Source organism: Pseudomonas sp. MWU12-2020 (assembly GCF_023100605.1).
GTDB lineage: Bacteria > Pseudomonadota > Gammaproteobacteria > Pseudomonadales > Pseudomonadaceae > Aquipseudomonas > Aquipseudomonas fluorescens_H.
Genome location: NZ_JALMEX010000002.1, coordinates 344,394 through 402,064 on the forward strand (window position 1 = coordinate 344,394; position 57,671 = coordinate 402,064).

The following is a 57,671-nucleotide window of genomic DNA, read 5'->3' on the forward strand; positions in this document are numbered from 1 at the left end:
CGCCACAGGCCCAAGGCGATGGCGGAGAGCATGAACAGCAGCGTGCTGATCAGCATCAGCTCGCGTAGCCAGTGGTCGATCAGGCTGCCGACGATCCACAGGCTCAGCACCGACGCCAGGCCAAATACCAGCAGCACGCGGTCGATATCGCTGGCCAGTCCCGACGGTTGCAGGAACGGTGCGATGTAGGTGTACAGCAGGTTGTGAGCAACCACGTAGGACAGGGTCACGAATAGTACCGGTCGCACGCCGGGCAGGGTGAAGACCTGACGCAGGGGCAATTGTTTTCCCACGCGCTCGCCGGGGAAGTCCGGCACTTGCCAGCGCACCCAGGCCACCAGCAGCAGCGTCAGTGCGGTCATGATCGCGAAGCTCAGGCGCCAGCCGACCATCGTGCCGAGCAACGTTCCCGTCGGGATGCCCAGCGACAGGGCAAGCGGCGCGCCCAGCATGGCGACGGTGATGGCCCGCCCTTGCAGGTGGGGCGCAACCATGCGGCTGGCATAGCCTGCCAGCAATGCCCAGAGCAACCCGGCGAAGACCCCGGCCAGAAGTCGTGCGATCAAGGTCAGCCAGTACAGCTCTGACAGGGCGGTGATGCTGTTGGCGATGGCGAAGCCGCCGATGGCTGACAGCAACAATGGGCGCCGGCGCCAGCTGCGGGTGGCGATGGTCAGCGGAATGGCGGCGAGCATCGAACCAATGGCGTACAGCGTGACCAGTTGGCCGATCAGCGCTTGCGAGACATTTAGCCCAGCGCTCATCTGTGGGAGCAGGCCGGCGGGCATGGCTTCGGTCAGCACGGTGATGAAGCCGGCGGTGGCCAGGGCCAGCAGGGCGCCGAGGGGCAAGCGTTCGGGTTCTTCAAGTGCAGTGTCGGGGCCTGGCGAGGTGATTTGTGCGTCGTTCATGAGTCAGCGTCCATGTGCCGAAGGGGATGAAGGCCATAGGCTAGGACGCTGCGCATTGGAGAAAAATGGGTTACGGTTCCGAACATATCGGACACGGATGTCGTGAATGGGAGGAGTGGAATGGACAGCCTGGGCAGTATTTCGGTGTTTGTGCAGGTTGCCGAGACCCGCAGTTTTACCGAAGCGGGGCGGCTGCAGGGCGTGTCGTCTTCGGCGGTCGGCAAAAGTATCGCGCGGCTGGAGGCGCGACTTGGCGTGCGGTTGTTTCATCGCACGACTCGCAGCATCACCCTGACCAGCGAGGGTGCGCTGTTCCTCGAGCGCTGTCGCAAGATTCTCGCCGAGGTGGAAGCCGCCGAGTTCGAACTGTGCAATTCCGCGTCGCAACCCCATGGCAAGTTGCGTATCAGCCTGCCGCAGGTGCATGGACTAGTGATGCCGGTGATGAACGAGTTCATGGCGCTGTACCCGCAGATCGAGCTGGATCTGGACCTGACCGATCGCATGGTCGATGTGGTCGAGGAGGGCTTCGATGCAGTGATTCGCACCGGCAAGCCTCGGGATTCAAGGCTGATGGCGCGGCCCTTGGGTGAGTTTCACATGGTGCTGGTGGCGAGCCCGCTGTATCTGCAGCAACGTGGCATGCCGCAGATTCCGGCCGATCTGGCGGATCACGCCTGTTTGCGGCATACCTTTCATGCCACCGGAAAGCTGGAACCGTGGCCGTTGATCCGCGAGGAAAGCGCACCTGAAGCGCGTCTGCCGACCCGACTGGTCAGCACTTCTATCGAAGCCGTCAGCCATGCAGCCATTGCCGGCATGGGCATCGCCTGCCTGCCGGACTTCATGACCCATGAGGCAGTGGCGCAGGGGCGCTTGCAACGGGTGCTGGATGCTCATCTGCAACACGTCGGTCAGTTCTGGGTGTTGTGGCCGTCGAGCCGCCATGCAACCGCCAAATTGCGGGTATTTATCGATCATTTATCGACGCGGCTTTTTCCCGACGCTCATCCTCGGTAAAGTTGTAACTGTTTTAAGACACTAATCCGTGCGCCGCGGGGCCGCGATCTGTTGCACAATACGCCCCGGACCGTTTTCCCTCAGGATGTTTAATGTTGATTTCAACTCCCATGCGTGTCGTTGGGTTGGCGCTGTTGTTGACCGCTGTGGCCGGCTGTTCGAAAGACAAGCCGATCTATGAGCATGAGAATTTCGACGATTCCGGTACGTATTCTCGCAATTACCCGGTTGCCGATGTCGCCAGTTGCGAGGCGGCCCGTCGTGCGCTGCTCAGCCAGGGCTACATCATCACCAGCAGTGACCCGAAACTGGTCAGTGGCCACAAGAGCTTCCAGCAAACCGGTGAAACCCACCTGGAGATCAGCTTCAACGTGGTCTGCGCCGAAGATGGCAGTGCCAAGCACCATGCCACAGTGTTCGCCAACGCCTTGCAGGATCGCTACGCGCTGAAGAAAACCAACAACTCCGCCAGCCTCGGAGTCGGCGTGTTGGGTTCGGTGTCGATGCCGATCGGTTCCTCCGATGATTCGATGGTCAAGGTCGCCAGTGAGACCGTGACCTCGCAGAAGTTCTACGAGCGATTCTTCACCCTGGTCGAACTGTTCCTGCCGGCGGATGCGAAGAAAGCGGCGCACATCGAAGAAAAACCCAAGACCGACCTCGGTGTGCCGGAGCCGAAGCCTGCCGCTGTAGCGCCGGCAACCCCGGCAACCCCGGCACCGGCGGTAGAGACAACGCCTGCACCGCCGCCAGCCGGGATTGTCGAGCCAGCCCAGACCACGGCGCCGGCAGCCCCGGCAACGACCCCAGCGCCGGCCCCGGTTGCACCGACGCCAGTGGGTTCCGAACCTGTGGTGCCGCCTGCCGAGCCCGCGCCGATCACCCCGGCAACGACTGCTGAACCTGCTCCGGCTACCGAAACGATCACGCCGCCGGCCAACCCGACCAATATCCCGCCGCCGTCCGAGCCGATTCCGGCGATGCAATAAGCTGCGCGCAGCCCTCCTGTGGGAGCGGGCTTGCTCGCGAAAGCGGAGTGTCAGTCAATATATATGTTGATTGACACTGCGCCTTCGCGAGCAAGCCCGCTCCCGCATTTGTTTTGTGGTGTACTCAAATCTCGTTACATTCCCCCGACAAAAATCCTGCGATAAATTCCTGACCACCTGCTACGTTTTATTCATGAAGGCGGGATGTCACTTTTCCTTCATACGGGCACGATAGGCTCGAAGCACTGGTCAGTTAACCGGGCTATTTTTCAAGCGAGCAGCAGGGGGATGACACGATGGATGACTATCAAGAAGAACTGCTCGAATACCAGGCCTTTGAGCTCGATCAGCCAGAACCGGCAGAAGACGCCACTGAGCTGTAAGGCGTCAGGCGGTTTTGCGGTGACTGCGGCGAAACTCGCCAGGGGTCTGCCCGCTCCAGCGTTTGAAAGCGCGCTGAAACGCCTCGGCTGAAGCAAAGCCCAGCAGGTAGGCAATTTCGCCGAACGCCAGTTCGGTGTCGCGGATGTAGGTCATCGCCAGATCACGGCGGGTGTCATTGAGGATCGCACGAAACTGCGTGCCTTCCTCGGCCAGTTTGCGCCGCAACGTCCAGGTCGGCAGCTTCAGACGCGCCGCCACTTCTTCCAGGTCGGGTTCCCGGCCACCATTGAGCAACGGCCCCAACAGCTGAGTGATGCGTTCACGCAGACTGCGGGTGCGGGTCAATTGCTCCAGCTCCCGTTCGCACAACGCGAGCAAATGCTTCCAGGTGCTCGGGCAGTGCTCCGGGTTGCGCTGAGCGAGGCTGGTGAGGCTTAAGCGCAGTTGATTGCGTTCGGCGCCGAACTGCAGCGGGCAGTCGCCCAGCACGCTGTAGGCGTCGCGATAGGTTGGCTCGTCAAATTCGATTTCGATGCGTTCCGCTCGCAGTTGCTCGCGGCCGACGCTGGACAGCTGATGCAGCCAGCCAGCGATGATTGAATCCACCACAAAGCGGTTATAGGCGTTGTACGGGCTGATCGAATAGAAGCGCAGCCAGGCGCCATTCGCGTCTTCATGAAAACTCGATTGGCCGCGATAGTTGGAACCGTACAACGGCTCGAAGCGGATCAGGCAACGGGCGGCCTCGCGCACGGTCGGCGCCTGAGCGGCGGTGACCCCGGCGAGCCCGGCCTGACTCAAACGACTGAGCTGGCCCATACGCAGGCCCAGAGCCGGGTCGCCGGTCAACTGAATCGCGCTGTGCCCCAGCCGCATGTAGCGCGGGATCGACAGCCGCGCGCCGGCCTCGGCCAGTCGAGCGGCGTCCAGCCCGTATTGTTCCAGCAGCGGTTGCGGGTCGACGCCATGGCTGCGCACGGCATCGGCAAGGCTGTGGACGAAGCCAACCGACAGATCCCCAAGGCGCATCGGCATTGGTTTCATGGCTTACAACCAGATGTTCAGCAGACGCGCGCCACGGGCTTCGCCATCGGCGAATTGCTGGCCGTTGCTGCTGAGGAAGCTTTGTCCCGAACCGGGCTTGTCCCAGAACTGGCCGCGCAGGAACACACTCATCCCGGCAATCGCGCGACTGCTCGGCGGCTGCGCGGTCAGCGTCAGGCGATGCCAGGCCTGACCCTCACTGATTTCCCCGGGCTTGAGGCTGACCGAACCCGGTGTGCTCGAACCCTTGTAGCCGGCCCACGGCTGATTCCAGGCGTCGTGACCGACGACGAAGGCGGGCACCGCCACCAGTTGCGCGCCTTGCTCGTCGAGTCGGCGATAGTTGTCGGGGTACCAACTGTCGCTGCCGATCAGCACACCCAGACGCCCGGCCGGGGTCTCGATCACGTTGATCGCATGCCCGTCTTCGCTATTGATCACGTCGCGCTGTTCGAAGATCGGGTGCATCTGCCGCTGGGGCTGGCCCAGCGGCACACCATCACGGCCGAACACCACGCTACTGTTGAACAGCGCGCCGCTGCCGGGTTTGAGCTGGCCGTCGCGGATGCTCGGTTCGGGCAAGACGATAGAACCGGCCACCAAGGTCACGTGGAATTCCTTGGCCAGCCCGCCGAACAGCGCCTGGTAATCCTTGGCCATGACTTTGGACTTCATGCGCAGGTGCGCGTCGTCGAGGCGATTTTCGCCCTTGGCAGTGAGCCAGGCGCGAGCGAATAGCAGCGGATTGCTCGCCGCCAGCCAGTTCATCGCTTCAACGAGAGTCGGGGCCTGATACAGCTCGTCTTTCTCGCCGCTGATCATCAGCCAGGTGCCGACATGCTCGGGCAGGACGACTACGGTTTTTTCGTTCAGCAGCCCCTGATCCTGCGCCTGCTGCAGATAAGCCGCGAGTTTGCGGTGCAGGCGCTCGGGACTTTGGTAGTCGGTGGGAAACAGTTCCGGCTGGATGCCCAGCAAATTGCCGCGATCGGCAGGGGTGCCCTGATCGACCGCCAGTTTGATGCGCAGGTCCGACAGGTAATGGCCCGCCGGCCGGTCCGCCGCCCACATGGCGTAGGTGGTCAGGGCGGCAACGATGGCCATGGAGAAAAACAGGTACAGAAGTTTGCGCATGAAAACCAACAACAGCCGGGTACAGGGTGTGGCACCTAGGGTAGGGCGCATGCCGGCGCTTGCCAAGTGGCGCTGCGCATTTGGATCAATAAGTTGTCAGTTTCGGTCATTGAGTGACAGCAGTGCGACTCTTAGTCTGTCGAACATGACTGACGGGGGACGCAGAGCTCCCGCAATTTCCGTGATCGCTCGTTGTGGAGTTACCGATGACCGCCCATTACCCGCACCTGTTGGCCCCGCTGGACCTGGGATTCACCACGCTGCGCAACCGCACCCTGATGGGTTCGATGCACACTGGCCTCGAAGAAAAACCGGGCGGCTTCGAACGCATGGCGGCGTACTTCGCCGAGCGCGCCCGGGGTGGTGTCGGCCTGATGGTCACCGGCGGTATCGGCCCGAACGATGAGGGCGGCGTGTACTCCGGCGCAGCCAAACTGACCACCGAGGAAGAAGCGCTCAAGCACCGCATCGTGACCCGCGCGGTGCATGAGGCGGGCGGCAAGATCTGCATGCAGATCCTCCACGCCGGGCGTTATGCCTACAGCCCGAAACAGGTCGCGCCGAGTGCGATTCAGGCACCGATCAACCCGTTCAAGCCCAAAGAGCTGGACGAGGAAGGCATCGAGAAACAGATCAGCGATTTCGTCACCTGTTCGGTACTGGCGCAGAGCGCCGAGTACGACGGCGTGGAAATCATGGGCTCGGAAGGTTATTTCATTAACCAGTTCCTCGCCGCGCACACCAACCACCGTACCGACCGCTGGGGTGGCAGCTACGAAAACCGCATGCGCCTGCCGGTGGAAATCGTCCGTCGTGTACGTGAAGCGGTGGGCCCGAACTTCATCATCATTTTCCGCCTGTCGATGCTCGATCTGGTCGAGGGCGGCAGCAGTTGGGAAGAAATCGTGACCCTGGCCAAAGCCATCGAGCAGGCCGGCGCGACCATCATCAACACCGGCATCGGCTGGCACGAAGCACGCATTCCGACCATCGCCACCAAAGTGCCGCGCGCCGCGTTCAGCAAGGTCACCGCCAAACTGCGTGGTTCGGTGAGCATTCCGCTGATTACCACCAACCGCATCAACACCCCGGAAATCGCCGAGCAGATCCTTGCTGAAGGTGACGCCGACATGGTCTCGATGGCCCGGCCGTTCCTCGCCGATCCGGACTTCGTCAACAAGGCCGCGGAAGGCCGCGCCGATGAAATCAACACCTGCATCGGTTGCAACCAGGCGTGCCTCGATCACACCTTCGGCGGCAAACTCACCAGTTGCCTGGTCAACCCGCGTGCCTGCCACGAAACCGAACTCAACTACCTGCCGGTGCAGCAGATCAAGAAGATCGCGGTGGTCGGTGCCGGCCCTGCCGGTCTGTCCGCCGCGACCGTGGCCGCCGAGCGCGGGCATCAGGTGACGTTGTTTGATTCGGCCAGCGAAATCGGTGGCCAGTTCAACATCGCCAAGCGTGTGCCGGGCAAGGAAGAGTTCTTCGAAACCCTGCGCTACTTCAAGCGCAAGCTGCAGACCACCCATGTCGAGGTGTGCCTGAACACTCGCGTTGACGTGGCGAAACTGGTCGAGGGCGGTTACGACGAAATCATCCTCGCCACCGGCATTGCGCCGCGAGTGCCGGCGATTCCGGGTGTCGAAAATGCCAAGGTGCTGAGCTACCTGGACGTGATCCTCGAGCGCAAACCGGTGGGCAAACGCGTGGCGGTGATCGGTGCGGGCGGTATCGGTTTCGACGTCTCGGAATTCCTTGTGCACCAAGGCGTGGCCACCAGTCTGGATCGCACCGCGTTCTGGAAGGAGTGGGGCATCGACACGAATCTGGAAGCCCGTGGTGGCGTGGCCGGGATCAAAGCGGCGCCGCATGCACCGGCCCGTGAAGTGTTCCTGTTGCAGCGCAAGAAAACCAAGGTCGGCGACGGTCTGGGCAAGACCACCGGCTGGATTCACCGCACTGGCCTGAAGAACAAGCAGGTGCAGATGCTCAACAGCGTCGAATACCTGAAGATCGACGACGAAGGCCTGCACATCCGTATCGGCGAAACCGGCGAGCCGCAAGTGCTGGCGGTGGACAACATCGTGATCTGCGCCGGCCAGGATCCGCTGCGTGAGCTGCAGGACGGTCTGGTGGCGGCGGGGCAGAACGTGCACCTGATCGGCGGCGCCGATGTGGCGGCGGAGCTGGATGCCAAGCGCGCGATCAATCAGGGTTCGCGTCTGGCTGCTGAACTGTAAGCCCCACAAATCTCCAATGTGGGAGCGGGCTTGCTCGCGAAAGCGGAGTGTCAGCCAATACACATGTCGACTGACACGACGCCTTCGCGAGCAAGCCCGCTCCCACAGTAGATCTGTGGTGTTCGCAGAGTTTATGGATGGCGCGGATCCTGTAGGAGTGAGCCTGCTCGCGATGGCGTCCTGTGAGCGATTAGAATGCCGGCTCAGTCCAGAATGATCATTCGGCCATGCTTCTTCCTCCCGCCAACTGGCTACCCCAAGCCCCCCTCGAACGGCTTCAGCTCGACTGGCTCAGCACCGCCGGTATCGAGGTCGCCATCCTGCGTCTGGACCGGATCGACCCGCTGATCAGTGGCAACAAGTGGTTCAAACTCGTTGAGCACCTCAAGGCCGCCGATCGCGCCGGGGCGCGAGGCATCATCAGTCTTGGTGGCGCACATTCCAATCATCTGCATGCGCTCGCAGCGGCGGGCAAACGTCTGGGCTTCAAAACCGTCGGCCTGTTGCGTGGGCATCCGCAGCAGACGCCCACGGTTGTGGATTTGCAGGCGTTCGGCATGCAACTGCACTGGCTGGGGTTTGGCGGCTATCGGGCGCGGCATGCGCCGGGGTTCTGGCAGCCGTGGCAGACACAGTATCCGGACTTTCATGCGGTGCCGGAGGGCGGCGGCGGATTGCCCGGGGCGCTCGGTTGTGCGGCGCTGAAGGCGCAGGTCAACGCGCAATTGGCCGGATTGGGCTGGAGCGATTATCACGGCTGGTGGCTGGCCTGCGGCACCGGGACGACGTTGGCAGGGCTGGTGCTCGCCGAGGCGGGAGAACATCCGGTTTACGGTGCGCTGGCGGTGCCGGAGGATCATGGCGTGGCACCGCAGGTTGAGGCGATTATTCAGGAGGCGGGGCGGGTTGCGGTGGACTACGCGCTGTTCGACGCGAGCCGGGGTGGTTTTGCCAAGGTTGATGCACAGTTGCTTGAATTCATCGAGAGCACTGAGCGCAGTAGTGGCGTTCCGCTGGAGCCGCTGTACACCGGCAAGGCGTTATTGGCGCTGAAGCAGCAGGTTGAAGCGGGCAGATTCGAGCACGGCACGCGGCTGATCTTCGTGCATACCGGCGGCTTGCAGGGGCGCCGCGGATTCAGTTCCTGCAGTTGAACTTATGTGGCGAGGGAGCTTGCTCCCGCTCGGCGGCGCAGCCGTCGCAAGTCCAGCGACATCGCTCTGCCGGAATGTCCGCATTTTCAGAATTTGGGTCTGCTGCGCAGCCCAGCGGGAGCAAGCTCCCTCGCCACAGGGCATGTCACTGAACCAATGTTCAATTGCGCTTGGGCATCATCCGCAACAGGGTGTTATCGCCGACCACATAATGGTGATACAGCCCCGCCAGCGCATGCAGGCCGATCAGCCAGTAGCCGATGTTGCCGATCAACACGTGCCAGTGTTCCACCTGCTTGGCGAAAGCCTTGTCTTCATTGACCAGCAGTGGCAGATCGAAGCCGTAGAACATCACCTGATGCCCCTCGGCGCTGGTGATCAGCCAGCCGAGGATCGGCATGCTGATCATGAACAGGTACAACAGCCAGTGCATCACCCGCGCCAGCAAGGTCTGCCATTGGGGGGACGCCGGGAAGATTTTCGGTGCCGGGCCGATGCTGCGGGCCACCAGACGAAACCACACCAGCACGAACACGGTCAGGCCGAGCATGTAATGCACTTCGCGAATCAGCGAGCGGCCGCCACTGCCCTTGGGAAAGATCCCGCGCAACTCCATGCTGGCATACACCAGGATCAACAGGACCAGCATCAGCCAGTGCAGCAGCACGGACACGGTGCTGTAGCGGGATTCGGAACTTGTCCACGGCATACGGTATTTCCTCACGGATCAGGGTCGCTGCGTGCCGTTCTTGTGCGACGGCATGCTTTAACTGTAATCCGCTTTGACGGATTTGCCTGATGCTGATCGGTCTTTTAATGCGCTGAATCAGGTGTTGTGCTGCTTTTTCATAAAAAAACGCCAGTGTCACGAAGACACTGGCGTTTTTTCTTTTAACGCAGCGGCGATCAGCTCGATTGTGGCATTTCACCGTTGGCCAGGCGCTTGTTGATATCGGCAATCACCTCCGGCAAGTCGCTGATGGTGTCGATCATGTAGTGCGGACGCGAATCGGCGAACAGCGCGTGGATGCGTTTGCGTTCGCTGGCCAGTTCATCACTGCCCAGTGCACGGTAGCCGGCGTAATCCAGGCCCAGCGCGTTGCCCGAGCAGATCAGCGCCACAGTCCACATCCCGGCGCGACGGCCTTCGAGGATGCCCGGCACGGTGTCATCGATCTTCACGCAGGCGCCGACGTCGTCGATGCCCAGGGCGATCACGTTGGCCAGGGCCTGAGCCGGCCACGGACGGCCATTTGGCACTTCGTCGGTGGCAACCACGTGATCGGCGACGTAGCCGTTGCTGGCGGCCAGCGCCACGACCTTGTCCATCACCTGTTTCGGGTAGCCGGAGCAGGAGCCGATCTTGATCCCTTGCTGGCGCAGGTTGGCGATGGTTTCCAGTGCGCCGGGAATCAGCGCCGAGTGTTCGGCGATCTTTTCGATCTGCAATGGCATAAAGCGGTTGTAGATGGCGGTGACGTCGTCATCGGTCGGGGTGCGGCCGAACGCTTTGCGATAACGCTCGGCCACTTGCGGCTGATCGCACAGGGTGCGGATGTGGTCCCACTTGCCCATGCCCATCGGGCCACGCGCCTCTTCGATGGACACCTGCACATCGAATTCGGCGAAGGCTTCGACGAAGATCTGCGTTGGCGCGAACGAGCCGAAATCGACCACGGTCCCGGCCCAGTCGAGGATGGCGGCTTGCAGTTTGCTTGGGTTGGTGTAGTTCATGGCAATCAATTCCTGAGTTGGCAATACGGTTCAAAACTGTGGGAGCGGGCTTGCTCGCGAAGGCGTTGTGTCAGTCGACATTAACGTTGAATGTTCAACCGCTTTCGCGAGCAAGCCCGCTCCCACAGGGGGATTAGGGTGCAGTTCAGATCTCGAGCACTTCCATCTCGCGCAGCACTTCACCCACTGCCGCGACGGCCTGGCGCATTTCGTCCGGGCTGACGTGGCCGATGCAGCCGACGCGGAAGGTTTCGACCTGGGTCAGCTTGCCGGGGTAGAGGATGTAACCCTTGGCCTTGACCCGTTCGTAGAAGTCCTTGAACTGGTAGCGCGGGTCCTTCGGGGCATGGAAGGTGGCGATGATCGGCGCCTGGATCGCCGCCGGCAGAAAGCTGCGCAGCCCGAGCTTGCCCATCTCTTCCATCAGCGCCTGGCAGTTGGCGGCGTAGCGCGCATGGCGAGCGGGGAGGCCACCTTCTTCGTTGTATTGCAGCAGCGCTTCGTGCAGCGCCGCGACCACATGGGTCGGCGGGGTGAAGCGCCACTGACCGGTCTTCTGCATGTAGCTGTGCTGGTCGTACAGGTCCATCGCCAGCGAGTGCGAATTGCCAGCGGCGGCAGCCAGCGATTCTTTGCGAGCAAAGACGAAACCCATCCCCGGCACGCCCTCCAGACACTTGCCGGAAGCGGCGATCAGCGCGTCGAACGGCACTCTTTGCGCGTCCACCGGCAGTGCGCCGAACGAGCTCATGGCGTCGATGATCAAGCGCTTGCCGTGTTGCGCAACGACGTCAGCGATCTCCGGCAACGGGTTGAGGATGCCGGTGCTGGTTTCGCAGTGAATCAGCGCAACATGGGTGATGTCGCCGTCGGCGCGCAGCAGACGATCGACGTCGGCGGCGGTAGTCGGTTCGTCTTCGGCAGTCTCAAAGGTGCTGAACGAGCGGCCGAGCACTTCGCAGATCTTCGCCAGACGCTTGCCGTAGGCGCCGTTGATCAGCACCAGGACTTTACCGTCACGCGGCACCAGGGTACCGATGGCAGCTTCGACGGCGAAGGTGCCGCTGCCCTGCAACGGCACGCAGTGGTGAGTGGCGGCGCCGTTGAGGATCGCCAGCAGTTGTTCGCAGAGGCTGGCGGTCAGTTGATTGAAGCGGTCATCCCATGACCCCCAGTCGACCATCATTGCCTGGCGGGTGCGCGCCGAGGTGGTCAACGGGCCGGGAGTGAGCAGGATGGGGGCGGCAGTACTCATTCGTATGTCCTCGCGAAAGCGCTGTGGGATGAAGCTACGGGGCATACGTTGCAATTCGGCGTTGCATCAATCAAATTGTTTGTTGTTATGCCAGCCATCAGTGAGGGTTATTCATGAATCTGTTCCAGCTGCGTGCCTTCGACGCCGTGGCCCGGGAAGGCAGCTTCACTCGCGCCGCTGCGCGCTTGTTTATCAGTCAGCCGGCGGTCACCGGGCATATCAAAGCGCTGGAGGAGCACTACCAGATCACCTTGTTGCGCCGTACGGCACGCCGGGTGGAGCTGACCGAGGAGGGCACCAAACTGGCGGCGATCACCCGCGCCATGTTCGGTCTGGCCGAAGAAGCGCAGACCATGCTTGAGGCCAACCGTCAGTTGCTCACCGGGCGTCTGGAGGTGGCGGCGGACGGTCCGCACATGGTCATGCCGATGCTCGCCAGCCTGCGCGCACGTTATCCGGGGATCACGGTGAATCTGCGCCTGGGCAATGCGCAGGAAACCCTCGCCGCGCTGCTATCCGAGCATGCGGACGTGGCAGTGTTGACTGAGGTCGAACCGCGCAAGGGCCTGCACCTGCAAGCCTTGAGCGAATCGCGGATCTGTGCGCTGGTGCCCGCCGGGCATGCGTGGGCGCAGCGTGCCGGCGAAGTAAAGCTCAAGGAGCTGGATCAGGTGATCATGGTGCTGCGCGAGCCGAGTTCGATCACCCGGCGCACCTTTGATCAGGCCTGCATGCAGGCGGCGGTGCATCCGCGAGTGTTGCTGGAGCTCGACAGTCGCGAGGCGGTGACCGAAGCGGTGGCGGCGGAGCTGGGGGTGGGTGTGGTGTCTTCGGTGGAAGTCAGCCATGACCCGCGGGTGGTGGCGATTCCGATTGTCGGGGACGGGTTGGTCAATCGGCACATGATCGGGTGTATGGAGCGGCGGCGGGAGTTGCGCTTGATTCAGGCGTTCTTCGGCCTGACGACAGTCTGACAATTCGCGGCGCGTCATTCGCGAGCAAGCTCGCTCCCACAGGTATTGTGGCGTGTACATAATGTGTGAACGACCGAGGACCCTGTGGGAGCGAGCTTGCTCGCGAAGGGGCCAGGCCTGTTTACGCAAGGCTCTCGCGCACCATATCGAGAAACGTCGCCACCACCCGCCGCGAACTCTGCTCACGCAAGCACACCAGCGTCTCAGTCAACCGCCGGGTGCAATCGGTAATCGGCAACGCACACACCCGCGAATCCGCGCCAAACTCCGCCGCCGACACCACCCCCACACCAATTCCCACCACCACCGCCTCACGCGCGGCTTCCCGGCCCTCGACCTGAATCGCCGGGCGAATACGGAACCCGGCGCGGGCCATTTCTTCTTCCAGGGTCTGCCGGGTCACCGAGCCGTGTTCGCGCAGCACCAGCGGCGTGTCGTCGAGATCGGCCAGGCAGATCGACTCACGCTCGGCCCACGGGTGATGGCGCGAAACGAACGCCACCATCGGGTCGTTGCGCAGTGGCACGCACAGCAGGCGCTCATCAGTGACATCGCGCCCGAGCAGCGCCAGATCGGCCTGATAGTTGAACAGGCGAAACAGCGATTCATCGGTGTTGCCGGTTTCGATCTTCACGCTGATCCCCGGGTAGCGCTCGCAAAATCGCGCGATCTGCGGCAGCACATGCACCGGCGCATCCACTGCCAGAATCAGGCTGCCGGTTTGCAAGGCCCGGGAATCCTGCAGCAACTCCTGTGCTTCAGCCTCAATCACAAACAGCCGTTGGGTAATCGCCAGCAGACGCTCACCGAGATCGGTCAGGCGCACCGAACGCTTGTTGCGGTGAAACAGCAACACGCCAAAGCGTTCCTCGAGTTTGCGCACCTGGTCGGAAATCGCCGGTTGTGTGAGAAAAAGCCGTTCGGCGGCTTTGGTGAAGCTTCCGTGGACAGCCACGGCGTGAAAGGCTTTGAGCTGGGCGTGGGACACCGACATGCAGCCTCCAGTAACAAGCTGAGCTTATGTGTGAAATACGATAAATCGATTTTATTTATTAAACAGTAATTGCTTTGATCCGCTCACGCCATCGCTGCCTGTCTGTTCGGACAGCAGGGTTGGCGATGAGCCTGTGCGTGCAACAACAGGACTCATCTGACCGCTATCGCCATCAGGGATGGGCGCTGGCGCAGTGCTCAACAATAAAAAACACAGGCGTTTACTTAACGATTCTGCCGGCACACTCACACCCTGAGGTCAGAACCACAATGAACAAGCACATCGGCACCATTGCGCGTTGGCGCATGCAGATTTTCGCTATCACCTGGCTCGCGTACGCCGCTTTCTATTTCACCCGCAAAGCGTTTTCGGTGGCCAAACTGGGCATCGCCGAAGACCCGACGTTCATGCTCGACAAGATGGCCATGGCCAACCTCGATGCGATCTATCTGGCGGCCTACGCCATCGGCCAATTCACCTGGGGCATGCTCGCCGACCGCTTTGGCCCAAGGGTTGTGGTGCTCGGCGGGCTGTTGATTTCCGCGGGTGCGGCACTGGTGATGGGCAGCTTCGCCACGCTGCCGATTTTCGCCACCTGCATGCTGATTCAGGGCCTGGCGCAATCCACCGGCTGGTCGGGGCTGTGCAAGAACCTCGGCAGTTTCTTCCCGGCCGAACAGCGTGGGCGGGTACTCGGTCTGTGGAGTTCCTGCTACGCGTTTGGCGGTCTGGTGGCCTCGCCGTTCGCCGGCTGGTGGGCGTATACGCTGATTGGCACCTGGCACGCGGCGTTCATTTCCAGTGCTGCGGTAGTGGCGGCGGTAGCGGTGCTGTTCTTTATATTCCAGCGCAACAAACCGGAAGACGTCGGCTTGCCAGCGGTGGAGCCGGAGCCGGAATTGAGTGCGGCAGAGACCGAAGCCAACAGCAAACTCAGCGTCTGGGAGCCGTTGAAGGAAATTCTGCGCAACCGCACGGTGCTGGTGCTGGGCCTGGCGTATTTCATGCTGAAACCGGCGCGCTACGCGATTCTGCTGTGGGGCCCGGTGATTGTCTTCGAACAGATGCCCAGTGTCGGCAAGGTCGGCGCGGCGATCATTCCCACCTCGTTCGAACTGGCCGGGTTGCTCGGGCCGATCATGATCGGTCTGGCCTCGGACAAACTGTTCGGCGCCCGGCGCATGCCGGCCTGCGTCCTCAGCCTGCTGGCGCTGACCGTGACGTTGGCGCTGTTCATGGGCGCGTTGCACACCGGCAGCGTGATGCTGGTGGTGGCGCTGCTGTTTGTCATGGGCCTGACCCTGTACGGGCCGGACTCGATGATCAGCGGCGCGGCGGCGATCGACTTCGGCAAGGCCAAGGCCGGTGCCACCGCGGCCGGTTTCGTCAACGGCTGCGGCTCGGTCGGCGCGGTGCTCGGCGGATTGCTGCCGGGTTACTTCGATTCGGTGACGGTATTCATCGTCTTCGCCGGCTGCGCGTTGTTCTCGGCGCTGGTGCTGATTCCGCACTGGAACAGCCGCCCGGTCGGGGTGATGGAGCCGCGCGCGTCCATCCCCAATTGCCCGCTGACCATCAAACCCCTGCGTAACTGAAACCCTTGCCTCGCGGCCTGCTGCGGCGCTCGCGGCAGGCTGTGTCGTGGCCATCTGAATGGAGAATCCCATGCGACCGTTTTGGCTCGAACAGGCCTTGCAGGCCGATCCATCCGCAACGTGCCCACCGCTGCAAGGCGAAGTGCGCAGCGACGTGTGCATCGTCGGCGGCGGCTACACCGGGTTGTGGACGGCGATCATGCTCAAGCAGCAGAACCCTGAACTCGATGTGCTGCTGATCGAAGCCGACATCTGCGGCGCCGGTGCCAGCGGGCGCAACGGCGGTTGTGCGTTGTCGTGGTCAGCCAAGTATTTCACCCTCGAGCGGCTGTTCGGCGTCGAGGAGGCGGTACGTCTGGTCAAGGAATCCGAGCGCAGCATCCACGCCATCGGCGCGTTCTGCGAACAGTACGGCGTCGAGGCCGATTACCGCCTCGACGGCACGCTGTACACCGCTACAAACAAGGCGCAGGTTGGCTCGACCGACGCGGTGATCGCGGCGCTGGAGGGGCAGGGCATCAACTCATTCACCCAGCGCCCGGTGGCCGATGTGCAGCGCATGGCCGGTTCCGGCAAGCATCTGGAGGGCTGGTTCTCGCCGGCAGCTGCCAGTGTGCAACCGGGCAAACTGGTGCGCGGCCTGCGCCGGGTGGCGTTGCAACTGGGCGTGAAGATCCATGAAAACACTGCGATGACCGGCCTGGAAGAAGGCCGCCCGGCGCGGATTCATACCGCTAACGGCAGGGTGATTGCCGACCGCGTGGTGTTGGCGATGAATGCGTGGATGGCCCGCGCGTTTCCGCAGTTCGAGCGTAGCGTGGCGATTGTTTCCAGCGACATGCTGATCACCGAGCCGCGCCCCGATCTGCTGCAGGACATCGGTTTGACCAGCGGCGTCACGGTGCTCGATTCGCGGATTTTCGTGCACTACTACCACAACACGCCGGACGGCCGGATCATGCTTGGCAAGGGGGGTAACACCTTCGCTTTTGGTGGGCGGATGTTGCCGGTGTTCGATCAGCCGTCGCCTTATGCGGATTTGCTCAAGCGCAGCCTTGGGGAGTTTTTTCCGGCGTTTACCGAGGTCAAGGTCGATGCGACGTGGAATGGGCCGTCGGATCGCTCGGTGACCGGGTTGCCGTTTTTTGGGCAGATGAGTGCCAGTGGCAATGTGTTTTATGGCTTTGGTTATTCCGGCAGTGGCGTCGGGCCGTGTCATATGGGCGGGCAGATTCTTGCTTCGTTGGTGCAGGGGCTTGATAACCCTTGGACCCGTTCGCCATTGGTGAATGGGCCGTTGGGGTATTTTCCGCCGGAGCCGATTCGGTATCTGGGGTCGTTGGTGGTGCGTAATGCGATTCGGCGCAAGGAGCGGGCTGAGGATCATGGGCGGCGGCCGCGGCATCTGGATGTGCGGTTGGCGAGGTTTGCGGCGGCGGCGGGGAAGGCTGACAAGGGGTGATTGGGGGGTGGCGAGCGCTGCGTTCTTTTGGGTTACCGAGTACATATCCGTTTCTGCGGTAACGGCTTCTTATGGTTTCGCTCTTACAGCGACTCACTTTTCCAGACGCCGAAAAGTAAGCAAAAGGCTTGGCCCCGGCGTACGGCCCTCGCTTAGGCTCGGGTTCCTTCGTTGCGGGGTTCATCCGGGGGCATCGCCTCCGGTTTGCTTCGCTGCACCTCCTCTCGATGTGTTTGGCTGCGCCAAACGTCGCTGCGCTCCCACCCCCGGATAAACCCCTCCACTCAGCCTGCCGAAGGGGCCGGCACGGCAAGATCAAGGGCTTTCGGCGAGCTGACACTCGGCCATGAGTGGTGAAAAGCATGCGCTTGGCTTTAGCTCTTCTGTGGGAGCTGGCTTGCCAGCGATGGCGGCCTACGAGCCGACCAATCTCCAACTGCCCGCACCCAATCCAACTGTAGGAGTGAGCCTGCTCGCGATAGCAACCTCCCAGCCAACCAGGTTCCGGCCGCTGTACTCATTTCAATCTCTGCGGCGCTTACGGATCGGCGCCATGGAGCAGCCAATCGAGCAACAGGCTGCTGTCGCGCGGTGGCGACGTTTCGCGCGGTGGCGCGGGCCGCGGGTTGGCGAGGCAGAGGATCGGTCGATCCGGGTCGCTGTCGAGGAAGCTCACCCACACCTCACTGCCGGCGCGGGGTAGCTGGTGGGCGGCGAGTTGGCCGGCGCCGGTCAGCGCGATCGGCAGCCACAGGCATGCAGACTCAGCGGTCTGCGCCGGCCAGAGGCTGACGCCGATGCGCCCGCGATCGTCCAGTGGCGCTGGCTGGCCGGGCAATCCCAGCACTTGCGCCAGGTGATAGCCGCCGATGTTCGGACGTGGCTGTGCCAGAGGCGGGCGGAAATCGCTCGACCAAGGCAGGGCAGTAAAGTCGTTTTGATAGCGATGCACACCCGTAGTCGGATCAAGAATCGAAGGGTGCTGGCCTTGATGGTGCAGTTCGGTGATCAGCCATTGTTCGTTGAAGGCATTGATCGGGTGCCCGCTGATCTGCAACAGATGGCCGCTGCGCAGTGCGCTGCAATCGCAGCAGCCCCGGATCGTGCGCGACTGGCAGCGCTGGCGTTGCAGGTGGCGACGGCTGCGTTGTTCGGCGTGGCGCTGTTCGCCCGACAGGTTCAACGGTGTAAGCGCGGGCACGGGGTGGTTGGCCGCGTCTGCGGCGCTGATCTCCTGGCCCCGGTTGCGAATGCTGTGCGCGGCCATGACCGGTGTCGCGTCATGGCGTTGCAGCAGGGTGCTGATGCGCGGTGACGGCGTGTCGTCGGTCACGGCAAACGGCACGGGCAATGGTTCCTGCGGCAGGCTCAGGTTGTCATCGGCAAACACCACGACATGCCCCTGCGGGCGATGTTCGAAGTGATAGTGAATGCCTTCCTCCTCACACAGTCGTTGCATGAAGGCCAGGTCGCTTTCCTCGAACTGAAGGCAAAATTCCCTTGGTGGGTATTGGCCGACGCTCATCTCGATCCGGTAACTGTCCGCCGGCAGTTCATGTTCGCCGAGCAATTGCGCGAGGATCGTCGGCACACTCGCTTGCACGAAGACCCGGCGCCGCGGCGACTGCTCCAGACTCAGCAGATGCGGGACCAGCGTCAGCCGGTAACCGATACGGTGGCTGGCGCGATGTTCGCAACTGACACTGTGGATCAGGCCATGAATCCCGTGATCGACGCCCAGACGCAGGAACGCCGGTTGGCGCAGCAGGCTTCCCGGCGGCAGGGCGGGGGCCAGACCGATCACGTCAATCTCGAAACGAAAAGGCTGATTCAGTGCTTCCTTGCCGCTGAAACGCAGCACCGGCAGGCACAGTTGGCCGTCACTCAGGGTCAGGGTGAAAGGGCTTTCCTTGTCATTGAGCATTCGTACGGGCTCTGTGGGGCAATACGGACGGCAGAGGGTACGAAAACGCGAGCACGAATGGTCATGGCTAGTGTGGTTTTCAGAATCGCCCTACAAGGTGTGGTGAAGATGTCGATTCAACAATGAATATTTTTGGTCGATTGCCAACTTTAGGCCGTATAAACTTGGCGCCACGCGTCGGCCAATAGATGTCTCGGCGCCACAGATCAAGAGAGTGAGTAATGGGCGCACAGTGGAAGGTTAAACACAAAGAAGCGGCAGCCAACGCCAAGGGCAAGATCTTCGGCAAACTGGTGAAAGAAATCACCATCGCTGCCCGCAACGGTGCCGATACCGCCACCAACGCACACCTGCGTCTGGTGGTCGAACAGGCCAAGAAAGCTTCGATGCCCAAGGAAACCCTGGACCGCGCCATCAAGAAAGGCGCCGGCCTGCTGGGCGAAACCGTGCAGTACCACCGCGTGACGTACGAAGGTTTCGCGCCGCATCAGGTTCCGTTGATCGTCGAGTGCGTCACCGACAACATCAACCGCACCGTCGCAGAAATTCGCGTGGCCTTCCGTAAGGGCCAACTGGGTGCTTCCGGTTCGGTGGCCTGGGATTTCAACCACGTCGGCATGATTGAAGCTGCGCCGGACACCCCGGACGCCGATCCGGAAATGGCCGCGATCGAGGCCGGTGCCCAGGACTTCGAACCGGGCGAAGAGGGCGCGACCCTGTTCCTGACCGATCCGACCGATCTCGACGCGGTACAGAAGGCCCTGCCTGAGCAAGGTTTCACTGTGCTGTCGGCCAAACTCGGCTACCAGCCGAAGAACCCGGTCAGCGGCCTGAGTGCCGAGCAGATGGCTGAAGTTGAAGCGTTCCTCGAAGGCCTCGACAACCATGACGATGTGCAGGACATGTTTGTTGGTCTGGCGGGCTGATCTGTTGCAAAGATAACTTTGGCGAGGGAGCTTGCTCCCGCTCGGCTGCCCAGCAGTCGTTGTTTTTGGGACGGCTTTGCCGTCCAGCGGGAGCAAGTGCCTTCGCCACAGGATTTGCGTCAGTTACAGCTTTTCCAGCACCTCGATCACTTCGCTGAACCCCGGTCGCGCCAGCACATCCGGCTGACAGCAACGCTGTTCCAGCGCTTGCAGCCGCTCGCGCCGCTCATCGCTCAACCCTGAGTCGATGCGCGCCAGCAATTCCCCGAGCAGAATCCCGAACGCCCGTACTTCGATGCGTTGCAGCGCCCGGGTTTCCAGGTTGTCGGTGGTGGCATGGAACGACGCCGCGCCGAAATCCCCCAGCAAGCAATCGCCCTGATCGTTCAACAGAATGTTGTGGCCGTAGAGATCGCCGTGGGTGATGCCCTGTTGATGCAGGTGTTCAGCCGCCGAAGCGATGCCTTGGGCAATGTTCAACGCCACCTCTGCACTGAACCGGCAATCCTCGGCATACACATCCCGCGAACAACTGGCCAGGCTTGGCAATGCCGCGAGGTTACGGAAGCTCGGATCGATCAGTTGCATCACCAGGCCATGTTGGCCGTCAGGATGATCGTGAATGCGACCCTCCACGCGAATCAGGTTCGGGTGCAGGCCGGCGGTGATGCAGGCGTTCATCTCGTGCAGCGGCGAACCGTCGCTGGTCATTTCACCTTTATAGAGCTTCACTGCGACCGGCACCTGCGAGCCGTCGGCGCGCTGCCACAATGCCCGGGAAATCACCCCCGAAGCGCCTTCGCCCAAGCGTTGTTCCAGACGCAGCGCCGACCAGTCGATCAGCGGCGTGGCTTCCAGCGCGGCGGCGTCGGCTTCGGTTTCCAGCGGATTACCGGCATAGGCCAGCCAGGTCAGGCTTGGCAGGGTCAGCAACCATTGCGGCAGTTCGCGCAAGCGGTTGGCGGCGATGCGGATCAGCTCCAGACGGTGACATTGGCTCATCGACGTTGGCAGCGTTTGCAGGCGATTGCCGGCCAGCAGCAGTTTTTGCAGGTAAGGACGCTCCCCCAGTTCGGTCGGCAGGGTTTCGATGCAGTTGTCGGTCAGGATCAACCAGCGCAGCAGCGGCGGCAGTGCTGCGCCCGGCACGTGGCTGATGCGGTTGGCCTTGAAGCCGATCATCGTCAGCGCCGTGCATTGGCCGACACAGGCTGGTACCTCGGCGAAGTGGTTATCCGAGCAGAACAGAATGCGCATTCGGGTCAGGCGATGCAGGTCGTCGGGCAGGCTGCTCAAGGCATTGCCGCTGAGGTTGAGTACCTCCAGCGTGTCGGCCAGCTCGAAAATCTCGCGGGGAAACTCGGTCAGACCGCAGGACAGATCAAGCCGGGTAATGCCCGACAACTCGCCGGCGCGCAATTGAGCAAGGGTGTGCATGTAGGTGTTCACTGTCCAGGGAAAGAAGCGCCGAGCGCTCGGAATGGGCGACATGATAACGGCAATGGCTGGATTTGCACTGAAGAACACTCTGATCCTCTGTGGGAGCGAGCTTGCTCGCGAAGGCGTCCTGTCAGTTAGTGATTTGTCACTGACACTCCGCTTTCGCGAGCAAGCCCGCTCCCACAATGGTGATCAATGGGCTCAGTGGATTTCCTGCAACTGCCCCAAACGGCTGCGGGTCCGGGCCAGGTCGATGGCATTGCCGCCGAGCGCCTCGCGCAGTGGCAGGCGGCTGAGCAGAGTCAGGTGTTTGTCCTGGTCGTAGAGCACGTCGATCAGGTTGATGAAGCGTTGTTGCGCGGCGATCGAGCACTCATCCAGTTCCGGCAGATCATCGATGATCCAGCGGTCGAAGCGCCGACACAGCTCCAGATAATCCATCACCGCCGTCGCTTGCTCACACACATCGTTGAACGTGAAGCCGACGGTGCGGCCCTCGCACAGACGTGCCTGAAAGTGCCGGGTGCCCACCGGCAAGGCAATGGCCGGCGCACCCTGCGGCGGCAGGTTCAAGGCCTGGCGCTGGGTCGCGGTGGCCGGCCACACATAGTGGCCTTGAGTGAACAACTGATGCGCATGATTGCTCGCCTGACTGCGGTAATCGTGGGGGCCGCCGACTTCCATGACCTGCATTCGCGCGTTGATCAAATCGATCACCGGTTTGAAACGCGCGTGATAGAGCGGGTTGGGCAGCAAGCCTTCCGGCGGATAGTTGGAGGTTACCAGCAACAGAATGCCGCGCTGGAACAAGGCCTTGAACAGGCGGGTAATGAGCATCGCATCGCCGATGTCATGCACATGAAATTCGTCGAAACACAGAACCCGGCAATCGTCCAACAGCTCGTCGAGGGTGACGGCGAGGGCATCGTCCTGTTCGCGATGGTCGAACATGCCTTGATGCAGCCGGGCGAAGAACGCATGGAAATGCACACGCTGCTTCTGCGCGGTCGGCAGTGCCTGGAAAAAACCGTCGAGCAGCCAGCTCTTGCCGCGTCCGACCGCACCATGCAGGTACAGGCTCGGCGGCGTTTGCGCGCTGGCGCCGAACAACAGGCTGGCCTGCTGTGCCATGCAATCAATCACCCGCTGCTGACTGTGGCTGAGGGTGTAACCCTGACCATGGGCCTTTTGCCGGAAGTATTCGTGGATCGAGCGGGCAATGGCGTCATGCCCGGCGTTGGCTGGCCTGCCTTTGGCGAACCAGCGGCGCAACGCCGACCAGCGCGGGGCCAGTGGCGATCGTTTGGGCACTCGAGAGGGCACTGTGCAGTCACTCCGTGTTCATCAGACCGGCGCCCGGGAGCGCGGCGACGTAGTGTAACCAGAGGCTGCGCCGAGCTTCCATCGCGGTTCGTCGACTGTGGGCGATAACTGAACAACTTTGTGCGGGGCGTATAGCTTTTTTCAGCGATGTAATTCGCCGTGTTGCCAAACTTTCGAAACATATCCCGGCAGATCCATGGATCCAATCGACTGGCGGATTCGTCGACCGTTGCTAACCTGAAACACAGTAACGTCATCCGGGTGTTCCCTCACAAGGAATGAGGCAGTGATTACACGTGTGGTGGTGGCCCTGCTCGGGTGGCTTGGGGGCTCGGTGTACGCGGCGGAGCTTCAGGTCGAGGTTCGCGTTGATGTGCAGCGCGGTTGCCAACTGATCGGCCAGCAGCGCGAGGCGGGTATCGAACAACTGGGCGTACTGGATTTCGGCAGCGCGGCGCGCCTCGATGATCCGGCCGGGCCACTGGGTGCGGCGCTGACCAACCAACGCTTGCCGCGCCTGGAGTGCAACCCCGACACGCCGTATCAACTGCGTGTCGACGGCGGTCTGCATGGCGGGGTCGGCGAGGTTCGCTACATGGTGGGGGCGGCGGGGAGCCAACCGATTCCTTACCGGCTGTATCAGGACGCGGCGCGGCGGGTGCCGCTGGTGGTGGATGTGCCGGTCAGCGGTCGGGTGCCGGACACCGGAACGGTGGAGTTGCCGCTGTATGGGCGAATCGAGCGCCTGGCGCAGGTGCCACAGGTCAGTCGGTATTCGGATCTGGTCAAGGTCACCGTGACGTGGTGATGACACGATTTCAGGCAATCCGCTGGAGGCGGGTTGCGCAGGGAAGGGGCGTTCAATGATGAACGCGAGTTTCGCAGGCATCCTGAAGGAGTAGGAAGGGCGCAATGACAGGCAAACACTGGATGGTCATCGCCACGGCTACGCTGCTGTTGCTCGCTGACGACGCACAGGCGGCGGTGAGTGGGCAGATACATGCGCGGCTGATCCTGATTGCCGGGTGCGAAGTCACCAACGGATCCAGTCCTGGATCCCCGGTCGGCAATCTCGGCTCCCTCGATTTCGGGCTGCAGGGGCCGACCTGGACTGCGCCGATCAAGGCCAGTCTCGACGCTGACAGCAGCGGCAGACTCAATGTTGCCTGCAACCCATCGGTCACCGGTTTCACCGTCACCATCAACGGTGGTACCCACGGTGATGGCAATACCCGGCGCCTGAGCAATGGTCGCCAGACCATCCCTTATCAACTCTATCTGGATGCTTCCGGCAGCCAGAGCTACAGCATTGGCCAACAGCACAATTTCGCTGTCACCAGCGGTGCGCAGATACCCATCCCGGTATTTGGCTCGGTGGTGGCGAATACCCGCGCGGTTCCGGCAGGGGTCTATACCGACACCCTGACGGTGACGCTCGACTGGTAACCCCGTAGAGGACGGACACCATGCGCAAGTTTGCATCAAGGATAGGTTTGTCATTGCTCGGCCTGACGCTGGTTTCCAGTGCCAATGCCGCCACCACCGTTACTGGCCAGATCACTTCCAGCCTGATCCTGACCAGCAGTTGTCAGGTCAACGGAGCCGGGGGCACCACCGGGCTGAACTTCGGTGCGTTGAACTTCGGTACCGCCAACAGCCTGTTCACCACCGCCACCGGACAGGTGTTGGGCGGTGGCGGCGGAGCGCTGTCGATTCTGTGTTCCAGTGGTACCACACCTACGGTCACGGTAGGCGCGGGTGCCAATGACGGAAAATCGACGGGGGGCGCCCGGGCACTGTACGACGGCGTCGCCAATTACGTGCCGTACGACTTGTACACCGACTCCGGGTTCTCGACGCTGCTGCCCGTCAACGGCACGATCAATCTGGCTCCCAGCACCGGTACGGCGCAGACGGTGAATATCTACGGTCAGGCCAAAGGCAAGGCTGGTTTGCCGGCCGGAACCTACACCGACACCATCGCCGTGCAACTGACGTTCTGATGCCATGCGCCGTCAGCTCTGCGCCGCGCTGCTCCTGCTCTGTGCGGGCAGTGTGCCGCTGCCGCTGGGGGCGGCGACCAGCCAGAGCTTTCAGGTCAGCGCCACCATCACGCCGGGGTGCCTGGTGGTCGGCGGGGTGTCGAATTACGGCGGGCTGAATTTCGGCTCGCACTCGGCCCTGGCCACTGGCACGGTGCAAGTGGCATTGACCGGGGGCGTGCAGCTGCAATGCACGCCCGGAGTGACATTGAACATGAGCGTCGATGGCGGCCAGTACAACAGCAGCGGCCGCCATATGCAGATCAACAGCGGCAGTGCGCGGGTGGCTTACGCGCTGTTTCGTGATGCGGCTTACAGCCAGAGCCTGGGCATCGGTCAGAGCGTGGCGGTGGCCTACAGCGATGCGAACAACATCAGCCTGCCGATTTACGGTCAGGTGCAATTGCCGGGCAATCAGCCTGGGGGGACGTATAGCGACGTGTTGCAGGTGCAACTGTCGTGGTGAGTAGACGTTTGGATGGCCGACAAGGAGCAGGTTCATGGGGGCAGTTACGTCAGGGCATTGGGTTGTACGGTGCGCGATGCTGGCACTGGTCATGCTCGGGGGCGGCAGTGCGCAGGCCGCCAGTTCGGTGTTGATCTGGCCGATCGATCCGGTGCTGGAAGCCGATCAACAGGCCAGTGCGTTGTGGCTGGAAAACCGTGGCACGGAAACCGCCAACCTGCAGATCCGTGTGTTCGGCTGGAGCCAGAGCGGCTTTGAGGAGCAATACCAGAACCAGCGCGACGTGATCGGCAGCCCACCGGTGGCGAAGATCGAACCGGGGCAGAAACAACTGGTGCGTCTGACCCGAACCAAGGATGTGCCACCGGGGCAGGAACTGGCCTACCGGATCATCATCGACGAAATCCCTTCCGCTCAGCCGCCGGCTGCCGAGGGCGGCAAAACGGCGGCGGCGATCCGCTTCCAGATGCGCTATTCGGTGCCGTTGTTTGCTTACGGCGCGGGGCTGTGGAGCAAGGAGGACAGCACGCGCCCGCGTGATCCCAAAGGTATCGGTGTGCCGCAGCTGAGCTGGCGCACGGTGGCGGTGGACGGTCGGCCGTACGTCGAGGTGCGCAACCAGGGCGCGGTACACGCGCGGCTGACCGACGTGGCAATCAAACAAGGTGGGCAAAGCAAGCCATTGGCCGAAGGCTTGCTGGGTTACGTGTTGCCGGGGGCGGTGATGCGCTGGCCGGCACCGGGGCCGTTGGCCAGTGAGTCGGCGTTGCAGGTGCGGGTCAATGGCGGGGCGCAGGTGCAGAGCATTGCGCCGGGACGCTGAAAAGAGAGCCATGCCGAGCGGACTTGTGTGGCGAGGGAGCTTGCTCCCGCTGGGTTGCGAAGCAGCCCCAAGTCAGGCGAGCGCGCAGCGTCAGTTAGTCCGCATAAACAGTTCTGACGACGGCTGCGCCGCCGAGCGGGAGCAAGCTCCCTCGCCACAATGATTGCATCGTGTCGTCAATAAACCAGAGAAAGATAACTGGCTCAGGCAAGAGTGGCATCAGGAGGATCAAGTCCATTGACGGACGTAAAGCGTGTATGAGCCCGGGATGGGCTCGTCGTATTCAGCGTCCGTTGTGGCTCATCGGCGGCGCCTGTTGCCTGATGTTCGTTCAACCATCCGGGGCCGGTGAATTGCCGCCGCCTCCCAGCGGCATGGAGGCCGTGAGTGATGCACAGCTGTTTCTGGAATTGGTGGTCAATCAGATGAATACCGGGCGGGTGGTGGCGGTGCAGCAGCGCGATGGGCGCCTGTTTCTGCCGACCAGTGCGCTGCAGGAAACCGGCATGAAGCTGCCGGACAATGTGGGGGCTGAAGTCGATCTCGACAGCCTGCCGGGCTTGCACAGTGAATACGACAGCGTCGGCCAGCGCCTGCTGCTCGATGTGCCGCCGCAGTGGCTGCCAGAGCAATTGATCGGCAATCGGCAGAACTACCCGCGCACCCCGGCGCTGAGCAGTTTTGGCGCGCTGCTCAACTATGACCTGTACCTCAATGACACCGACGATGGCGGCACCTATCTGGCGGCGTGGAACGAGGTACGGCTGTTCGACAGCTGGGGCACCTTGTCCAATACCGGGCAATACCGACGCACCTTGTCCGGCGATGCCGCCAGCACGCTGAACAACGGGTATCTGCGCTATGACAGCACCTGGCGCTATTCCGATGACGAACGCATGCTCACCTACGAGGCAGGTGACGTGATCAGTGGCGCCTTACCGTGGAGCAATTCGGTGCGTCTGGGTGGTGTGCAGTTTTCCCGGGATTTTGCCGTGCGCCCGGACCTGGTGACCTATCCGCTGCCGCAATTTGCCGGTGAAGCGGCGGTGCCATCCTCCGTGGACCTTTTCATCAACGGCTACAAGTCCAGCAGCACCGATCTGCAACCGGGGCCGTACACGTTGACCAACATTCCGTTCATCAACGGTGCCGGCGAAGCCGTGGTGGTGACCACCGACGCGCTGGGCCGGCAGGTCTCGACCACGGTGCCGTTCTACGTCACCAGCAGCCTGCTGCAAAAAGGCCTGAGCGATTTCTCGGTGGCCGCCGGTACCTTGCGCCGCGACTACGGCTTGAAAGATTTCAGCTACGGCACCGGGGTATCTTCCGGCAGCCTGCGATACGGTGTCAGCGACAGCTTCACCCTAGAAAGCCACGCCGAAGCGGCTGACTCGCTGACCCTCGGCGGCATCGGCGGCAATTTGCGTTTGGGCAATTTCGGTGTACTCAACAGCGCGGTCAGCCAAAGCCGCTTTGACGGTGACGGCGGCCAGCAATTGAGCCTCGGTTATCAGTACAGCAGCCAACGCTATAGCTTTACCTATCAACGCCTGCAACGTCGCGACCAATACGCCGACCTGAGCGTGATCGACAGCCCTTACATCAGCCTCAGTCGGCGCAGCGAGCAGGCGACCCTGAGTGTCAGTCTCGACCGCTGGGGAAGCCTCGGCGCCGGTTATTTCGATGTGCGCGCGGCGGACGATTCGCGCACGCGGTTGCTCAACCTGAGCTGGAGCAAGGCACTGTGGCGCAACAGCAGCGTCTATCTGTCGGCCAACCGCGAGATTGGCGACAGCAATTGGGCGGTGCAGGCGCAACTGGTGATTCCGTTCGATCTGCGCGGCAGCCTGGCGATCAGCAGTGAACGCAGCAAAACCGGGCAGAGTCAGCAGCGGGTCAATTACAGCCGCTCGGTGCCGACTGAGGGCGGAGTCGGCTTCAATCTGGGTTACGCCAAGGGTGACGGCGCGGATTATCGTCAGGCCGACGTGACCTGGCGTCTGCAATCGGTGCAATTGCAGGCCGGTGTCTATGGCACTTCGGAGGCTGAAACCCGCTGGGCCGACGCCAGTGGCTCGCTGGTGTGGATGGACCGGCAAGTGTTCGCCGCCAATCGCATCGATGACGCGTTTGTAGTGGTCAGCACCGACGGTTTCGCCGATATTCCGGTGCGCTACGAAAACCAGCAGGTCGGTCAGACCGATAAAAACGGTCACTTGCTAGTGCCGTGGAGTAGCGCCTACTACCGTGGCAAATACGAAATCGATCCGCTGAATTTGCCCGCCAACGTGCGCAGCCCCAACGTCGAACAGCGCATTGCCGTTCGCCGTGGCAGCGGCTATCTGCTGGAGTTTCCACTGACGCGGGTGGTTGCCGCGAGCATCGTGCTGGTGGATGCGCAGCAACGCGAACTGCCTTTGGGGGCGGGTGTGCTGCACGAACAGAGCGGAACGCGCACGGTGGTGGGCTGGGATGGTCTGGTCTATCTGGAAAACCTGCAGGCACAGAATTCGTTGCAGGTGACACTGGCCGACGGCAAGACCTGCAAGGCCCGATTCGACGTGGATACGCAGCAAAGCCAAGTACCGCTGATCGGCCCGCTGGTGTGCCAATGATCGGTGCCCGAGTCTGCCTTTGTCTGGCGTTGCTGCTGCCGGGGGCGGCGCAGGCCCTGTGCTCGGTGGTCAGCACCACGCCGGCGGCGTTCGGTTCGATCAGCTCGATTGCCGTGCGCACCACGACGCAGCCCAGTTCCACGCTCAACGCCGGGTTGAGTTGTACCGGTTCGCTGCTGTCATTGCTGACCAGCAACGATCATTTCTACGCCACCATCACCTCGACCCAGAGCGGCTTGCTCGGGCCGACCGGCGACGTCATCGGCTACACGATCTACGCCAACAACAGCACCAGTTATCCGGTGACTCGCGGCACCGCCTATGACTTCGCGCGCAACGGCATCATCGACGCCTTGGGACTGCTCAACGGCACGACCCCAAAAACCGTGCCGCTGTATCTGGGCACGACCATTGGCAGCAACGTCGCCGCCGGGGTCTATACGGAAACCCTGAGCATTTTCTGGAACTGGAATTACTGCTCCGGGATCGGTATCGGCAGTGTTTGTCTGGGGCGCGACATCAATAGCGGTACCGCGACGTTGACCGTGAACCTGACCGTGTCCAACGACTGCACGATTACCGCGCCGAACATTGCCTTCGGCAGCGCACCGGTGATCAGCGCCTTTACCCCGGTGACCGGGCAGACGATCAATCTGGCCTGTACCAAGGGCAGTGCCTACACGGTCGGTTTGAGCGACGGGCAGAATCCGCTCAGTGTCGGCGGGCGACGACGGATGATTTCCGGGAGCAATTATCTGGCCTACGACATCTTCAAAAGCGCCGGCACCACTCGTTGGGGCAGTGTCGGCAGTGCGCGCCGCTCCAGTACCGATGCCGAGGTCAATCCGGGGAATGGCTTGGGCACGGGAAGTCAGATCTTCAATTACAACGCCAAGATCTACACCGACCAGACCACGCCGCCGGCGGGGACGTATCTGGATAATGTGGTGCTCGATGTAGGCTTCTGAATCATACGACGACCCCCTGTGGGAGCGGGCTTGCTCGCGAAAGCGGCAGATCAGTCGACAACATTGTTGAATGACACACCGCTTTCGCGAGCAAGCCCGCTCCCACAGGGGTATGCAGCAGATTCAGAAGGGTTGTGATTGCTTGAGCACCTGCGCCGCCGGCGAGTCCGTCGGGCTGACCAGCGCATAGTTGTATCCGCCACCGGACCAGTAATCGGCCTGCAGATCGCCGTCGCTGCGGCTGCCGCGTGGCAGGAAGGTGTTTTCAGGTCCCGGTGGTCGCACGTAGAAACTGATCTTGTGGCCGCTGCGATCCTCATACACCACCATCGCTGCCGGGCCTTCATCGGTGCTGAGCAGACGACCGCTGACCGGCTCGAAGCCGGCGGATTTCAGATCCGGCAAGCGACTGGCCCGGGTGAAATAGCGGTCGAGCCAATGCTGCATGTCGCCGTCACTGGCAACCTTGTAGTCCGCCGGCAGAATTCCCTGCTGGGCAATCAATCGATAGGCCTGCAAGGCATCGGTCATCGGTAGCGTGGAAGAGCGTACGAGGGTCATTTCCCGCGCCTGCCAGCCACTGAAACCGCCGATGCCGACCGCGATCAGCAACACCGCCGCGCTGGCCAGATGACGTCGCGACTGACGCTTGAGACGCTGGCGGATCAGCGCCGGTTCAAGCGACGGATTGGCCGGTTGCTGCAATGCACCACCGAGTGCCGCGCGCAGTAGCTGGGCGTCGTGCTGCCAGGCGCGAACCTGCGCCGCCTCTTCCGGATGATTGACCAGCCAGGCGTCGAGTACCCGTCGGTCGGCCTCGTTGAGTTGATGGTCGACGTAAGCGTGCAGGTCACGCTCACTGGGAGGCATGCTGATCATTTGAGTATCCGCAAAGAAGGGCTGCTGATTTCGCCGTCGCTGAGCTGGCGCAGGGCCTGGCGGGCGCGGGACAGGCGCGACATCACAGTGCCGGTGGGGACGTTAAGGATTTCGGCGACTTCCTTGTAGCTCAGGCCTTCGACCGAGACCATCAGCAACAAAGCGCGTTGCTCGGTGGGTAGATGATCGAAGGCTCGCAAGGTGGATTGGGCGATGACTGTGCGTTCGGTCGAGGGCTCGGCGTCGTCGCGACCGGTGAAGAATTCGAGCATCCGTGCATAACGGCGTGAGCGCCGATGGGCGTCGAGAAACTGCCGATAGAGGATCGCGAACAGCCATGCGCGCACGTCACCCTCGGCGCGTTTTGCGCCCCAGCCGGACAGGGCCCGCTCGAGGCTGGCCTGCACCAGATCGTCGGCGCTGCTGCTGTTGCGGGTCAGTGACACGGCAAAGCGGCGCAATCTGGGAATGATTTCTCTCAACTGTTCGTCGAATTCGCTCATGAATTTCTGCTAGTCACTACGCTGTGGACTAGGGAGACGTCTGCCGTTCGAGGTTATTCCACGTTCGGAAAAATAAATACCGGGCCATGGAATAAATCCCGATGGGGTGCGTCTTGCTGATTCTTCCTACTTGTGGCCGATGGCCCTGGAGTTATTCATGGTTGATCGCACTTCACCGCCGGGCAGGCCGCCGCGCCCGCCCTTGAGTGCCGCGAGCACAGTGTTGCGCCTGACGGCGATTGCCGTGGTCGTTGCCGCTGTCGCCGGGGCGTTTGCCTACGTGCACGGTAATCTTGACCCACAACGTCTGACGCCCAAAGCGCTGGTCGATGTGCTGGAGAAAAACAACGGCGTGCATCCCGGGTTTCGGCGCAACCACGCCAAGGGCGTGTGCGTGATCGGGCATTTCGAGAGCAGTGGCGAGGCGCGGGCGTTTTCTGCCGCGCAGGTGTTCAACGAGGCGCAGACCCCGGTAGTCGGGCGCTTTGCCTTGCCGGCAGGGAATCCCTACGCCCCGGACAGCAGTGTGCCGATCCGCAGTCTGGCGTTGCGATTCACCCAGGCCAACGGTCAGCAATGGCGCACCGGGATGAACAGCATGCCGGTGTTCCCGGTCGGCACTCCCGAGGCGTTCTACCAGTTGCAGCAGGCACAGTCGCCGGATCCGGCCACAGGTAAACCGGATCCGTCGAAAGTGCCGGCATTCTTCGCCGCCCACCCGGAAGCCGTGCCGTTTCTGACCTGGGTGAAGACCGCCAAACCGTCGGCCAGCTATGCCACTGAAACCTACAACAGCGTGAATGCTTTCTATCTGGTCAACGCCAGTGGGCAGAAGCAGGCCGTACGCTGGAGTGTCACGCCACTGGCGCGTGATGCCGCTGGCGCAGCGGCGCCGGAGGGTGCGGATTTTCTCGAGAAGGATCTGGTGCAGCGCCTGGCCGAAGGGCCGTTGCGCTGGCAGTTGAATATCACCCTGGCCAACCCCGGTGATCCGGTGAACGATGCCAGCAAAGCCTGGCCCGAGGGCCGCAAGGTGATCAACGCCGGCACGCTGGTGCTGGAGAAGACTCAGCCGCAGCTCAGCGGCGAATGCCGCGACATCAACTACGATCCGCTGGTGCTGCCGGCTGGTATCGAAGGCTCCGACGACCCGCTGCTCGCCGCGCGTTCCGCCGGCTACGCCGATTCCTATCTGCGGCGTACCAGTGAAGTCAGCCAATTGCCCGCCGCCCGTCAGGAGGCTCGCCCATGAGCACGCAACCGACTCATTTCGCGCTGTTGGCGCGGCTGCTGCACTGGCTGATGGCGCTGATGATCATCGCCATGCTGTTCATCGGCGCCGGCATGGTCACTTCGGTTTCACAGCGGCATGAATGGCTGATTCATCTGCATAAACCGCTGGGGATCGCGATTCTGCTGCTGGTGGTTGTGCGCCTGTTGGTACGGTTTTCTACCCGACAGCCGCCGCTGCCGGCCGATCTGCCGGGCTGGCAGGTAATGGCGGCCAAGGCTTCGCATGTGTTGTTGTACGCGTTGATGCTGGTGCTGCCGGTGCTCGGTTGGGCGATGATCAGTGCGTCGGGGGAGCCGGTGATGCTCAGCAATACCCTGCAATTGCCGTCGATCCTGCCGGCCGATGCGCAAGTGTTTGCCCTGCTGCGCAAGGCGCATGGCTATCTGGCGTACCTGTTGTTCCTGACGGTGCTGTTGCACCTGGCGGCGGCGCTGTTCCACGGTTGGGTGCGCCGCGACGAGGTGCTCGACAGCATGTTGCGCGGTCGCGATCGCGATTAACCCGCTTGTGTGGCGCACCGCTGGGGTGCGCCACTTTTCAGGGTCAGCCACCAATAACCCAGTGCCACTGCATTGATAGCGGCGCCAAGCAGACACACGCCGGTCCAGCCAGCCCAGGCGTACATCGCCGTCGAGGTAATCGAACCCAATGCGCTGCCGATCGAATAGAACAGCATGTAGCCGGCGGTGAGGCGGCTTTGCGCTTCGGGACGCACGCTGTAGATCATGCTCTGGCTGGTGACGTGCACGGCCTGCAAGCCCAGATCGAGGGTGATCACCCCCAGCAACAGTGCCCACAACGAGGACTGGGTGAGGGCGATCGGCAGCCACGAAGCGAGCATCAGCAGCAGCGACAGGCCACTGACCCATTGGCCGAGGCCGCGATCAGCCAGATGTCCGGCACGCGCGGCGGCGAGTGCACCGGCGGCGCCGGCCAAGCCGAACAGGCCGATTTCACTGTGCGACAACGACAGCGGCGGGGCGGCCAGCGGCAGTACCATCGGCGTCCACAGGACCATGGCGCTGGCGAAGGTCAGCAACGCGAGAATTGCCCGTTGGCGCAGCACCGGCTCTTGCCGGAACAGGCTGAACACCGAAGCGATCAGCGCGCCGTAACGGCTCGCGGGCTGCGCGGCTTCATCCTTGGGCAATACGCGCAACAGCAGCAGCGCCATCAGTAGCGTCAGACCCGCAGACAGCAGATAGATCGCGCGCCAACCCGCCAGATCAGCCATGGCCCCGGCAATCGTTCGAGCAAGCAGAATGCCGACGACGATGCCGCTGGTGACCACGCCGACCACGCGACCGCGCTGCGCCGGGATCGCCAGTGTCGCGGCGTACGCCACCAGCACTTGCGTCACCACCGCGAGCAAACCGGTCAGGGTCATGCCGAGCAACAACCACGCGCTGCTGGGCGCCAGCGCGATCATCAACAGCGCGGCGGCCGAGAGCAGGGTCTGGGTGACGATCAGTCGGCGTCGGTTGAGCAGGTCGCCGAGCGGCACCAGCAACACCAGACCGATGCCATAGCCGATCTGCGTCAGAGTGATGACGATGCCGATGGTGGCTGGCGACATGGCGAAGGCCTCGGCCATGGCGTCCAGCAGCGGCTGCGCGTAATACACGTTGCCCACGGCCAGTCCACAGGCGATGGCGAACAGCAGCACAACGCTGCTTTTGAGAGGTTGAGATTGCATGCCCTGATTCCTTTTTGGGTTTCAAATTAAAACCAGAATCACGGTAAGCATTCTGGTTTTAATTTGCAACCTTGTTGGTCGTGGCGTTTGATTGCGCAAAAAAAGATCGCAGACAAAGCTGCGATCTTTGGTTGGATCGGGGGAGGGATCAGCGCAGGGTGTCGACCATGTCGGCGATGGTGGTCAGCACGTCCTTGCCCAACTGTTTCGAGCGCTTGCCGGACCAGCCCGTTTCTTTGTTCGGATGGTCATCGTGATCCTTGAACGGCATTTCCAGGGTCAGCGACAGGCAGTCGTATTTCTGGCCGACAGCGTTGCAGGCCAGAGTCATGTTGGCCTGGCCCGGTTCGTCGCGGGTGTAACCGTACTTGGTCTGGAAGTCTTTGGTAGTGTGTTTGAGGTGGGTGCGGAAATGCTCTTCGAGCTTCTCGATGCGCGGCGTGTAACCCGGGTTGCCTTCACAACCGGCGGTGAACACGTGGGGGATTTCCTCATCACCGTGTACGTCGAGGAACAGATCGACGCCGTACTTTTCCATTTGCTGCTGTACGAAAAGTACTTCAGGGCTGACGTCCTGACTGGCGCTCTGCCAGGCGCGGTTCAAGTCCTGGCCCATGGCGTTGGTGCGCAGATGGCCGTGGAAGGCGCCATCCGGGTTCATGTTCGGCACCAGATACAGGTCGGCACTGGCGAGCAGCGTGTTCAGCACGGGATCGTCGTGGCGTTCCAGGCGCTCGATCACGCCTTCCATGAACCATTCGGCCATGTGCTCGCCCGGGTGCTGTTGCGCGATGATCCAGACTTTGCGCTGACCTTCGGCACCGCTGCCCTTGCGTAGCAGTTGAATGTCACGACCCTCGACGCTCTTGCCGGTGGCCAGCAGTTCGGTGCCGGCCTTGGTCAGCGCCTGCTCGATCAGCCAGTCATGACGACCGCGGCTGTAGGGTTCGAAGTAGGCGAACCAGGCATGGGTTTGCTCGGCTTCGAGGCAAAAGCGCAGGCTGTCGCCTTCAAAACTGGTGGGAATGCGGAACCAGTTGACGTGGTCGTAGGAAGCGACGGCCTGATAGCCGGTCCAGGCTTTGTTGTAAGAGGATTGGCTGGCGTTGACCAGGCGAAACCAGTGTTCCTGATGAACATGCAGGCCGCTGGCCTTGAAGTGGAACCACTGAAAATGCGCGCTGCGGGTATCGGGGCGAATGGCCAGAACCGGGTTGAGCGGATTGGAGATGTCGATGACTTGGATGTTGCCGCTGTCGAAATTGGCGCTGATGTCGAACGAAGATTTGGCCACGGTCATATCGATTCCTGAATATGATTTTTATGGCGGCTACTTTACACGCAAGACTGGAGGGAAACCGAGGGAAATTGCGGCTTGCGGTGGGGGGCGTCTTCCATGACGCGCAAGCAGCTTAGAGACTGTGCAATTGATTCTCAAGTGCTAATTGTCATTGGTTTGCCCCAATCTGGCCGGGCTGAGCTTGCCAAGCGATATTCTTTTGATATTATCCGCGCCATCGAATTTGCAGCATCCAAAGACTTCATTAGCCTGAAGCCATAAGCCCGAAAAACGGGCAAAAAAAAGACCCGGCAAAAAGCCGGGTCAAAAACCGTGATTAGCCTGATGAGGAGATAGTTCAGAGACCGACCTAAGGTCTCTGTTCCATCGACTGATCTCGCGACCAGTTGCTTGCAATAATAATCATTATCATTTGCAAGTCAAACGTTTTTATCTGCGCGATTGGAAAATTCTTTCCTGTCCGTTCGTTTCTCGTCTTCTTCAGAGCTGCTCGCCATCAATTGAATGGTCGACCATCGCTCGCGCCATATCCACCATATGCACCACCGAAAATGCCAGGTCACGGCTTGCGCCTTGCAGGTTTTCGGCTGCCTTGAAGGCGGTGGCGGCTGCGCAGCGCAGCAGATCCGAGGCGTGCACCAGAGCCTCTTCGCCACTGAGGTGACGTTTCACATCGAAAAAACGCTCGTCGACTTCGGGTTCTGACACAGCTGGTTTCAAGTAATAGTCCAGTGCTCGCTGCGCTGCTGCGTTGCCCTGAGGGGAGGTGAACGTGGTGTCCATTTGCAGGTCGGGCAAGTCTTTACTGCTGATATTCATGGTGAAGGGTCACTCCTTGTTCGATTGAAAGTCCGTGCTTTCAGCATAGTACGATGCGTAGTTGTGACCAGAATTTAAATACTACAATATGTGTTTTGCCGGCCGAAGGCGGGCCGAGTAAGGTGCCGCACATGGATAAATGGATTGAGTTGGTCAAGGCCAAGATGAGTGAACTCAAAATCACTCAAACAGAGCTCGGAGAGCGCGTCGGCATGTCCCAGGGCGGGATCGGCCATTGGCTGAACAAACGTCGCGAGCCGGGCATCACGGAAATGAACCGCGTGTTGCAGGCGCTGGGCATGGACTTCCTGGAAGTGGTGCTGGTGATTCGCGAACCGCAGGAAGTCGACGATGACGAGATGCCACTGGCGCAGAAGTACAACCCGTATTTCCGCTATCCGGTCAGCGACTGGCACACCCCGTGCGAAGTGCGTGAGGGTGCATCCACGACTTACGCCGCGACGCCTGACAAGCAGCGTTTCGAACTGACGGATTATCACGCCCGTGGCGCGGCGTTCTGGCTGACAGTGACGGGAAACTCGATGACCGCACCTTCGGGCCAGAGCATCGCCGAAGGCATGCTGATCCTGGTCGATCCGGAAGTGGAAGCGGTGCCCGGCAAACTGGTAATTGCCCAGTGGCAAGGTTGCGATGAGGCGATCTTTCGCAAACTGGACGAAGAGGGCGGCCAGCGTTACCTGGTACCGCTCAATCCGACCTGGCCCAAAGCCCTGTTGACCGACGAGTGTCGAATCATCGGCGTGGTGGTTCAGGCTACGGCGCGTTTCTAGTCAGATCGATCCTCGTTTTGCGTAGGATCGATCTCCCATTTACACGGCTTCCAGTTCAACCAAAGCGCTGCCTTCGCCGACCATTTCGCCTTCCTGGCAATACAGCGCTTTGATCACTCCCGCATGGGGCGCGCGGATGCTGTGCTCCATCTTCATCGCTTCCAGCACCACCAGTTGCGCACCGGCTTCGACCGACTGCCCGGCCTCCACCAACACCCGCACGATGCTGCCGTTCATTGGCGCGGTCAGACCGCCCTGATGGCTGTGGCTGGCGTCGACGGCGCTGATCGGGTCATACGCCTGAATGCGCCGCAACTCGCCGTCCCATTGCAGGTACAGCGAATCGCCCTGACGAATTGCCCGCAGGACACGGCGTACGCCATCGTGCTCGACCACCAGTGATTCACCGGACAGTGTGGCGTTGCCTGAGCTATTCAGCGTCAGCGCCCGATCCTGGCCCTCGCAGCTCAAATGCAAAGTGACTTCTGCCGGCAGACCGGCGCGCAAACCACTGTTCAAGGCCCACGGCGATCCCGGATCATCCGCCCGAACTGTGCCCGGCAAACTCTGCGCGAAAGCCTGCGCTGCCGTATTCCAGAACCCATCACTCAGTTCACCCGGAGCCGGCAGCAGCGTTTCCTGATAACGCGGAATAAACCCGGTGTCCAACTCCGCAGCGGCAAATGCCGGATGCGCAATGATCCGCCGCAGGAAGTTGATGTTGGTCTTCAAACCGCCAATCGCGAACTCATCGAGCATGCTCAACAGGCGCAGCCGCGCCTGCTCGCGATCCTCGCCCCAGGCAATCAGCTTGCCGAGCATCGGGTCGTAGAATGGCGAAATCTCGTCACCTTCTTCAACCCCGCTATCAACCCGCCGTCCCGGCCCTGCAGCCGATTCGCGGTAAAGTTCCAGACGCCCGGTGGCGGGCAGGAAATCATTCGACGGATCCTCTGCATACAGCCGCACTTCAATCGCATGGCCATTGAGCGGCACCTGATCCTGCGTGATCGGCAACGCTTCACCACGCGCCACACGAATCTGCCACGCCACCAGATCGAGGCCGGTGACCGCTTCGGTGACCGGGTGCTCGACCTGCAGGCGCGTGTTCATCTCCATGAAGAAGAATTCGCCGCGCGCATCGAGCAGAAACTCGACGGTGCCGGCACCGACGTAACCGATTGCCTGCGCCGAACGCACGGCCGCTTCGCCCATGGCCCGGCGCAGTTCCGGGGTCAGGCCCGGGGCCGGGGCTTCTTCGACGACTTTCTGGTGCCGGCGCTGGATCGAGCAATCACGCTCGTTGAGGTACAGGCAGTTACCGTGCTGGTCAGCGAACACCTGGATTTCCACGTGACGCGGCTTGAGCAGGTATTTCTCCACCAGCATCCGCGAATCGCCGAACGACGACTGCGCTTCACGCTGTGCCGAGGCCAGGGCTTCGGCCAGTTGGCTGACGTCCTCGACGACTTTCATGCCTTTACCGCCACCACCGGCCGTGGCCTTGAGCAGCACCGGATAACCAATGCGTGCGCAGGCATCGCGGAAGGTTTCGAGATCCTGCGCCTCGCCGTGATAGCCCGGCACCAGCGGTACACCGGCGGTTTCCATCAGCGCCTTGGCTGCGGACTTGCTGCCCATCGCGTCGATGGCCGAGGCGGGCGGGCCGAGGAAAATCAGTCCGGCCTGTTCAATGGCACGGGCGAAGCCGGCGTTCTCCGACAGAAAGCCATAACCCGGGTGAATCGCCTGCGCGCCGCTGGCCTTGGCCGCCGCGATCAGCTTGTCGATTTGCAGGTAGCTGTCGGCGGCTTTGCTGCCGCCGAGATCAACGCGGATATCCGCTTCGCGGCTGTGCCGCGCTTCGCGGTCGGTGGCGCTGTGCACGGCGACGGTGGTCAGGCCCAGCGCCTTGGCGGTACGCATGACCCGGCAAGCGATTTCGCCGCGGTTGGCCACCAGCAGGGTGGTGAGAACAGGTGCGCTCATCAACGCGGCTCCTTGGTGGTGGTTGCGGCTTGCCAGCTCGGCGCACGTTTTTGCAGAAAGGCGCGCAGGCCTTCCTGGCCTTCGGGGCTGACGCGGATGCGCGCGATGGCGTTTTCGGTGTAACGGCGCAGGGCCGGGGTCAGCGCGCCGTTGCCGACTTCGCGCAGCAGATCTTTACTGGCGCGCATCGCGGCGGGGCTGTTGAGCAGCAGGTTGTCGATCCATTGTTCGACGGCTTGATCAAGCTCGGCGGCCGGGTAGCTTTCGGACAACAAACCGATTTCCCGCGCCCGCTGCCCACCGAAGCGCTCGGCGGTCAGGGCATAACGTCGCGCCGCGCGTTCGCCGATGGCCTGCACCACGAACGGACTGATCACCGCCGGCGCCAGACCAATGCGCACTTCCGACAGACAGAATTGCGCATCGTCGGCGCCGATCGCCATGTCGCAGCAACTGATCAGCCCCAGCGCACCGCCGAACGCCGCACCCTGCACCACGGCCAGGGTCGGGATTTTCAGCTTGGCGAGGTTGTACATCAGCTCCGCTAGCTCGCGGGCATCGTCCAGATTGGTGTGGTAATCGAGTTCAGCCGATTGCTGCATCCACGCCAGATCGGCGCCGGCGCTGAAGTGCCGGCCACGCCCGCGCAGCAGAAGGAAACGCAGGCTGGCGTCGCTGGCGACCTTGTCCAGTGCGAGGATCAGTTCGCGGATCATTTCGGCGTTGAACGCGTTGTTCTTTTCCGCACGATTGAGCCACAGGGTGGTGAAACCCCGTGGATCGTTGTGCAGTTCGAGGGTGTTGAAGTCGCTCATATTCTTCCGTCTCCACGGTTTCTGTGGGAGCGGGCTTGCTCGCGAAGACGGTCTGTCAGTTGCGGATACGTCGACTGATACACCGCTTTCGCGAGCAAGCCCGCTCCCACAAAAAAGCATCACATCCGGAACACGCCGAAGCGGCTCGGTTCGATAGGTGCGTTCAACGACGCGGACAAAGCCAGGCCCAGCACGTCGCGAGTCTGTGCCGGGTCGATGACGCCGTCGTCCCACAGGCGTGCGCTGGAGTAGTAGGGGTGACCCTGCTCTTCGTACTGATCGAGGATCGGTTGCTTGATCTCGGCTTCCTGCGCGGCGCTGAAGGTCTGGCCGCTGCGTTCGGCCTGCTCGCGCTTGACCTGCACCAACACGCCCGCGGCCTGTTCGGCGCCCATCACGCCGATGCGTGCATTCGGCCACATCCACAGGAAACGCGGATCGTAAGCGCGCCCGCACATGCCGTAGTTACCGGCGCCGAAGCTACCGCCGATGATCACGGTGAATTTCGGCACTTTGGCGCAGGCCACGGCGGTCACCAGTTTCGCGCCGTGCTTGGCGATGCCGCCGGCCTCGTACTTCTGGCCGACCATGAACCCGGTGATGTTCTGCAGGAACAGCAGCGGAATGCCGCGCTGGCAGGCCAGTTCGATGAAGTGCGCGCCTTTCTGCGCGGCTTCGGCGAAGAGGATGCCGTTGTTGGCGAGGATCGCGATCGGGTAGCCATGCAAGTGCGCAAAACCGCAGACCAGCGTGGTGCCGAACAGCGCCTTGAATTCATCGAACACCGAACCGTCGACCAGTCGTGCAATCACTTCGCGCACGTCGAACGGTTGCTTGGCATCGGCCGAAACCACACCGTACAACTCGTCGCTGGCATACAGCGGCGCAATCGGCGTGCGCTGCTGCAGCTCGCCGAGCTTGCGCCAGTTGAGGTTGGCGACGCTGCGGCGGGCGAGGGCGAGGGCGTGTTCGTCGCTCTCGGCGTAATGGTCGGCGACCCCGGAAATCTTGCAGTGCACATCGGCACCGCCAAGATCTTCAGCGCTGACCACTTCACCGGTCGCGGCTTTCACCAGCGGTGGGCCGGCGAGGAAGATCGTCGCCTGATTGCGCACCATGATCGCTTCGTCAGCCATCGCCGGCACATACGCGCCGCCCGCGGTGCAGGAGCCCATGACCACGGCGATCTGCGGAATGCCCATCGCGCTCATGTTGGCCTGGTTGAAGAAGATCCGGCCAAAGTGCTCGCGATCCGGGAACACCTCGTCCTGACGCGGCAGGTTGGCGCCGCCCGAGTCCACCAGATAGATGCACGGCAGGCGGTTCTGCTGGGCGATGGTCTGCGCGCGCAGGTGTTTTTTCACGGTCAGCGGGTAGTACGAGCCACCTTTCACCGTCGCGTCGTTGGCGACGATCATGCACTCGACACCTTCGACCCGGCCGATTCCGGCAATCACGCCCGCGGCGGGAACGTCTTCGCCATACACCGCGTGCGCGGCGAGCTGGCTGATCTCGAGAAACGGCGAGCCCGGATCGAGCAGGCGGTTGATGCGTTCGCGCGGGAGCAACTTGCCCCGCGAGGTGTGACGTTCCTGGGCTTTCGCGCCGCCGCCCTGCGCCACTTGGGCGAGCAGGGTGTGCAGCGCGTCGACCTGTTCAAGCATCGCCGCGCTATTGGCGGCGAACTCCGCTGAACGGGGATTGAGCTGGGTATGCAGGATAGCCATGTGCAGCTCCGTTTTAGCGGGTTTCGTTGAACAGTTCGCGGCCGATCAGCATGCGCCGGATCTCACTGGTGCCCGCGCCGATTTCGTACAGCTTGGCGTCACGCAGCAGGCGTCCGGCGGGGAATTCGTTGATGTAGCCGTTACCGCCGAGAATCTGGATCGCGTCGAGGGCCATTTGTGTGGCGCGCTCGGCGGTGTAGAGGATCACCCCGGCGGCGTCCTTGCGCGTGGTTTCGCCACGCTCGCAGGCCTGAGCGACTGCATACAGGTAGGCGCGGCTGGCGTTTAGCTGGGTGTACATGTCGGCGACCTTGCCCTGGATCAGCTGGAATTCGCCGATGCTCTGGCCGAATTGCTTGCGGTCGTGGATGTACGGCACGATCAGGTCCATGCACGACTGCATGATCCCGGTCGGGCCGCCGGAGAGCACGACGCGCTCGTAGTCGAGGCCGCTCATCAACACCTTCACGCCGCCGTTGAGCACGCCGAGGATGTTTTCTTCCGGCACTTCGACGTCATCGAAGAACAGCTCGCAGGTGTTGGAACCGCGCATGCCGAGCTTGTCGAACTTGTTGCTGCGGCTGAAGCCTTTCCAGTCGCGCTCGACGATGAATGCGGTGATGCCGTGCGGGCCTTTTTCCAGGTCGGTCTTGGCGTAGATCACGTAGGTGTTGGCGTCAGGGCCGTTGGTGATCCAGGTCTTGCTGCCGTTGAGCACGAAGCGGTCGCCACGTTTGTCGGCGCGCAATTTCATCGAAACCACATCGGAACCGGCGTTTGGCTCGCTCATGGCGAGGGCACCGACGTGTTCGCCGCTGATCAGCTTCGGCAGGTATTGGCTTTTCTGTTCGTGGTTGCCATTGCGGTTGATCTGGTTGACGCAGAGGTTGGAGTGCGCGCCGTAGGACAGTGCCACTGACGCCGAGCCACGGCTGATTTCTTCCATCGCCACCACATGCGCCAGATAACCCAGGCCCGCACCGCCGTACTCTTCCGGCACGGTGATACCCAGCAGGCCCATGTCACCGAATTTGCGCCACATGTCGGCGGGGAACAGGTTGTCGCGGTCGATCTGCGCAGCGCGTGGGGCGATCTGATCGGCGACGAAGGACTGAACCTGATCGCGCAGCATGTCGATGGTTTCACCGAGGGCGAAGTTCAGGGATGGGTAGCTCATGGGTCACCTTTTGGCTTTTTTGTAGGGTGGGGAGGGCGGTCAATGGCTCTCACCTTTACGTTAACGTAAGCCTGTGGTGAATGGCTGTCAATCATCCTTTACGTTAACGTCAACTTGAGCGAGAGTAGGGGCAGTTCAAGATTGAAAGCGGACAGACTTGTTGAAGTGAGCTCCGGTAAACCCACTAATAAAGACAATAGGGGTCGTCATGGATCAACCCAGTGCAAACCCGCAGCGCAGCTACACCCGTGGTTCCCAGGACAAAGCCTTGCTGGCGATGACCATCGGGCAGAAGTTCGACCAGACTGTCGCGCAATACCCGCACGGCGAGGCGCTGGTGGTACGGCATCAGCAGTTGCGCTACTCCTGGCAGCAACTGGCCGATAGCGTCGATCTGCACGCCAGAGCGTTGCTGGCGCTGGGTTTGCAGGCGGGGGATCGGCTCGGTATCTGGGCGCCGAACTGTGCGCAGTGGTGCATCACGCAAATCGCCACCGCGAAGATCGGCGTGATTCTGGTCAACATCAATCCGGCCTACCGCAGCTCCGAACTGGAATACGTGCTCAAGCAGTCCGGTTGCCAGTGGCTGGTCTGCGCCGGCGCGTTCAAATCCTCCAACTACCACGCCATGCTGCAAGGGCTGGTGCCGGAACTCGCAGAGCAATCCATCGGCCAGTTGCGCAGCGAGCGTCTGCTGGATTTGCGCGGGGTGATCAGCCTCGATGCGCAGCCGCCATCCGGCTTCCTGCCGTGGTCGCAACTGGCCGATCTGGCGAGCAGTGTTTCGCCCGAACAATTGCGCGAACGCAGCGACAGCCTGCACTTCGATCAACCGGTGAACATCCAGTACACCTCCGGCACCACCGGTTTCCCCAAGGGCGCGACCCTCAGTCACTACAACATCCTCAACAACGGTTACATGGTCGGTGAAAGCATCGGCCTGACCCCGAGCGACCGCCTGGTGATCCCGGTGCCGCTGTATCACTGCTTCGGCATGGTCATGGGCAACCTCGGCTGCATCACCCACGGCAGCACCATGATTTATCCCAACGACGCGTTCGACCCGTTACTGACCCTGCAAACCGTCGCCGAAGAAAAAGCCACCGGCCTGTACGGTGTGCCGACCATGTTCATTGCCATGCTCGATCAACCGCTGCGCGGCGAATACGATCTGTCGAGTCTGCGCACCGGGATCATGGCTGGCGCGACTTGCCCGATCGAAGTCATGCGTCGGGTCATCAGCGAGATGCACATGAGCGAAGTGCAGATCGCCTACGGCATGACCGAGACCAGTCCGGTGTCGCTGCAGACCGGGCCAAACGACGAACTGGAATTGCGCGTGACCACCGTCGGCCGTACCCAGCCACAACTGGAAAGCAAGATCATCGACGAGGCCGGCAACCTGGTGCCGCGCGGCACCATCGGTGAGCTCTGCACCCGCGGTTACAGCGTGATGCTCGGCTACTGGAACAACTCGCAAGCCACGGCCGAAGCCATTGATGAGGCAGGCTGGATGCACACTGGCGATCTGGCGAGCATGAACGATGAGGGGTACGTGAACATCGCCGGGCGCAACAAGGACATGATCATCCGGGGTGGCGAGAACATTTACCCGCGTGAGCTGGAGGAGTTTTTCTTCACCCACCCGGCGGTGGCGGATGTGCAGGTGATCGGCATTCCGTGCTCGCGTTACGGTGAGGAAATTGTCGCCTGGATCAAATTCCACCCTGGCCACAATGCTTCCGAGCTGGAGTTGCAAGCCTGGTGCAAGGAGCGCATCGCGCACTTCAAGACGCCACGGCACTTCAAGTTCGTCGAAGAGTTTCCGATGACGGTGACGGGGAAGATCCAGAAATTCCGGATGCGTGAGATCAGTATCGAAGAGTTAAAAACAATCGAACGGTAACCACCACCCCTGTGGGAGCGGGCTTGCTCGCGAATGCGGAGTGTCAGGCGACAAATTTGTACCTGATACACCGTATTCGCGAGCAAGCCCGCTCCCACAATGGAGATAGAGTATTTTCAGGAATCACAGAAAGCACAAAGGGGAGCCGAAGCTCCCCTTTAATTTTGTCGTCGCGTGCTCTTTCTTATTATTGAGGGGCGGTCTGTTGTTGTTTTTGGCAACCGTGGCCCTTTACCGCTGTTTTTGGCGACCCCCATCCGGGGTCAAGAGCAAACGTATTTTTTTGAGCGCTGATCTGCTTTCTCGTTAAACGATCCAACCGATTCGGGAGCTACCTGAAGGTAGTTTTATTGTTCTCTGCCCGGTTGCGGGTCACTCCTGAGAGCACCCTGAAAAGCACACCTTCTCCAAAAAAATCTGTTAGCTGCGTCTCTGCCGTGTTGTTTTTGTTATGTCAGAGTCGGTACGTCTTATTTTTATTGGTTTGCTGCTTTTTATTCTTGTTATGCCATAGAGATAGCAGAAGCCGTGCCAACTTTTAAAAACCCTTATAAATCAATTGCTTGAGTTTTTTGAAGGATTTTTCCTTCAGGGCAAACCAGACAATTTGTTTCCGTGTTACTCGTCTATGCCCACGTTTCGGACACAGCGGTAACACCTTCGCCCTCACTGTGCGCTGCGAGCCTTGGCGACACGCGAACCGCTCGGACGACCGAGCACCGCACTGATCTGCTGACCCGCCGCAATCAAGGCATCCAGGTCGATACCGGTCTTGATGCCCAGACCATTGAGCAGGTACACCACGTCTTCGGTGGCGACGTTACCGCTCGCGCCTTTGGCGTACGGGCAGCCGCCGAGGCCGGCGATAGAGCTGTCGAACACCGCGATGCCTTCCAACAGGCTGGCGTAGATGTTGGCCATCGCCTGGCCGTAGGTGTCGTGGAAATGGCCGGCGAGTTTTTCCCGTGGCACTTGCGCCGACACCACTTCGAACAACCGCCGCGTGGCGCCTGCGGTGCCGGTGCCGATGGTGTCGCCGAGGGACACTTCGTAGCAGCCCATCGCGTACAACTCGCGGGCGACCATCGCCACTTGTTCCGGCGCGACCTCGCCTTCATAGGGGCAGCCGAGCACGCAGGACACGTAACCGCGCACGGTAACGCCGTGCTGTTTCGCGGCTTCCATGATCGGTGCGAAGCGCGCCAGGCTTTCGCTGATCGAGCAATTGATGTTGCGCTGCGAGAACGCCTCGGACGCAGCGGCGAACACCGCCACCTCCTTGACCCCGGCAGCGAGCGCGTCTTCAAAGCCGCGCAGGTTCGGCGCCAGTGCGCCATAGGTCACGCCGGGCTTGCGCTGGATCTGCGCGAACACCTCGGCGGACCCGGCCATCTGTGGCACCCATTTCGGTGAGACAAAACTGCCGACTTCGATATAGTCAAGGCCGGCGGCGCTCAGGGCGTCGACCAGTTGCACCTTGTCAGCGACGCTGATCGGTTGGGCTTCGTTCTGCAGGCCATCGCGCGGGCCGACTTCGATCAGGCGTACTTGGGAGGGGAGGGACATGGGTTGACCTGCTCATTTTCGGAATTACATGAGGTCCCTGTGGGAGCGGGCTTGCTCGCGAATGCGGTGTATCAGATACAAAATTTGTCGCCTGACACTCCGCCTTCGCGAGCAAGCCCGCTCCCACAGGGAATGAGTTGTGGCTGATTACTGCGCTATCTGCTGGCTCTTGAGCGTCTGCTCCAACGCCTGCACGCAGCGCTCTTCAGCGGTATCGAGTTCCAGTTTCATCTGTTCGATGTCGAGCAACTGCTGCTCGAGCTGTTCGCGGCGTTCGCTGATTTTCGCCAGCATGCTGTTGAGCTGTTTGGTGTTACCGCTGGATGGGTCGTAGAGTTCGATCAGTTCGCGGCATTCGGCCAGCGAGAAACCGATGCGCTTGCCGCGCAGGATCAGTTTCAGGCTGACCTTGTCGCGTGGCGAGTAGATGCGTTCCTGGCCTCGGCGCTCGGGGCTGAGCAGGCCTTGTTCCTCATAAAAGCGGATCGCCCGGGTGGTGATGTCCAGCTCGCGGGCGAGGTCGGAAATGCTGTAGGTCTGGCTGCTCATGAAAGCGCTCGGAAAAAGGTCTTGGCGCTAAGCTAATGGCGAGTTGACGTTTACGTCAAGGTTCAAAATGTGTGGCGCGAGTGCTGGCCTCTTCGCGAGCAGGCTCGCTCCCACACTCGGTCGCGTTTCTTCAGATGGAACGCGATCAACTGTGGGAGCGGGCTTGCTCGCGAAGAACGATAACGCGGTTGCCAGCCTTACACCTTATCGAGCTTCTTCTCATGCGCCGTCACCTGCTGGCACAACTCGATCATCTGCTCGCGCATCCAGCGGTTCGCCGGGTCCTGATCGGTGCTCTCGTGCCAGTACAGGTGGGTCTCCACCGGGGGCACGTCGTTGACCGGCAGATTGAATGCATGCAAGTCATTACGCCGGGCGAAACGCTCGGGCACGGTCATCACCATGTCGGTCTGCTGCATCACCTGCGATGCCATCAGGTAATGCTGCGAGCGCAGGGCGATCTTGCGCTGAATGCCCATTTTGCCCAGCGCCAGATCGACATAACCCAGACCGCTGCGGCGGCTGGAGATGTGAATGTGAGTCAGCGACAGGTAATCATCGAGGCTGAGTTTTTCCTTGCCCGCCAGCGGATGGCCCTTGCGCATCGCACAGACGTAACGGTCTTCCATCAGCTTGACGTGGCGCACCTGCGGGTCGGTGTTGAGCGGTGCATCCACGGCGAAATCCAGGCGTCCGGCGGCCAGTTCCTTGGTGGTCTCGCGGCGTTTGGACAGAAAGCTCTCGATGATCACCGTCGGCGCCAGACGCCGCAAACGCTGGAACAGCGGCGGCAGAATCACTGCTTCAGTGAGGTCGGTCATGCTGATGCGATAAGTCTTCACCGCTTGGGCCGGGTTGAAAATCCGGCTCTCCTGCACCGACACCCGCAGCAACGACAGCGCGTTGCGCACCGGGCCGATGATGTTCTGCGCCATCGGCGTCGGCACCATGCCTTGGGCGGTGCGCACGAACAGCGGATCGTTGAAGGTCTCGCGCAACCGCGCCAACGCGTTGGACACCGCCGGCTGGGTAATCCCGACAATCTGCCCGGCGCGGGTGAGGTTGGCTTCGGTGTAAATCGCGTCGAAGACGATGAAAAGGTTGAGGTCGACCTTACTCAGATTCATAACGCGGCTTCTCTTGTTCTAGGGGCTGACGATCAGCGGATCATATATCGGTGATGAATGTTTATACACGCCGAGAATAGGCTAGGTAAATTATCAACGCTGTTCTAGCATCGATTGCATGATCTGAACAACCTCTGCCCATAGAAGGTAATTGCTCATGGATTTCGCTTATTCGCCCAAGGTGCAAGAACTGCGTGAGCGCGTGACCGCGTTCATGGACACTTACGTTTACCCGGCCGAAGCCGTGTTCGAACGCCAGGTTGCCGAGGGCGATCGCTGGCAGCCGACCGCGATCATGGAAGAGCTCAAGGCCAAGGCCAAGGCCGAAGGTTTGTGGAATCTGTTCCTGCCTGAGTCGGAACTCGGCGCCGGCCTGACCAACCTTGAATACGCACCGCTGGCGGAAATCATGGGCCGGTCGCTGTTGGGGCCGGAGCCGTTCAACTGCTCGGCGCCGGACACCGGCAACATGGAAGTGCTGGTGCGCTACGCCAATGGAGAGCAGAAACAGCGCTGGCTCGAACCGCTGCTGCGCGGCGAAATCCGCTCGGCGTTCGCCATGACCGAGCCGGACGTGGCCTCGTCCGACGCCACCAACATGGCCGCCCGCGCCGTGCGCGATGGCGACGAGTGGGTGATCAACGGCAAGAAGTGGTGGACCTCCGGCGCCTGCGATCCGCGCTGCAAGATTCTGATCTTCATGGGCCTGAGCAACCCTGACGCACCGCGCCACGCCCAGCACTCGATGATCCTCGTGCCGGTCGACACCCCCGGGGTGAAAATCGTCCGTCCGCTGCCAGTCTTCGGTTACGACGATGCACCGCACGGCCACGCCGAAGTGCTGTTCGACAACGTGCGGGTGCCGTACGAAAACGTTCTGCTCGGTGAGGGTCGCGGTTTTGAAATTGCTCAGGGTCGCCTTGGCCCGGGGCGGATTCACCACTGCATGCGGTCGATCGGCATGGCTGAACGCGCACTGGAATTGATGTGCAAGCGTTCGGTGAGCCGCACCGCGTTCGGCAAACCGCTGGCACGTCTGGGCGGTAACGTCGACAAGATCGCCGACTCGCGGATGGAAATCGACATGGCGCGCCTGCTGACCCTGAAAGCGGCGTACATGATGGACACCGTCGGTAACAAAGTGGCGAAGAGCGAGATCGCACAGATCAAGGTCGTCGCGCCGAACGTCGCCCTGCGGGTGATTGACCGGGCGATCCAGATTCACGGCGGGGCCGGGGTCTCGAATGATTTCCCGCTGGCCTACATGTACGCCATGCAGCGCACCCTGCGCCTGGCCGACGGTCCGGACGAAGTGCACCGCGCGGCGATCGGTAAGTTCGAGATCGGCAAATATGTGCCGAAGGAAATGCTGCGTAGCGGTCATTAAGACCGCGTCGCCGGCTTCGCGAGCAAGCCCGCTCCCACATTCGACCGCATTCCGACTGGAAGAATGCGATCAAAAGTGGGAGCGGGCTTGCTCGCGAAGGAGCCCATGCATCCAGCACATCAACATCAGGTTCAGTACACCCAAACCTCAACCCGCCGATTCTTGATCCTGCCTTCATCCGCGCTGTTCGTCGCCACCGGCATCTGCGCGCCAAACCCGCGTACTTCGCGCAGCACCACGCCGTTTTTCACCAGCTCGCGGCGCACCGCCATCGCCCGTAGTTTCGACAGCAGGTCGGCCCGTGCCGGGTCGTCTTTCTCGTCACCAAACCCCACCAGTGTCACCGCGCGCTCGGTTTTGTCATGGCGTTTTATATAGTCGAGCACCCGCGCCAGATCCTGCCGTGCCTTGTTGTCCAGATTCGCGCTGCCTTCCTCAAAGCGGAAGTTCACCGTCAGACGCTGGGCGTGACGGCTGAGGGATTGATAACCCTCGGGCATCAGCGCATTCGGCGTGACGGTCATGGCACGCACGGTCTGGCTGATGAAACCATTGGCCGCGACGATCTTCTGGCCCTGTGGGCTTTGCGCAAAGGCCACCAGTGCCGACGCCCAGGGATTCTGGTTGCTGGGCGGTAGATAAAAGAACAAGCGGCGGGACAGCGGATAGTCCTCCGTTGCGATCAGACTATTGAGCGGCAACATCGATTGCGACGCGCCATCGGCGATTGCCACGGCTTTGGCCTGGCGCACATAAGGCAGACCGATAAAACCGATACCCTGCGGATCGCTGCTCACCGCATCGGACAATTGCTCGCTGGATTCGAAGCGTTTCGCAGTGGAACTCAGACTTTTCCCACGACGGCCCAGCACCAGTTCCTTGAACGTGTCGTAAGTGCCGGACTGATCATCCCGCGCATATAAATGAATCGCACCGCCGCGACCGCCGAGGTCTTCCCAGGTTTTCACCTTGCCGGCGAATATCCGCGCCAGTTGCTCGGTGTCCAGTTGCTGCAGCGGGTTGGCGGGATTGAGAATGATCGCCAGGCCATCGATGGCGATCACTTGTTCGGCGGCGGGACTTTTCAGGTCGCCGAGAAATTGCAGGCCCAGCAGTTCGCTGTCCTTGATTGGACGGGAGGCGGCGGCGAGGTCGGCGCTGGCGGTTTTCAGTGCAGTGAAACCGGTGCTGGAACCGTGGGCGGCGACTTCCACCACCACCCGTTTGCCCTCGGTTGTCTGGCCGACGATGTGTTGTTCGTTGGCGGTATCGGGGTTTTCACGGTGGATTTTCAGCAGACCCTGGTCCTGCAGAAAACCTTCGACCAGCGCCGGGCCGAGATCGGCGCCGATGGTGTTGGAACCCTGAATACGCAATGCCGGGCCGTTTTCAGGGATGGGCAGGGCGGCGGCACTGACCGTCAGCCATGCACTCGACAGAAAAGCGAACAGAACACGCAGGGTCATGCCGGCACCGAATCAGGCCAAGGGGATTGCCGGGGAGATTAAGTCAGGTGCATGACCAAAACATGACAGGGATCCAATGTAGGAGTGAGCCTGCTCGCGATGGCGGAGTATCAGCCAACAAACATATCGACTGATCCACCGTCATCGCGAGCAGGCTCACTCCTACAAGGATCTCTTAAAGCTTGAGATCAGCTCAATTCCAGCCAGATCGGCGCATGATCCGACGGTTTTTCCATCCCGCGCAGTTCATAGTCCACGCCCGCATCCTTGACCCGTGGCAGCAAGCCATGGGAGGCGAGTATCACGTCGATGCGCAGGCCACGCTTGGGTTCGTCTTCAAACCCACGGCTGCGGTAATCGAACCAGCTGAACATGTCGGTCACGTCCGGGTTCAGGTGGCGGAAGCTGTCGGTCAGGCCCCAGTTTTTCAGGCGGGCCATCCACTCGCGCTCTTCCGGGAGGAAGCTGCATTTGCCGGTTTTCAGCCAGCGCTTCATGTTGTCCGGGCCGATGCCGATGTCGCAGTCTTCCGGGGAAATGTTCACATCACCCATCACCACCAGCGGCTGCTCGTTGTGAAACTGGCTTTCCAACAGGGTTTGCAGGTCGCTGTAAAAGCGTTGCTTTGCCGGGAATTTGGTCGGGTGGTCGCGGCTTTCGCCTTGCGGGAAGTAGCCATTCATGATGGTCACCGGCACGCCATTGGCGTCGGCGAAGGTGCCCCAGATAAAGCGGCGCTGCGCGTCTTCTTCATCAGTGGCGAAACCTTTGTGAATGGCAATCGGCTCTTTGCGCGAAAGCAGGGCGACGCCGTAATGGCCTTTCTGGCCGTGGAAATAAACGTGATAGCCCAGCGCCCGCACTTCTTCCAGCGGGAACTGGTCGTCGTGGACCTTGGTTTCCTGCAGGCCGATCACGTCCGGCTGATGCTTTTCGATCAGCGCTGCCAACTGATGCGGACGGGCGCGCAGTCCGTTGATGTTGAAGGAAACAATCTTCATGGTCGGCAGTCCTGGCAAAAGGGCGATGCTAGCTGACATGTGGGATGGGGGCCAGTGTGGGGTGGGAGAAATCATTTTTGTCTGCCAGATAGATGTTGTCTGAACCGGCCTCTTCGCGAGCAAGCCCGCTCCCACAGGGGAATGCATTCCAAATGTGGGAGCGGGCTTGCTCGCGAAGGCGTCAGTTGAGTCGATGAAGAGTCTGGCTTGGTCTATACCTGTGGGGAACTGTGCCACCCGCAAAAGGTTCGTACCAACAAGAGCGCAGTCATTTGAGCCGCGCCCCGGGGGAGAATCACCGTCATGCCTGAAACCCAGACCGCCATCGCCGACATTCACATGCTCGACCGCGGTTACTCGCGCGAAGCCCGATCGCTGCTGTATCAGGCCTATCGCCACGAGCCGACTTTCGGCTATCTGTTCGAAGCCGAACGGCCGGGCTACGAGCAACGCGTGCGGGCCACGGTGCGTGAGTTGGTCAAACAGCATTTTCTACAGGATCTGCCGGCCATCGGCCTGCTGGTCAACGACCGTTTGATCGGCATCGCCCTGATCGCGCCGCCGCAGCGTCGTCTTGGGATTACCGAGAGTTGGGCGTGGCGCTTGCGCATGGTGCTCAGCACCGGTTTTCGCTGCACCCGGCGCTATCTGGAATATCACGATGCGGTGGCCGCCTGCGTGCCGAGCGATTCGGTGCACATGCTGCCGCTGCTGGGGATTCATCCGCAGTTTCAAGGCAAACACTTCGGCGAGCAGTTGCTCACGGCGGTGCACAACTGGTGCGCGGTGGATGAAACCTCGCAAGGCGTGGTGCTTGACACCGGCAACCCGCGCTATCTGGAATTCTACAAACGTCAGGGTTATGAGGAGATTGGCGAAGTTGCCGTCGGTCCGGTGCGCGAGCACGTGTTTTTCCACGCCAATCCGCAGGTGTTACAAACTGCAATGGCTTAGCGGTAGAACTTTTTCGGAAATTTCCTGTTCTATCACGCTCCCAAGCCCGTGATAGCATCCGCGCCTATGAAGTTTCCAGGAAGATTTACCAGTGGCGTGCTCATGCTGTTAACCAGCTGCGCGGCGCTGGCGCAAAGTGAATTGGACGTGCGGATCAAACCGTCCAACGACGAACTCAAGGCCAATATAGAAGGCTATATCGGCAGCCTCGGCGACCGTGACGAACAAGCCTTGCTGCGCTTCAGTCGCGGGGCCGAAGAGCAGGCGCGCAAAGCCGCGCAGGCCTTGGGTTATTACCAGCCGCAGATCGACAGTGACGTCAAGGGCGGTGAAAAACCGCGCCTGGTGCTGAACATCGATCCCGGTGAGCCGATTCGCCTGCGCAACGTCACCGTGCGCGTCGACGGGCCTGCCGCCTCCCTCAAATCCTTTCGTGTGCCGAGCAGCGACACGCTCAAGTCCGGCGCGGTGCTCAACCATGGGCGTTATGAAGACGCCAAACGCCTGATCCAGAACCAGGCCTCGCGCTTCGGTTTCTTCAGTGGCCATTTCACCAGTCAGAAACTCCTGGTCGACCCGCGAGCCGGGGTGGCCGACGTCGAATTGATCTACGAAAGCGGCCCGCGTTACGCGCTGGGCAAAGTCCATTTTGAAGGCGACACACCCTTCGACGAAGACCTGCTGCAACGCATGGTGCCGTTCAAGGCCGGCGACCCGTATGACTCCGAGCTGATCGCCGAACTCAATCGCGACCTGCAATCGAGCGGCTATTTCGAAGGTGTGCGCGTCGATGCTGCGCCGACAGCGGCGAAAAACGACGTGATCCCGGTCGACGTCAAACTCGACACGCGCAAGCCACGCACCATGGGCCTGGGCCTCGGTTACTCCACTGACGTCGGCCCGCGGATCAAGGCCAACTGGACCCGCCACTGGGTCAACCCGCAGGGCGACAGCTATGGCTGGGAAGCCGAGCTGTCGGCGCCACGGCAGAACGTCGGGCTGTTCTATGACATCCCGCTCGATCCACCGCTGACCGACAAACTGCGCTGGGCCGGTGGTTATCAATATGAAGACATCGACGGCTCGGACACCCTGAGCAAGCTGCTGACCTTCGGTCCCGAATGGCACAGCAAGTTGCCCAGCGGCTGGCAGCGGGTCATCTCGCTGAAATGGCAGCGTGAGGAATATCAGCTCGGTGATGACTCCGGTCTCAGTACCTTGTTGATGCCCGGTATCAGTTATTCGTACCTGAAAAGCGACAACCGCATCGACCCGCACAACGGCTATCGCCTGACCTTTGAAAGCAAAGTGGCGAAGGAAGGTCTCGGCTCTGACAACAATCTGCTGTATGGCACGGCGTTGATCAAAGGCCTGACCACCGTGTTCGACAACCACCGCTTCCTCGGGCGGGTGCAGGTCGGCGGCAGCGCCACCAACGGTTATAACTCGGTGCCACCGTCGTTGCGCTTCTTCGCCGGTGGCGACCAAAGCGTGCGCGGTTACGACTATCAAAGCCTGTCCCCGAAAAACTCTGAAGGCGACCGCATCGGTGGTCGCTACATGGTTGCCGGCAGTGTCGAGTATCAATATTCGATCGCCGAAAAATGGCGGGTCGCGACCTTCGTCGACCAGGGCAACTCCTTCAACAAACTCGAACTGCCGAACCTCAAGACCGGGGTCGGTATCGGTGTGCGCTGGGTCTCGCCGGTGGGGCCGATCCGCCTCGACCTGGCCCACGCGCTGGACGACGACGGCGGCATCCGGCTGCACTTTTCCATGGGGCCTGAGCTGTGAAGCGTGGTTTGAAAATTACCGCTCTGGCGCTGTTGGCGCTGGTGTTATTGATCGTACTGAGCATCAGCGCGGTACTCGGAACGCAGGCCGGCAGCCGTTGGGCGCTGGGCCTGGTGCCGGGTCTGAGCGTGGAGAATTTCCAGGGCCGTCTCGGCGGACAATGGAGCGCCGATCATCTGCTGTGGCAGCAGGACAGCAGTCGCGTCGAGCTGAACAAGGCAATCTTCGCCTGGTCACCGCTGTGCCTGACCCGCATGACTTTGTGCATCGAACAGCTCAAGGCGGATCAAGTGATCCTGCAATTCCCGCCGAGTGAAGAAACCACTGAAAGCGGCCCGATCAAACTGCCGGATCTGCAACTGCCGGTGGCCATCGAGCTGGGTGACGTGCAGGTCGGCAGCCTGCTGTTCAACGGCAGCGAGCAGCTCAAGGGCCTGCAACTGGCGGCGCACTGGACCGCCCAAGGTATGCAGATCGATAGCGTGAAACTGCAGCGCGAGGATCTGAGCCTGAACCTCTCCGGCCTGCTGCAACCGAGCGGCAACTGGCCGCTGAACATCACCGGTGACCTGACCCTGCCGTCTCCGGGCGCAGGCCCCTGGACACTGGCGTTGAAAGTCGACGGCGATCTGCTGAAAACCCTCAACCTGCATGCCGACAGCCGTGGCTACCTCGACGGCCAGTTGAGCGGCGAGCTGCAGCCGCTGGCAGAAAACCTCCCGGCCAGGGTGCGCATCACCTCCGAGGCATTCAAACCGAGCGCCGATCTGCCGGACACTCTGCAATTCAATCAACTGGTTTTGACCGGTGAAGGTGACCTGAAAAACGGTTACCAGTTGCTCGGCAACGCCACGCTGCCCGCCGAAAAAGGTCCCGTAGCGTTGCTGCTCAAAGGCAAGGTCGATGCCAGCGGCGCGCAGATCGCCGGCCTCGACCTCAGTGCCAACGACAAGCAAAGTCTCAAACTCACCGGCAGCGTTGACTGGAGCAAGGGCCTCAGCGCTCAGGCCAACATCAACTGGCAGGATTTTCCGTGGCACCGGTTGTATCCCGAGATTGACGAGCCGCAAGTCGCCTTGCGCACCTTCACTGGCGAAGTCTCCTACACCGATGGCCAATACCTCGGTAACTTCGCCGCCGACCTCGATGGCCCGGCGGGGGCGTTCAGCCTGAGCAGTCCGTTCAGTGGCAGCCTGAAACAGATCGCTTTGCCGCAACTGAAAATGCAGGCCGGTCAGGGCAAGGCTGAAGGGCATGTGAACGTGCAATTCGCCGACGGCATCGCCTGGGACACGGCGCTGGATCTTTCGGCGCTGAACCCGGCGTACTGGGTCGCGGAGTTGCCGGGCACCCTGGCCGGGCCGCTGCGCAGCAAAGGCGAAATGAAGAACGAACGCCTGAGCCTCACCGCCGACCTCGACCTCAAGGGCAAACTGCGCGGACAACCGGCGGTGCTGCAAGCCAAGGCTGACGGCGTCGGCGAACAGTGGAATCTCAACGCCCTGCAAATCCGCCTCGGCGACAACAGCATCAGCGGCAAGGGCAGCCTGCAACAGAAACTCACTGGCCAGATCGACATCAAGCTGACGCGTCTGGCCCAGCTCTGGCCGCAGTTGCGCGGGCAGATCAACGGTCAAGTCAATGTCGCCGGCACGCTCCAGGCGCCGCAAGGCAAGCTCGAGCTGCAAGGTTCGCAACTGGCGTTCCAGGACAATCGTCTGCAAAGCCTCAACCTCGACGCCACGCTCGACAGTGCGCAACGGGCGAAGATCGATCTCAAGGGCAGCCGCATTCAGGCCGGCGACACCAACCTCGGCGTGTTGACCGCCAGCGCGCAGGGCGACATCAAGAGCCAGAAACTCAACCTCGACCTGCTCGGGCCGAAGCTGAAACTGGCCCTCGGTCTGGACGGCAATCTGGACAACGGCAACTGGCGCGGTCGTTTGGCCAGCGGCGATATTCAGGTCGGCGGCCAGGACTGGAAACTGCAGAACCCGGCCAAACTGGAGCGTCTGGCTGACGGCAAGATCAACTTCGGCGCGCATTGCTGGATGTCCGGCAACGCCAGCCTGTGCGGTGAAGACCAGCGGCTGCTGCCCGAGCCGAAACTGCGTTACCACCTCAAGCAGTTCCCGATCGAAAGCCTCGCACAATGGTTGCCGAAGGACTTCGCCTGGCAGGGCAAGCTCAACGCCGATCTGCAACTGGACTTGCCGGCCAGCGGCCCGAACGGTGTGGTCAGCGTCGACGCCAGCGGCGGCACTTTGCGCATGAAGGAAAAGGATCAGTGGCTGGACTTTCCGTACCAGACCCTGAAGCTCACCAGCAAACTCACACCGAAGCGGATCGACACCGATCTCAATTTCGTCGGCGGCAAGCTCGGTGAATTGATGGTGCAGGCGCAGCTCAATCCGCTGCCGAAAAACAAGCCGTTGAACGGCTCGTTCCGGCTCTCCGGCCTGGACCTGTCGGTGGCGCGGCCGTTTGTACCGATGGTCGAGAAACTCACCGGGCGCCTGAACGGCAGCGGCACGATTTCCGGCGGGCTGCTGGCGCCGCTGGTCAACGGCACGGTGAAACTCAGCGACGGCGAAGTCTCCGGCGCCGAGCTGCCGATGGAACTCAAAGACCTGCAACTGCAAGCAGTGATTGCCGGCGAGTCCGTGCGTCTGGACGGTGGCTGGAAAAGTGGCAAGACCGGGCAGGGCAGTCTGAACGGTAATGTCGCCTGGGGTCAGGCGCTGATGGTCGATGTGGCGCTCAAGGGCACGCAATTGCCGGTCACCGTCGAGCCGTATGCCAAGCTGGAAGTGGCGCCGGATCTGAAAATCTCCATGGCCGGCGACGAGCTGAAGATTGCCGGCAAAGTGCTGGTACCCAGAGGCGAAATCACCGTCCGCGAACTGCCGCCCTCCACGGTTAAAGTCTCCGATGACACGATCATCGTCGGCGCGCAGACCGAGGAGGGTAAACCGCCGATGGCCATGAAGATGGACATCGACGTGGTGGTCGGTGACGACAAACTCAGCTTCGCCGGATTCGGCCTGACCGCCAACCTGCAAGGTCATGTGCACATCGGCGACAACATGGACACCCGTGGCGAGCTGTGGCTCAACGACGGCAAATACCGCGCCTACGGCCAGCGCCTGACGGTTCGGCGTGCACGGCTGTTGTTCGCTGGTCCCATCGACCAGCCGTATCTGGACATCGAAGCGATCCGCCAGACCGACGACGTGATCGCCGGTATTCGTCTGAGCGGCAGCGCCGAGCAGCCGACCACGCAAATCTTCTCCGAGCCGGCCATGAGCCAGGAGCAGGCGCTGTCGTATCTGGTGCTCGGTCGTCCGTTGAGCAGCAACGGCGAGGACAACAACATGCTCGCCCAGGCAGCACTTGGCCTCGGCTTGATGGGCAGTTCCGGGGTCACCAGCAGTCTGGCCAAAGACTTGGGGATTCAGGACTTCCAACTCGACACCCAAGGCAGCGGCAACACCACCAGCGTGGTCGCCAG

Annotated in this window: 48 protein-coding genes and 2 pseudogenes (2 of these 50 cut by a window edge); 25 read left to right on the top strand and 25 right to left on the bottom strand. The window is 61.5% G+C overall.

Going from position 1 to position 57,671, the window contains the following annotated elements:
• On the bottom strand, positions 1-911 hold the 5' portion of the coding sequence (locus M0814_RS05685; protein WP_103486569.1) for an MFS transporter. The gene continues 286 nt to the left of window position 1, outside the view; the window shows 911 of its 1,197 coding nt (coding positions 1-911); its start codon is at positions 909-911; the stop codon falls past the left edge of the window.
• 120 nt (positions 912-1,031) lie between these two features.
• Here M0814_RS05685 and M0814_RS05690 point away from each other — a divergent pair, with 120 nt between their 5' ends.
• Complete coding sequence (locus M0814_RS05690) at positions 1,032-1,931, top strand: LysR family transcriptional regulator (RefSeq protein WP_103486570.1); 900 nt, start codon at positions 1,032-1,034, stop codon at positions 1,929-1,931.
• Between the two features lie 92 nt (positions 1,932-2,023).
• The gene (locus M0814_RS05695) at positions 2,024-2,920 is read left to right on the top strand and encodes a DUF2242 domain-containing protein (protein WP_103486571.1); all 897 of its coding nucleotides are present in this window, start codon (positions 2,024-2,026) and stop codon (positions 2,918-2,920) included.
• Positions 2,921-3,307: 387 nt separating this feature from the next.
• On the opposite strand, the gene M0814_RS05700 is transcribed toward M0814_RS05695, so the two are convergent.
• Positions 3,308-4,348, bottom strand: a complete 1,041-nt coding sequence (locus M0814_RS05700) for an AraC family transcriptional regulator (protein WP_103486572.1) — start codon at positions 4,346-4,348, stop codon at positions 3,308-3,310.
• 3 nt (positions 4,349-4,351) lie between these two features.
• Positions 4,352-5,482, bottom strand: a complete 1,131-nt coding sequence (locus M0814_RS05705; RefSeq protein WP_103486573.1) for a nitrilase-related carbon-nitrogen hydrolase — start codon at positions 5,480-5,482, stop codon at positions 4,352-4,354.
• Positions 5,483-5,688: 206 nt separating this feature from the next.
• On the opposite strand from M0814_RS05705, the gene M0814_RS05710 reads away from it, so the two are divergent.
• Positions 5,689-7,725 (top strand): NADPH-dependent 2,4-dienoyl-CoA reductase, encoded by a 2,037-nt coding sequence (locus M0814_RS05710; RefSeq protein ID WP_103486574.1) that lies wholly within the window; start codon positions 5,689-5,691, stop codon positions 7,723-7,725.
• A 227-nt stretch (positions 7,726-7,952) separates the two neighbouring features.
• The gene (locus M0814_RS05715) at positions 7,953-8,879 is read left to right on the top strand and encodes a pyridoxal-phosphate dependent enzyme (RefSeq protein WP_103486575.1); all 927 of its coding nucleotides are present in this window, start codon (positions 7,953-7,955) and stop codon (positions 8,877-8,879) included.
• A gap of 160 nt (positions 8,880-9,039) precedes the next feature.
• Here the strand turns inward: M0814_RS05715 and M0814_RS05720 are convergent, their stop codons facing one another.
• The 3 genes from M0814_RS05720 to M0814_RS05730 all read right to left on the bottom strand — a co-directional run bounded on the left by M0814_RS05720 (position 9,040) and on the right by M0814_RS05730 (position 11,868).
• Positions 9,040-9,588 (bottom strand): cytochrome b, encoded by a 549-nt coding sequence (locus tag M0814_RS05720; RefSeq protein ID WP_103486576.1) that lies wholly within the window; start codon positions 9,586-9,588, stop codon positions 9,040-9,042.
• A gap of 197 nt (positions 9,589-9,785) precedes the next feature.
• Complete coding sequence (gene phnX, locus M0814_RS05725) at positions 9,786-10,613, bottom strand: phosphonoacetaldehyde hydrolase (protein ID WP_103486577.1); 828 nt, start codon at positions 10,611-10,613, stop codon at positions 9,786-9,788.
• Positions 10,614-10,758: 145 nt separating this feature from the next.
• Positions 10,759-11,868, bottom strand: a complete 1,110-nt coding sequence (locus M0814_RS05730; RefSeq protein WP_103486578.1) for a 2-aminoethylphosphonate--pyruvate transaminase — start codon at positions 11,866-11,868, stop codon at positions 10,759-10,761.
• A gap of 113 nt (positions 11,869-11,981) precedes the next feature.
• Here M0814_RS05730 and M0814_RS05735 point away from each other — a divergent pair, with 113 nt between their 5' ends.
• On the top strand, positions 11,982-12,842 hold the full coding sequence (locus tag M0814_RS05735) for a LysR substrate-binding domain-containing protein (protein ID WP_103486579.1): 861 nt from the start codon (positions 11,982-11,984) through the stop codon (positions 12,840-12,842).
• A 121-nt stretch (positions 12,843-12,963) separates the two neighbouring features.
• Here the strand turns inward: M0814_RS05735 and M0814_RS05740 are convergent, their stop codons facing one another.
• Entirely contained in the window at positions 12,964-13,836 is an 873-nt protein-coding gene (locus M0814_RS05740) for a LysR family transcriptional regulator (protein ID WP_103486580.1), read from the bottom strand.
• Between the two features lie 269 nt (positions 13,837-14,105).
• Here M0814_RS05740 and M0814_RS05745 point away from each other — a divergent pair, with 269 nt between their 5' ends.
• Together M0814_RS05745 and M0814_RS05750 are read left to right on the top strand one after the other, a co-directional pair.
• Positions 14,106-15,431 (top strand): MFS transporter, encoded by a 1,326-nt coding sequence (locus tag M0814_RS05745; protein WP_103486581.1) that lies wholly within the window; start codon positions 14,106-14,108, stop codon positions 15,429-15,431.
• Between the two features lie 70 nt (positions 15,432-15,501).
• Positions 15,502-16,893 carry an FAD-dependent oxidoreductase gene (locus tag M0814_RS05750; RefSeq protein ID WP_103486582.1) on the top strand — a complete coding sequence of 464 codons (1,392 nt, stop codon included), beginning with the start codon at positions 15,502-15,504 and terminating at the stop codon, positions 16,891-16,893.
• A gap of 538 nt (positions 16,894-17,431) precedes the next feature.
• Here M0814_RS05750 and tssI read toward each other — a convergent pair.
• Complete coding sequence (gene tssI / locus M0814_RS05755; RefSeq protein WP_103486227.1) at positions 17,432-18,817, bottom strand: type VI secretion system tip protein TssI/VgrG; 1,386 nt, start codon at positions 18,815-18,817, stop codon at positions 17,432-17,434.
• A 221-nt stretch (positions 18,818-19,038) separates the two neighbouring features.
• Here tssI and M0814_RS05760 point away from each other — a divergent pair, with 221 nt between their 5' ends.
• On the top strand, positions 19,039-19,743 hold the full coding sequence (locus M0814_RS05760) for a YebC/PmpR family DNA-binding transcriptional regulator (protein ID WP_003223660.1): 705 nt from the start codon (positions 19,039-19,041) through the stop codon (positions 19,741-19,743).
• Positions 19,744-19,866: 123 nt separating this feature from the next.
• On the opposite strand, the gene M0814_RS05765 is transcribed toward M0814_RS05760, so the two are convergent.
• Positions 19,867-21,180, bottom strand: coding sequence for a protein kinase (locus M0814_RS05765; RefSeq protein ID WP_103486226.1), 1,314 nt, complete (start codon positions 21,178-21,180; stop codon positions 19,867-19,869).
• Between the two features lie 204 nt (positions 21,181-21,384).
• Entirely contained in the window at positions 21,385-22,506 is a 1,122-nt protein-coding gene (zapE, locus tag M0814_RS05770) for a cell division protein ZapE (protein ID WP_103486225.1), read from the bottom strand.
• A 286-nt stretch (positions 22,507-22,792) separates the two neighbouring features.
• On the opposite strand from zapE, the gene M0814_RS05775 reads away from it, so the two are divergent.
• The 8 genes and pseudogenes from M0814_RS05775 to M0814_RS29140 form a co-directional block, all read left to right on the top strand.
• A complete protein-coding gene (locus tag M0814_RS05775) occupies positions 22,793-23,314 on the top strand; it encodes a spore coat U domain-containing protein (RefSeq protein WP_103486224.1) in 522 nt (173 codons plus the stop codon).
• 104 nt (positions 23,315-23,418) lie between these two features.
• The gene (locus M0814_RS05780) at positions 23,419-23,952 is read left to right on the top strand and encodes a spore coat U domain-containing protein (protein WP_103486223.1); all 534 of its coding nucleotides are present in this window, start codon (positions 23,419-23,421) and stop codon (positions 23,950-23,952) included.
• A 20-nt stretch (positions 23,953-23,972) separates the two neighbouring features.
• Positions 23,973-24,509: a spore coat protein U domain-containing protein gene (locus M0814_RS05785; protein ID WP_003223669.1), complete on the top strand. Its 537-nt coding sequence runs from the start codon at positions 23,973-23,975 to the stop codon at positions 24,507-24,509.
• A gap of 4 nt (positions 24,510-24,513) precedes the next feature.
• The gene (locus M0814_RS05790) at positions 24,514-25,014 is read left to right on the top strand and encodes a spore coat U domain-containing protein (RefSeq protein WP_003223672.1); all 501 of its coding nucleotides are present in this window, start codon (positions 24,514-24,516) and stop codon (positions 25,012-25,014) included.
• A gap of 34 nt (positions 25,015-25,048) precedes the next feature.
• The gene (locus M0814_RS05795) at positions 25,049-25,837 is read left to right on the top strand and encodes a molecular chaperone (RefSeq protein WP_103486222.1); all 789 of its coding nucleotides are present in this window, start codon (positions 25,049-25,051) and stop codon (positions 25,835-25,837) included.
• A gap of 257 nt (positions 25,838-26,094) precedes the next feature.
• On the top strand, positions 26,095-28,452 hold the full coding sequence (locus tag M0814_RS05800; RefSeq protein WP_103486228.1) for a fimbria/pilus outer membrane usher protein: 2,358 nt from the start codon (positions 26,095-26,097) through the stop codon (positions 28,450-28,452).
• Positions 28,449-29,420, top strand: coding sequence for a spore coat U domain-containing protein (locus M0814_RS05805; protein ID WP_003223679.1), 972 nt, complete (start codon positions 28,449-28,451; stop codon positions 29,418-29,420). Before M0814_RS05800 ends, M0814_RS05805 begins: the two co-directional genes overlap by 4 nt.
• Positions 29,421-29,528, top strand: a pseudogene (locus M0814_RS29140) (EamA/RhaT family transporter); the annotation flags it as partial.
• A gap of 15 nt (positions 29,529-29,543) precedes the next feature.
• Here M0814_RS29140 and M0814_RS05815 read toward each other — a convergent pair.
• Positions 29,544-30,299 carry an anti-sigma factor gene (locus tag M0814_RS05815; RefSeq protein WP_103486221.1) on the bottom strand — a complete coding sequence of 252 codons (756 nt, stop codon included), beginning with the start codon at positions 30,297-30,299 and terminating at the stop codon, positions 29,544-29,546.
• Positions 30,296-30,802 (bottom strand): RNA polymerase sigma factor, encoded by a 507-nt coding sequence (locus M0814_RS05820; protein ID WP_003223683.1) that lies wholly within the window; start codon positions 30,800-30,802, stop codon positions 30,296-30,298. Before M0814_RS05820 ends, M0814_RS05815 begins: the two co-directional genes overlap by 4 nt.
• Before the next feature lie 157 nt (positions 30,803-30,959).
• Between M0814_RS05820 and M0814_RS05825 the strand changes: the two genes are divergently transcribed.
• Positions 30,960-32,054, top strand: a complete 1,095-nt coding sequence (locus M0814_RS05825) for a catalase family peroxidase (RefSeq protein ID WP_103486220.1) — start codon at positions 30,960-30,962, stop codon at positions 32,052-32,054.
• A complete protein-coding gene (locus M0814_RS05830) occupies positions 32,051-32,596 on the top strand; it encodes a cytochrome b (RefSeq protein ID WP_003223686.1) in 546 nt (181 codons plus the stop codon). Before M0814_RS05825 ends, M0814_RS05830 begins: the two co-directional genes overlap by 4 nt.
• Here M0814_RS05830 and M0814_RS05835 read toward each other — a convergent pair.
• Together M0814_RS05835 and M0814_RS05840 are read right to left on the bottom strand one after the other, a co-directional pair.
• Entirely contained in the window at positions 32,593-33,792 is a 1,200-nt protein-coding gene (locus M0814_RS05835) for an MFS transporter (RefSeq protein ID WP_103486219.1), read from the bottom strand. The genes M0814_RS05830 and M0814_RS05835 overlap by 4 nt on opposite strands.
• Positions 33,793-33,940: 148 nt before the next feature.
• Positions 33,941-35,092 carry a M14-type cytosolic carboxypeptidase gene (locus tag M0814_RS05840; RefSeq protein WP_003223690.1) on the bottom strand — a complete coding sequence of 384 codons (1,152 nt, stop codon included), beginning with the start codon at positions 35,090-35,092 and terminating at the stop codon, positions 33,941-33,943.
• 96 nt (positions 35,093-35,188) lie between these two features.
• Here M0814_RS05840 and M0814_RS05845 point away from each other — a divergent pair, with 96 nt between their 5' ends.
• Positions 35,189-35,353, top strand: coding sequence for a hypothetical protein (locus tag M0814_RS05845; RefSeq protein ID WP_157160359.1), 165 nt, complete (start codon positions 35,189-35,191; stop codon positions 35,351-35,353).
• A 219-nt stretch (positions 35,354-35,572) separates the two neighbouring features.
• On the opposite strand, the gene M0814_RS05850 is transcribed toward M0814_RS05845, so the two are convergent.
• Positions 35,573-35,911: a DUF3077 domain-containing protein gene (locus M0814_RS05850; protein ID WP_003223691.1), complete on the bottom strand. Its 339-nt coding sequence runs from the start codon at positions 35,909-35,911 to the stop codon at positions 35,573-35,575.
• Between the two features lie 131 nt (positions 35,912-36,042).
• Between M0814_RS05850 and M0814_RS05855 the strand changes: the two genes are divergently transcribed.
• Positions 36,043-36,702, top strand: a complete 660-nt coding sequence (locus M0814_RS05855; protein WP_003223693.1) for a S24 family peptidase — start codon at positions 36,043-36,045, stop codon at positions 36,700-36,702.
• A 39-nt stretch (positions 36,703-36,741) separates the two neighbouring features.
• Here M0814_RS05855 and M0814_RS05860 read toward each other — a convergent pair whose 3' ends face one another.
• The 4 genes from M0814_RS05860 to M0814_RS05875 form a co-directional block, all read right to left on the bottom strand.
• Positions 36,742-38,691 carry an acetyl/propionyl/methylcrotonyl-CoA carboxylase subunit alpha gene (locus M0814_RS05860; RefSeq protein WP_103486218.1) on the bottom strand — a complete coding sequence of 650 codons (1,950 nt, stop codon included), beginning with the start codon at positions 38,689-38,691 and terminating at the stop codon, positions 36,742-36,744.
• On the bottom strand, positions 38,691-39,506 hold the full coding sequence (locus M0814_RS05865) for a gamma-carboxygeranoyl-CoA hydratase (protein ID WP_103486217.1): 816 nt from the start codon (positions 39,504-39,506) through the stop codon (positions 38,691-38,693). Before M0814_RS05865 ends, M0814_RS05860 begins: the two co-directional genes overlap by 1 nt.
• A gap of 119 nt (positions 39,507-39,625) precedes the next feature.
• Complete coding sequence (locus M0814_RS05870; protein ID WP_003223701.1) at positions 39,626-41,233, bottom strand: carboxyl transferase domain-containing protein; 1,608 nt, start codon at positions 41,231-41,233, stop codon at positions 39,626-39,628.
• Positions 41,234-41,246: 13 nt separating this feature from the next.
• Positions 41,247-42,410 (bottom strand): isovaleryl-CoA dehydrogenase, encoded by a 1,164-nt coding sequence (locus M0814_RS05875; protein ID WP_003223703.1) that lies wholly within the window; start codon positions 42,408-42,410, stop codon positions 41,247-41,249.
• Between the two features lie 208 nt (positions 42,411-42,618).
• On the opposite strand from M0814_RS05875, the gene M0814_RS05880 reads away from it, so the two are divergent.
• The gene (locus M0814_RS05880; RefSeq protein WP_103486216.1) at positions 42,619-44,316 is read left to right on the top strand and encodes an AMP-binding protein; all 1,698 of its coding nucleotides are present in this window, start codon (positions 42,619-42,621) and stop codon (positions 44,314-44,316) included.
• A gap of 666 nt (positions 44,317-44,982) precedes the next feature.
• On the opposite strand, the gene M0814_RS05885 is transcribed toward M0814_RS05880, so the two are convergent.
• The 4 genes and pseudogenes from M0814_RS05885 to M0814_RS05900 all read right to left on the bottom strand — a co-directional run bounded on the left by M0814_RS05885 (position 44,983) and on the right by M0814_RS05900 (position 47,558).
• The gene (locus M0814_RS05885; protein WP_103486215.1) at positions 44,983-45,882 is read right to left on the bottom strand and encodes a hydroxymethylglutaryl-CoA lyase; all 900 of its coding nucleotides are present in this window, start codon (positions 45,880-45,882) and stop codon (positions 44,983-44,985) included.
• A gap of 31 nt (positions 45,883-45,913) precedes the next feature.
• Positions 45,914-46,030, bottom strand: a pseudogene (locus tag M0814_RS05890) (DUF4381 domain-containing protein); the annotation flags it as partial.
• Positions 46,030-46,431 carry a MerR family DNA-binding transcriptional regulator gene (locus tag M0814_RS05895; protein WP_003223708.1) on the bottom strand — a complete coding sequence of 134 codons (402 nt, stop codon included), beginning with the start codon at positions 46,429-46,431 and terminating at the stop codon, positions 46,030-46,032. The pseudogene M0814_RS05890 and the gene M0814_RS05895, both read right to left, overlap by 1 nt.
• Positions 46,432-46,628: 197 nt before the next feature.
• The gene (locus M0814_RS05900; protein WP_045122379.1) at positions 46,629-47,558 is read right to left on the bottom strand and encodes a LysR family transcriptional regulator; all 930 of its coding nucleotides are present in this window, start codon (positions 47,556-47,558) and stop codon (positions 46,629-46,631) included.
• Positions 47,559-47,715: 157 nt separating this feature from the next.
• Between M0814_RS05900 and M0814_RS05905 the strand changes: the two genes are divergently transcribed.
• Positions 47,716-48,945, top strand: a complete 1,230-nt coding sequence (locus M0814_RS05905) for an acyl-CoA dehydrogenase (RefSeq protein WP_103486214.1) — start codon at positions 47,716-47,718, stop codon at positions 48,943-48,945.
• A 131-nt stretch (positions 48,946-49,076) separates the two neighbouring features.
• Here the strand turns inward: M0814_RS05905 and M0814_RS05910 are convergent, their stop codons facing one another.
• On the bottom strand, positions 49,077-50,411 hold the full coding sequence (locus tag M0814_RS05910) for a phosphate ABC transporter substrate-binding/OmpA family protein (protein WP_103486213.1): 1,335 nt from the start codon (positions 50,409-50,411) through the stop codon (positions 49,077-49,079).
• Between the two features lie 188 nt (positions 50,412-50,599).
• Complete coding sequence (gene xthA / locus M0814_RS05915; protein ID WP_003223715.1) at positions 50,600-51,412, bottom strand: exodeoxyribonuclease III; 813 nt, start codon at positions 51,410-51,412, stop codon at positions 50,600-50,602.
• A gap of 303 nt (positions 51,413-51,715) precedes the next feature.
• Between xthA and M0814_RS05920 the strand changes: the two genes are divergently transcribed.
• The 3 genes from M0814_RS05920 to M0814_RS05930 form a co-directional block, all read left to right on the top strand.
• A complete protein-coding gene (locus tag M0814_RS05920; RefSeq protein ID WP_103485356.1) occupies positions 51,716-52,366 on the top strand; it encodes a GNAT family N-acetyltransferase in 651 nt (216 codons plus the stop codon).
• Between the two features lie 66 nt (positions 52,367-52,432).
• The gene (locus tag M0814_RS05925) at positions 52,433-54,160 is read left to right on the top strand and encodes an autotransporter assembly complex family protein (RefSeq protein ID WP_103485355.1); all 1,728 of its coding nucleotides are present in this window, start codon (positions 52,433-52,435) and stop codon (positions 54,158-54,160) included.
• On the top strand, positions 54,157-57,671 hold the 5' portion of the coding sequence (locus M0814_RS05930) for a translocation/assembly module TamB domain-containing protein (protein ID WP_103485354.1). The gene runs 160 nt beyond the window's last position; only the first 3,515 of its 3,675 coding nucleotides appear in the window; its start codon is at positions 54,157-54,159; the stop codon falls past the right edge of the window. The genes M0814_RS05925 and M0814_RS05930 overlap by 4 nt, the downstream gene beginning before the upstream one ends.

Coding starts and splice junctions, on each gene's coding strand:
- M0814_RS05690 (WP_103486570.1), top strand. CDS start 1,032: ATGGACAGCCTGGGCAGTATTTCGGTGTTTGTGCAGGTTGCCGAGACC.
- M0814_RS05695 (WP_103486571.1), top strand. CDS start 2,024: ATGTTGATTTCAACTCCCATGCGTGTCGTTGGGTTGGCGCTGTTGTTG.
- M0814_RS05700 (WP_103486572.1), bottom strand. CDS start 4,348: ATGAAACCAATGCCGATGCGCCTTGGGGATCTGTCGGTTGGCTTCGTC.
- M0814_RS05705 (WP_103486573.1), bottom strand. CDS start 5,482: ATGCGCAAACTTCTGTACCTGTTTTTCTCCATGGCCATCGTTGCCGCC.
- M0814_RS05710 (WP_103486574.1), top strand. CDS start 5,689: ATGACCGCCCATTACCCGCACCTGTTGGCCCCGCTGGACCTGGGATTC.
- M0814_RS05715 (WP_103486575.1), top strand. CDS start 7,953: ATGCTTCTTCCTCCCGCCAACTGGCTACCCCAAGCCCCCCTCGAACGG.
- M0814_RS05720 (WP_103486576.1), bottom strand. CDS start 9,588: ATGCCGTGGACAAGTTCCGAATCCCGCTACAGCACCGTGTCCGTGCTG.
- phnX (WP_103486577.1), bottom strand. CDS start 10,613: ATGAACTACACCAACCCAAGCAAACTGCAAGCCGCCATCCTCGACTGG.
- M0814_RS05730 (WP_103486578.1), bottom strand. CDS start 11,868: ATGAGTACTGCCGCCCCCATCCTGCTCACTCCCGGCCCGTTGACCACC.
- M0814_RS05735 (WP_103486579.1), top strand. CDS start 11,982: ATGAATCTGTTCCAGCTGCGTGCCTTCGACGCCGTGGCCCGGGAAGGC.
- M0814_RS05740 (WP_103486580.1), bottom strand. CDS start 13,836: ATGTCGGTGTCCCACGCCCAGCTCAAAGCCTTTCACGCCGTGGCTGTC.
- M0814_RS05745 (WP_103486581.1), top strand. CDS start 14,106: ATGAACAAGCACATCGGCACCATTGCGCGTTGGCGCATGCAGATTTTC.
- M0814_RS05750 (WP_103486582.1), top strand. CDS start 15,502: ATGCGACCGTTTTGGCTCGAACAGGCCTTGCAGGCCGATCCATCCGCA.
- tssI (WP_103486227.1), bottom strand. CDS start 18,817: ATGCTCAATGACAAGGAAAGCCCTTTCACCCTGACCCTGAGTGACGGC.
- M0814_RS05760 (WP_003223660.1), top strand. CDS start 19,039: ATGGGCGCACAGTGGAAGGTTAAACACAAAGAAGCGGCAGCCAACGCC.
- M0814_RS05765 (WP_103486226.1), bottom strand. CDS start 21,180: ATGCACACCCTTGCTCAATTGCGCGCCGGCGAGTTGTCGGGCATTACC.
- M0814_RS05780 (WP_103486223.1), top strand. CDS start 23,419: ATGACAGGCAAACACTGGATGGTCATCGCCACGGCTACGCTGCTGTTG.
- M0814_RS05785 (WP_003223669.1), top strand. CDS start 23,973: ATGCGCAAGTTTGCATCAAGGATAGGTTTGTCATTGCTCGGCCTGACG.
- M0814_RS05790 (WP_003223672.1), top strand. CDS start 24,514: ATGCGCCGTCAGCTCTGCGCCGCGCTGCTCCTGCTCTGTGCGGGCAGT.
- M0814_RS05795 (WP_103486222.1), top strand. CDS start 25,049: ATGGGGGCAGTTACGTCAGGGCATTGGGTTGTACGGTGCGCGATGCTG.
- M0814_RS05800 (WP_103486228.1), top strand. CDS start 26,095: ATGAGCCCGGGATGGGCTCGTCGTATTCAGCGTCCGTTGTGGCTCATC.
- M0814_RS05805 (WP_003223679.1), top strand. CDS start 28,449: ATGATCGGTGCCCGAGTCTGCCTTTGTCTGGCGTTGCTGCTGCCGGGG.
- M0814_RS05815 (WP_103486221.1), bottom strand. CDS start 30,299: ATGATCAGCATGCCTCCCAGTGAGCGTGACCTGCACGCTTACGTCGAC.
- M0814_RS05820 (WP_003223683.1), bottom strand. CDS start 30,802: ATGAGCGAATTCGACGAACAGTTGAGAGAAATCATTCCCAGATTGCGC.
- M0814_RS05825 (WP_103486220.1), top strand. CDS start 30,960: ATGGTTGATCGCACTTCACCGCCGGGCAGGCCGCCGCGCCCGCCCTTG.
- M0814_RS05830 (WP_003223686.1), top strand. CDS start 32,051: ATGAGCACGCAACCGACTCATTTCGCGCTGTTGGCGCGGCTGCTGCAC.
- M0814_RS05835 (WP_103486219.1), bottom strand. CDS start 33,792: ATGCAATCTCAACCTCTCAAAAGCAGCGTTGTGCTGCTGTTCGCCATC.
- M0814_RS05840 (WP_003223690.1), bottom strand. CDS start 35,092: ATGACCGTGGCCAAATCTTCGTTCGACATCAGCGCCAATTTCGACAGC.
- M0814_RS05845 (WP_157160359.1), top strand. CDS start 35,189: ATGACGCGCAAGCAGCTTAGAGACTGTGCAATTGATTCTCAAGTGCTA.
- M0814_RS05850 (WP_003223691.1), bottom strand. CDS start 35,911: ATGAATATCAGCAGTAAAGACTTGCCCGACCTGCAAATGGACACCACG.
- M0814_RS05855 (WP_003223693.1), top strand. CDS start 36,043: ATGGATAAATGGATTGAGTTGGTCAAGGCCAAGATGAGTGAACTCAAA.
- M0814_RS05860 (WP_103486218.1), bottom strand. CDS start 38,691: ATGAGCGCACCTGTTCTCACCACCCTGCTGGTGGCCAACCGCGGCGAA.
- M0814_RS05865 (WP_103486217.1), bottom strand. CDS start 39,506: ATGAGCGACTTCAACACCCTCGAACTGCACAACGATCCACGGGGTTTC.
- M0814_RS05870 (WP_003223701.1), bottom strand. CDS start 41,233: ATGGCTATCCTGCATACCCAGCTCAATCCCCGTTCAGCGGAGTTCGCC.
- M0814_RS05875 (WP_003223703.1), bottom strand. CDS start 42,410: ATGAGCTACCCATCCCTGAACTTCGCCCTCGGTGAAACCATCGACATG.
- M0814_RS05880 (WP_103486216.1), top strand. CDS start 42,619: ATGGATCAACCCAGTGCAAACCCGCAGCGCAGCTACACCCGTGGTTCC.
- M0814_RS05885 (WP_103486215.1), bottom strand. CDS start 45,882: ATGTCCCTCCCCTCCCAAGTACGCCTGATCGAAGTCGGCCCGCGCGAT.
- M0814_RS05895 (WP_003223708.1), bottom strand. CDS start 46,431: ATGAGCAGCCAGACCTACAGCATTTCCGACCTCGCCCGCGAGCTGGAC.
- M0814_RS05900 (WP_045122379.1), bottom strand. CDS start 47,558: ATGAATCTGAGTAAGGTCGACCTCAACCTTTTCATCGTCTTCGACGCG.
- M0814_RS05905 (WP_103486214.1), top strand. CDS start 47,716: ATGGATTTCGCTTATTCGCCCAAGGTGCAAGAACTGCGTGAGCGCGTG.
- M0814_RS05910 (WP_103486213.1), bottom strand. CDS start 50,411: ATGACCCTGCGTGTTCTGTTCGCTTTTCTGTCGAGTGCATGGCTGACG.
- xthA (WP_003223715.1), bottom strand. CDS start 51,412: ATGAAGATTGTTTCCTTCAACATCAACGGACTGCGCGCCCGTCCGCAT.
- M0814_RS05920 (WP_103485356.1), top strand. CDS start 51,716: ATGCCTGAAACCCAGACCGCCATCGCCGACATTCACATGCTCGACCGC.
- M0814_RS05925 (WP_103485355.1), top strand. CDS start 52,433: ATGAAGTTTCCAGGAAGATTTACCAGTGGCGTGCTCATGCTGTTAACC.